The organism is bacterium (genome assembly GCA_035380285.1).
Lineage (GTDB): Bacteria > Auribacterota > Erginobacteria > Erginobacterales > DAOSXE01 > DAOSXE01.
This window is the reverse complement of sequence record DAOSXE010000007.1, coordinates 1-57,671: the sequence shown is the minus strand read 5'-3', so window position 1 is coordinate 57,671 and position 57,671 is coordinate 1. Positions and strand designations below refer to the sequence as shown.

Sequence of the window (57,671 nt, the reverse complement as noted above, 5' to 3'; positions counted from 1 at the left end):
ATGCGATCAGGGCATGAAGCCGAAGCAGCGTGTCGCGCGCGGGGGAACCGAGGAAGTCGCCGGTCAGGCCCAGCGTGAGCAAGGCCGCCAGGAGAAGGAGCGAACAGGCGGGGAAGAGCAGCCGTTTCAGGCGTGGAAACGCGGGGGCGGTTATCAGGGCCAGGCCGGCCGCGCCGAATATCAGCTTGAAGATCAGCGCCGCCGGTTCAAGCGAGCCCCGGGCCAGGCCGCCGAGAAACACCGCCGGGACCGCCACCGCGGCTACAACCGCCGGGCCCGGGCCCGGCGCCGTCGAAAGAATAAAGAACAGGCCGGCCAGGGAGGCGAGCAGCGCCGGGGCGGCGAAAAGGTACGATCCCACGGGTTCGGCTCCGGTGAAGAGATAGTGTTTTCCCGGAAAGGACCGCAGGGCGATCGCTCCCAGCGCCGCCAGGAACGCCGCCATTGCGGTCTGGTTGCGGTGCAGGGAATCCCGAACGTCACGGCACAGATCGGCCGGATACCTTCGCGCCCGCCGCGGCAACAGGCTTATGCCCAGCAGGGCCGCCGCGACCCAGAGGAACAAGGAGGCCCCGTTGCAAAAAACGTACATCCGCATCCGCTGCGCTTCCCACCACGCCGAACCCAGGCGGGAGAACATGTATGCTAAACCCAGGGCGGCGATCAGGCCGCCCGCCGCCCAGACGGGCCGGGCCCGCAGCCGCTCGAGCGCCGCCGCCCGCGGCGCCGGCCGTGGCGGCTTCGCCGCGGGGCCGGGAAGATTCCGTTCCAGCAGGTTATCCAGTCCCAGCCCGGCCAGCACCGCCAGGGCGAAGCTCCAGGTGGCCGCCGCCCAGCGAGGGCTCCAGGTCTGGTCGAAACCGGGAAGAAGGCCCAGAAGCTGGGCCGGGCTCCACCCCAGGTTCTTCGCCAGGATGAAGAGAAAGTAGCATCCGAACAGGGTGGCTTCCCTTCTGTTGCCTCCTCTCCGCCAGTTGGCCGCCGCCAGGAAGAGGAGGCCGAGGCCGAAATAGCCGCCCACCCAATCCCAGGTAAGGTTGACGGTCCGATACGACCAGGCCCAGGGGGATTGCCGGAACAGGGGGAAGAAGGAAAAATAGAACCGGTTGACCCGGATCGGGGACTGCAGGCCCATGTTCCCCCCGGGAGGATGAAAGGACCAGGCCTCGCGGTGGAATTGGAGAAAAAGATAGATCTGCGGCGCCGCGATCAGGGCGCTGGCCAGGACCGCTCCCAGGGCCCAGGCCGCCGCCTGGAGGCGGATATTCCCGGGAAGTCCGGACAGGCGGACCGTTCCGTAGAGCAGGGCGAGGAAAAGAACATAGAGCTGGATCTCCGGCTGTCCGGCGGTGTGGACCAGCGCCAGGGCCAGGGCCAGCCCGGCGGCGCGCCCGGCTTCCGGCCGGTCGAAAAAAGCCCTCGCCGACCACATCAGCAGCGGGAGCAGCATGGCGACGTTGGTGACTTCCTCGTGGTTGGAATAGACGACCATGATCCCGCCCAGGCCGTACCCGACGGCGCCGGTGAGGGCGGAGATCCGGCGGCGGCAGAGAGGCCGCAAAAAACCATAGGTGAAGATCCCCGCCGAAATCAGGCGCAGGATCAGGAAGAAGTCGTATCCGCCCGGCAGGAAGAGATTTTCCAGCATCTGGTAGGGGGACAGAACCCGGTGACAGTACTGCCCGATAAGGGGGACCCCCAGGTTCTGCCAGGGAAGGACCAAGGGAAGGTACCCCGCTCTGAGAGATTTACCGACGAAGACGTTTACCGGCCATTCCAGGTACGCGGGGTTGGCCAGGTCGACGTGCCAGTCGCGCTTGTCGAGATCGGTTCCCCGGATGTCCAGGTACCCGGTCGAAAGTTTCTGTTCGTCGGCGGCGGGGGTGTCCCAGTCCTGGATTTCCCGGGGGGCGCGGGTATGGTGGGGAATCAGGAGGACGGGGTTGAGCGACCGGGCCAGGAAGACGATGTTACCGTAAGCGACGACGACAAGCAGAAGGATCAGACCGACCGCGGCCGTCCATGGCTTCTTGTATGCCATTTCGCTTCCCTCCCGTCCGGTTAAAAATCCCGCAGCCTCCCGGGCCGGCGGCGGGGAGGGGCTGGTCTCGGGGTCCCCTCGAATACGGGGATCTCCATCGATTTATTCGAACAGGGCCAGTTCCGCCATGGAATAAAAATTGTAGCGGCTGCCGTCTTCGTGCCCCTGCAGGATTTCCAGCCGGTAGTATCGGTAACTCCGGTCGTTGGCGAAATCCCACTTCCACCACCCGGCCTGGGGGGGGGCGTCCGGGAGTACGATCTCGGAGACCGGTTCCCAATCGACACCGTCGTTGCTCCCGTCGAGCCGGGCCCGGCGCAGGAATTGAAGCGGGAGATCTTCCCGGGGGAATGCGGCCAGGGAACGCACGGTCCGCGCGTTCCCTTCTCCGAAATCGACGACGACGCTGGCCGGTTTACCGACCTGGTCGAGAGCGACATGCCAATACGAACGGATGTCCCGGTCCCGCAGTTTCTCCACGCTCTGGCGCCGGCCGTTGCGGGAAGACGCGGTCAAGGTCACGCCGGGAAGGTCGATCAGGTTGCCGCTTCGGTTTATATCGGCGACGGCGCAGGGTTCCGTTCCGGAAAGGCCCAGGCCGAAGAGATTGATGTGGGTCGCCACCTGGATAAAGATGCCGAGCAGGATCAGGGCGATGACGCCCAGGGCGATTTTTTCCTTTCCGCTGAAGGGTTCCATTTTCTTTCCTCCTTTAACCTAGAAAAATACAGGCGTTTATAGTATCGCCGGGGCTCAAGGCTCAGTCAAAGTCAAACCGTAACGCCGGCGAGAGCGGGGATAAAAGAATTTCCGGTTGCAATAACGGGGGAGTCATACGCAATTTCGGGAAACCGCGATTATAGCCGAAGAGGGAGCCGGGGGCGGAACCCTCCGGCGGTTATTCGGCCGGAACCACGCTCAAATCCCGCCGCTCGACGACCCAGGAAGCCTGGGGGCGTTCGCAGGCGAACGAAGCCAGGGCGGCGGGGGAGAAGATCCATTGATAGCTTCCGCTCGTGAAACCGGCCAAGTTGCGGTTCCAGCAGAGGCGGGGGAGCTCCCGGGCGATGGCGTCGTCGAGGTAGAGCGGATGCTCGGGGGTGATGCGGCCGTCTTCCAGGCCGGTTCTGATATTGGAGAGCATCCGGTGCAGGGGAGCCAGTTGCCGCTCGATCGCGGAAAGGTGGGGGATCAGTACGGCCAGGTTGGCGAGCAGGATCGCCGCCAGCAAGGAATAAAGCGGCAGCCTTATCCGGGGCAGGGCTCCGAGCATCCGTCCGCATCCGAGGATTCCCAGGAGAATCAGGAGGGCGTCGGTAACGTATTGGTACCTGAATTCGGAAAGAATATAGATCGGCGGATTGGTGGCCATTCGTCCGTGATAGAGGACGAAAGTTTCGGTGACGAGGAGAAACAGGGCAAAAGCGACCGGGGTCGAAACGATCACGCCCCGTTTTTTCCAGCTCGCGAAGGCCGCCGCCGCCGCCGCCAGAATCACCAGAAAACCGGCGATCGCCAGGACCGCATCGATGGCCGGTTCGTTTTCCAGCCAGATGCGCTCGGGAGCCACTTCCCTGGGGAGGATCAGGGGGGAAGCCGCAGATCCGTTTCCCGGCCGTTTCATGTACGGCAAGAGCGGGCTCACTTCCAACAGGACACCTCCCCGGCCGATGTTGTCGTGGATGAGGCCGGGAGAAACCAGGAAGGGATCGACGGCGGCCAACCCTTCGGCGGCGATGCCCGCGGTGGAAACCGCCAGGCTGAACGAGAGCGAGGAGGGGGAGAAAAAATCGGGCGGGGCCGAAGCCAGCCCGGCGACCGAGCTGTGGGATCGGGCCAGGGAAACGAGCGCCCCGTAGAGGATAAAGACCGCCGCCAGCGCCGCCGCGGTCGAGACGGCGGCCGCCCGCAGCCAGCCCCGCTTCAGAAGCTCGCCTCGACGGGAAAGGAGCAGGAAGATCGCCCCCGCCGGCCAGAGAATGAAGATCTCGTAGCAGAGCAGGCCGGCGAGAAAAAGCGCGGCGGCCGCCGTCAACCGGATTACGCCGCGGGCCCGCAGGTAGCTCAGGTATGCGCTGAATCCCAGAAGAAATAGGCCGAATCCGATCAGGATGCCGATATGGAAGGTCCAGGCTACGATATCGAAATGAGAGAACAAAAAAGCGAAGACGGTCAGAAAAGCCAGGGAAATCGAACGGCCGGATCCGAACTTCCGCGCCAACCGGTAAAGCAGGGCGATATTCAGGCAGTAAACGGCGAAAACGGCCGCGTGGAACCGGAAATAATCGGCCCCGGAAAAAAGATGCATCCAGTAGAGAAAGACGTGGAAGAGGGGCCGGTATGTGCCGTGGCCGCAGATGTCGTAGTTGACGACGTTTAACGCCCGGTCCCACGAGGGAAGCGATTGAAATTGCTGGAAGTGATGCAACAGCGGCCAGAAATCGCTGCGGGGAGGGTTGGAGAAAGTCGGCAGAAAAACCGCGAGGAGAGCGGCGAAGAGGAGGCAGAAATACGACAAGGATCCGAGCTTCCCCGTGCTCATGTTAGTGGACATACCCCAAAGCCCTGAGCTTCTTCATCCGTTCCGCCGCCACTTCCTTCCCCGGCGGTTCGGTTTTATCCGCCCGGGGAGGGGAAAATTTGACGTGATACACCATTACATGATGGTCCGGTCCGGGGTTGAAATCGAGGTCGATCGCGAATTCGCCTCCCTTTACCCGAACCGGGCCGTAGTCGAGGTAGTAGGCCCAGGGCTTGCCGTCTTCGCCGGGAACGACCGTGACTTCCCGAGGAGGGCGGAACCCGTCAGAACCTCCGACGCGGCCCTGGAAATGATCCTTGTCCAACGAAAATCCCGGTTCGAGCGGTCCGACCAGCACGGCAACCCGATATTCTCCGGATATCAGGGGGCAGGAAAGGCGCAGCCGGGTGCAGGAAGGGCCGGAGCGGGGGGCGAGAACGAGGTGGCCTTCCCGGTCGGAGGTGTTCAAGGTCCAAGTTCGATCGGCATCGCCGTTCCCTTCCCGGGAAGCTTCGGCGGCGGAGGTCACGGTGAAGAAGCAGATCGGGAAATAGAAGGGGAAATCCGGCGGGGTTCGGCGGATCGCCGATTCGTAGCGCTCCCTCTCGACGGCCATAAATCCTTCATAATCTCCCCGCAACTTCAGCTTCAGGGCCGGAAGCTGAAGCGCGGTCAGATCGACGATCTCTCCCGGGTCTTTGCGCAGATCGAAAAATCCCTCCGGCGAGAACAGATAGTGATAGTTCGGAGTTCTGACCGATCCTTTTATATACACCGCTTGTTTCCCGGCGCCCGGGTCGGTCAGGAGCGGTTTCAAGCTGGTGCCCGCCAGGTATTTTCCCGGGGGAACATCGATTCCGGCAAGATCGCAGATAGTGGGGACGATATCCACCGCCTCGCAGAGGCCCTCGGCCCTGACCCCGGCGGGGATCGCCGGCGGATAGACCATAATCAGGGGAGTATGAATCAGACCTTCCCAGGGAGGGAAATCACCGTGGGTCAGCCATCCGTGTTCTCCCAGGAGCTCCCCGTGGTCGGAAGTGATGATAAAGAGCGTGTTCTCGGCCAGACCGAGGTCGTGTAAGCCCCGGTAAAGCCGGCCGATCCAGCGGTCGCTGTGAGCCAGGTTACCGTCGTAGAGGGCCCGGAAATAGCGGAGGTCGCTTTCGGTCCACCCCGCCGATTCGCCCCCGGTGATGTTTTCGAATTTTTCCCGGGCGTCCGCCAGCGCGCCCGTTTCGCCGGGGCCGATAAACAAGGCGTCTTCTTCTTTCGGCGGGTAAGGCTGGTGCGGGGACATAACGTGGTAATAGATGAAAAAGGGTTTGTCGCGATGCCCCCCGATCCAGGTCAAGACCGCCTTGGCCATGTCTTCATCGACCGGCCTTTCCGTAGCGGTCGGGAAGGGGAAGGTTTCGTGGAATGCCCGTCCCAACTCGGTTTCGTCCACGAACCAGGGGTGGTTATGGAACATCGCCGTCCGGTAGCCGTTCTCTCTCATCAGGTCGGGCAACAGGACCTGCCGGTCGTCGAAGTCCAGGGCGACGGTGTCGGGCTGCTCTCGTCTTACCCCGAAGGACCAGGTGTCCATTTGAAAAATCGGCCGGGAGAAGTACCGCGAACTCATGATCAGGGGCAGGGAGTCGTGGGTCTGGGTCGCCGGCGCGAAGTTGTTGAGGAAGGTGGCGCCCCGGGCGGCGATTTCGTCGATCCGGGGGGTGGTGGGTTTGCCGTAGCCGTAGCCGGAGAAGTGATCCGCCCGGGCGGCGTCGAGAATAACGAAAATCACGTTGGGCGGCGGTTCGGATCGGGTTTTACCGCAGGACGTCAGGCAGAACGCCCCCCCCAGCGCCAGCAGCCCCAGCCGGATAGGAATACTGTTCCGTTTAGGTCGAAGCATCTCGAATTATTCGTCCCGATTTTTCGCTTTCCGGTGACTGCCCATATCCCCGGTCCCGGCCGGGAAGCCGCCTCGCCCGCGCCCTCCGGCGGCGGATGAGGGAGACGGCGGTCAGGGCGCCCAGGGCCAGCCAGGATATCAGTGAAATCGCGGCCCCGAGCCGCCAGGCTTTCGGCCGGAAGTTCATCTCGACCCGGTGCCGCCCACGCGGGAGGAGCAGACCTCGCTGGAGGAAGTTCACCCGAAGGACATCCGCGGGTTTCCCGTCGACGGTGGCTTCCCAGCCCGGGTACCAGGTTTCGGTGAAGACGAGCACGGCCGGCCGGGTCAGTTCCACTTCCGCTCGGACCCGGTTGGGATCGCTCAAGTCCAGGGAAGCGACGGGATTGGCCGCCTGGAAGGCGGCGAAGTCGCGCCGCCCCTCTTCACCCCTGTCCGGATTCCCGGTGGCGTCGGTTATGCCCAGATCCCGGGCCGTGGTCATATCCCCGGTTGTATCCGTCAGGAAGACCGCCTGTCGGAGATCCCCCTGTGCCAGTCGTTCCAATGCTTCCGCCTCGTCGACTTCCGCCGCCCGATCGAGAACAAAAGCCCGAGGGATGGCTTCGGGGTTGTAATGGAGGTAAAAATCCGGCTGCGTTTCCAGGGGGAAAGTGCTTCCACCGGGGAAAAGATTGCCGGGGCCCGAGTCCAGAAACCATTCCACCGACATATTGCTCAGGAAGGCCGAGAATTTCGGACGCAGAGAATCCCAGTAGATGGGCCAGTCTACCGGCCGACCGTAGGCGGTTTCGAAGGCGAGCTTGAACCTCTTTTCCAGGGGCTTCATGTCGTAGCCGAGGAATGCCCAACCCTCCTTGGGCATGAGCCGGGCGAAGTTGTCGTGAAACGGCCGGTCGCTGGTCCAGCGCAGCGAGCTGGTCCCCGTATATTCAGCCACGGGACCGAGGATGAGCCCAAGCATCGGTTGCCGGGAAGGGCGGATGCTTCTGATCTGCTGAGGCTGGGGCTGATGAAACCTGAAGATGCAGAAATAAAAAACGGCGAAGGACTGCAGGCCGGTCTCCGCCATGACCAGGGCGGCTACCAGGAAAACCCTGGTGCGCCCGCGGAAACCGCGCCAGGCGACGACCAGAAAGAAAGCCGCCGCGAAGAAATAGAGCACGGGTCCGGAAAGGAACCATTCCCCGTCGGCTCTCCGGACGATCTCCCGCCAGCCCGGGAAGTATACCCGTCCGTCCGCGGCTCCGGCCAAGCCGGTCTGCCCGGCCAGGGCGGCCAGTCCGGCTAATCCGGCCAGACCGAGAAATCCCCAGACCAACCCGGCCCGGGGCCGGAACGTTCGGCCGCGACCGGCCAGCCATTCCATCCCCAGCCCGGCCAGCCAGGAAGTCGCCGCCACCTGGAGCAGGCGGTAGCGGATGGGGAAGGGGAAGCCGGAGAGCACCGGTACCCAGCGGTAGAAGAGGGCGTAAAAGGGCGTATGCCTGCCCAGCATGCACAGGATCGAAAAGACCCAGACGGCGGCGGCGAAGAGGGCCCAGCCCCGGAACCGGGCCCCGGCGCGGGATTTTCGGATCCAGGCCAGCCCGGCCGCGGCCAGGAACGTGAGCAACAGGCCCGCGGCCATGTTCGCGTCCCAGAACCGTACCCCCTGGGTAACGCTCTCGACCCAGTTGTGGTCGCCGAACCCGGTCAGCGTCCCGAACAGGTCGGGGATAAACAGCACGGCCAGGTAGACCGGGGGCATGCTCCCGTCTGCGCCGGTCATGGCCGCGTACGTGGAGGGAAGGTGCTGTTCCGTGTGCCGGGACCCGTCGAGAGCGGAGACCCAGAAGACCGCGGAAAGTGCCAGCCCCAGGGCCGCCGCCGCCAGGAACCGTCCCGGCGCCCTCAGGCAGGCGATCGGATCGCCGCTCCCCACGCGGCGCAGGCCCAGGGCCAGGGCCAACAGAAACGCCAGGAGCAGGCCGTAGCCGGCATGGGGAGGCTGGGCGGCCAGGATCATCAGGGCCGAGGCCGTTCCTCCAGCCGCCGCCGCGGCCCAGCCGCGGCCCCGGTCCATCGCCGTCACCGACCACAGCAGCCAGGGGAGCCAGGCCTGGACGGCGACGATGGGGAACCAGACGTAGGAGTAGGAAAAGGCGGGGCTGAAGACGTAGACCCAGGCGGCCGTCAGGGCCGCCGTTCGGCTCAGGCGGATGCCCCGGCGTCCGAAAAGATACATCCCCGCCGCCGCCAGAAAATAATGGATAAGCAGGGGCAGCAGGGTCAGGGTCCAGTAAGCGTTATCCGGATTTCCCAGGTCGGTGAGCAGATAAAGCGGCCAGAGGGGGAAGTAGTAGGTATCGGCGTAATACCGGGCGTAGAAGGGGATGGCCCCGCACCAGGTATCCGGTTCCCAGAGAGGCAGGATTCCCTCCTGGAAATTACGGGCCAGAAAAAAATGCCAGGGGAACTCGGCCATGGCCTGGTCGTCATGGAATATCCCCAGGGTTCCGGTCAGGGCGGGCAGAAACAGGGCCAGGACGGCGAGGCCGAGGAGAATCAGGCCCGGCGCTTCCCGGAAAACCGCCCCCCGTACCGTCCTTTTTCCCTTGCTGCCCGTCATGGAATTCACGCCTTCGGCGCCGCGCCCCGCCTTGACCGCAACTAACGAGCTTAGCACAAGGCCGGGGGATTAATAAGCCAAAGCGGGGGGAGGCGGCCGCAAGGGCGTTCGATTTTTCGTAAGGGCTTCGGGAAGGTTGGTTGCGTAAACGGTCCGCCTCGGAGATACTACCTTCATGCGGGAGGCGCTGACATCCTGGTCATGAAACGCCGCCGTGGATCAAGGGCGCCCGGGAGGCGGATTCTTCCCTGGGTGGTGCTGGCGGCCGCCGCCGGAGCTTTCTACCTGCCCCTCTTCGCCGGTTGGGGGACTGTTTTTCGCGGGCAGATCGCGTACCTTTTCTACCCGCTCCAGAGTTACCTGGGGCGGACGGGGGGCATCCCCTTCTGGTCGCCGGGGACCTACTGCGGCGCCGGGTGGGCGGGAAGGAGCCTCCTGCCTTTGGCTCTCTACCTCCCGAACCGATTGCTCCTGGGAATGGGGGGGGCCGGCTGCCTCTGGTCGGTGGAAATTCCCCTGGCCGTCCACTCGTTGGCGGCGGTGTTTTCGACCTATCTCCTGGCCCGGTCCGTGGCCGGTCTCCGCCGCCCGGGCGCAACGGCCATGGCCCTGGCTTACGCTTTCGGCCTCCCCTTTGCCCGCGCGCTGATCTGGCCCCCGGCGGCCTGGGCCTATTGCTGGATTCCCTTGATCTGCGTTTTCCCCGGGCTCTTTCTGCGAACCGGGAAGATCGGCTGGTTGGGAGTCGGGAGCTTGGTCGCCGCCCTGGTTTCGCCGGCGGGCGGAACCGCCGCCGGCCTGGCGGTGCCGGCGGTTCCGCTGCTGTTTTGGATTGTCCCCGGATGGCCGGTAACCCCGGCTCCCCGGCGGGGCTTCTTCCTGAAAGCGCCGGCGGCGGCGGCGGTCATGACGGGTATCGCCCTGCTTCTGGGCGGGATCTATTGGGCGCAGCTCCTGGGAGTTCCCCGCTGGAGCGCGTTGCCCGGGTTCGAAGGGCTGGAGAGCGCCCGGATCAGGGCGGTTTCCCTGGCGGCCGTGCCGCTGCCGGACCTCTTCGGGGGGATTTCGGGGCGCGGCGGATGGGGGATCTGGGAGAGCGGGGTCGGGGCGGGAGCTTTCCCCGGCGGCTTTGCCGCCTTCGGCGTGGTGGTCTTGGCCGCGCTGGCGGCAGGAAAGGGAAACCGGCGCGGGCCCATGGGTCGATTCTGTCTGCTGGCCGCCGCCGGTCTCGCGGTGCTTCTGCTCGTTCCTCACCCGCTTTCGCGGCTGGTGTCCGTCGATGTGCTTTTTTTCGCCGCCGTCGGGGCGCTTTCGCTGGGGATGGCGGGGATATTCGGCGTTTCCGTGGAGAAAATCTGGGACCGGAACACCGCCGACCTCCCCGTCCGCCGGGCCGTGGTCGTGGCTTCGGCGCTGGCGCTGGCGGCGGCGGCGTGGGCGCTTTTCTGCGGATACGGGAATGAGGGAACGCGCGGGTACGCCCTGGTGGGCGGGGCCGTCGGCTGGGGCCGCTTTCTCCTGGAAAACGCCGCTTACCCCGCGGCGGTGGCGGTGTTTCTCCTTGCGGCCGGGCGCTGGCTGCCGTCGGTCTTCGGGCGCTTGGCGGCGGGCGCGGCGGTTATCGAACTGTTCGCGCTCTCTTTTCTCGGCGTCTATGTCGGGGTCTGGCCCCCTTGGGAAGCGGGGGGGCTGCTGGAAGATCGTTCTCCCGGCCCCCTGGATTCGCCCGTATATTGGAGGCTCCGGGAATTTCACCAAGTCTGCCCTGACCGGGACGGACATTGGCGCCGCGCGTATTTCGATTCGGCGCTGGCTGCTCCGGGGAATTGTTTCGGTTCCGATTCGGCTCTGGGCCTGGGGGGGTATCCTCTCAACCCCGCGTTCGCCCAGGCGGTTCAGGGCGTAGTCGGGGGATATCCCTTCCAGCTCCGGGCCGCGGAATGGGGGGACCGGTTCTGGCAGAACATGAGCGTCCGCTATTTCATCGCCCGGGAGGGTCTCGAGCATCCGGACTTGATCGGACGGGGTTCCGCCGGCGGATGGCGGTTTTACGAGTACCGCGCCGCCCTCCCGCGGATCTACGTCCAGGACCGCTGGATCGGGGCGGAAAGGGAAAAGGAACTGTTGGCCCTGCGCTACTACGATATCCGGGAAGTCGGCTACCTCGACCCGCAGGTTTGGGACGTGCGACCGCTCTCCGAGCGGTTTCCGGAGCATACGCCCATGGGCCGTTCGGAAGCGGTGGAACGGTTCAAGCGATTACAGAGGGAAAATCCGGTTTCGGGAGGGGATTTCTCCGACCCCGCAAGGGTCGAGTTCGAGGTGCTCTGCCGGAAACCCCTGATGGCGGTCCTGACCGACGTCTGGGACCCGGGATGGCGGGTGACCGTGAACGGCGCCGGCCAAACCCTCTACCGGGTCAATTTTCTCCAGCGCGGGGTCTGGCTGAGGCCGGGAAGGAACCGGGTGGCGATGGAGTATTTTCCACCCCGGCTGGGGCTGGGGCTGTTGCTGACGGTTCTGGGGCTGGCGGGGCTGGCGGTCCTCCCGGTTTTCCCGGCGAAGAGGAGGGAAGATGGCTAGGTCGGGAGCGGCAAAACTTTCTCCCGCGCTGCTGTTGGTGCTGGCCGTGACCGTGCTTTTTCTCCCGGCGCTGACGGCGCGGAGGGGGATTTTCCAGGACGATCAGGCCATGGCCGAGTTCCCCTGGCATTTTTTCCTGGCCCGTCATTTCCAGGCCGGCGAGATCCCCCTCTGGGAACCGGACACCTGGTGCGGGGCCATTCCGTTCTATGCCCGCTACTACGCCGACACCTACTATTGGCCGCTCTGGCCCCTGTACCTTCTCGCCGACACCGGCAATCTCGACCGGGCTTATTGGGCCCTTTCCCTGGTCCCGCTGCTGCTGCATTTCGCGCTGGCCGCGGTCGGGATGTATTGTTTCGTTCGCCGGGGGATGAGGCTCTCCCGCCTCTCCTCGTTCCTGGCGGGGTGGCTCTACGTCTTCAGCCCCGCCTTTTCCTACTCCTATGTCTGGTTCCCCATCGTGGTCGTCCAAGCCTGGCTCCCCTGGCTGTTGCTGCTGACGGTCGGTTTCGACCGCCGGCCCCGTTTCGGGACATTCGCCGCCGCCGCCGCGGTCGTTTCCCTGATGATGACCGCGGCGCAGCCGCCGCACCTGGCTTACGGGCTCCTCCTGGCGTTCATGCTCTCCCTGGCCCTGGGTTTGCGGCGCGGTTTCGAAGAAGGATGGCTGCGGGCGCTGAGGCCCCCCGGATTTTTAGCGGGCGCGGTCGGCTTCGGATTTCTTCTCGGCGCGGTGTACTGGTTTTCGATGTTCGACGGCATGGCCCACACCCGCCAGCACATCGGCCAGTCCTACGGGGAAATGACCGGGGCGGATGGAAGCATGCCCCCCCTCTACCTGGTCACGGCGTTCGTTCCCGAACTCTTCGACACCGTGACCGGCGGCCGGTTCACCTGGGGGGGCGATATCTCTTTCGAGGCCCGCTACTGGGAAGCCAACCTGCAGGGGGGGATCCTGATCGGTTTTCTCGCTCTGGCCGGTCTTTTGGCGTTTCGGGGCCGCCGGCGGAGGTGGACCTGGTTTTCGGGAGGGCTCCTGGCCTTCGCGGTGCTGTGCGTGCTGGGGCGGCACACCCCCGTTTACGGCTGGTTCTACAGGCTGGTTCCCGGGATCACCCGGTTCCCTTTTCCCATCCGGTACCGTCTCTTCCAGTGCGTGGCCGTTTCCTGGCTCTGCGCGTTGGGGTTGGAAAGCCTGGGCCGGGAACCGCTCGCCGGCCGCTTCGTCTCCGCCCGAAGGTTGTGGGGCTACCTGGGGGGAGTGGGCCTGTTTCTCGTCCTGGTCCTATCCTGGCCCCAGGACCTGGCCCGGTCGAAGTTGGGCGCGCTTCTTCCCCTGGAGCGCCCCTGGGCGTTTCCCGGGCTCGCCGAGTTGTGGCAGGGCGGAGGGTCGCCCTGGTTCTTCATCCATATCCTCCCCTACCTGGCCGGCGCGGGCCTGATCCTGCTGCTGACGTGGCGGGGTTTGCGCGGCCGCGTCCGGCTGGCGGCGGTGACGGGCACGGTTCTGTTCGAGTGCGCGTTCTTCAGCGCCACGGCGTTTTACTACGGGACCTACGACCGCCGTTTCCCCCTCCCCCAGCACCAGCGGGCGCTGCGCCCGGACGACCACCGGATGGTGGCGACGGTTTTGAACCGGGTCGATCCCGTGGCCGGGGAGGGCGCCTACCGCTGGGCCGGCGACCGGCCGTTTCTCGACAATTTTTCCCGGTTCACCTCCGCCCGCGCTTTTTTAGGATACGACATGAAACCGCTGGAAACTCGGTTCAAGCTGGCGGTGGAGGAGGCCTACGGCCGCGACGTCGACTGGCCCATCTACTGGTCTCCTTTCCTTCCGGAATATCCCGGCCTGCTCTCGGCGATGTCGGTCAAGTACTTCTTCTCCGGGACCCCCGACGAAGTTTTTCCGGGGGAGGAGACCGAGAACCTGGGGGGGGGACTCTACCTGCACCGCAACCCCGCGCCTTATCCCCCCGCCTATTTCCAGGACCGCCTGACTGTGGTCTCGGCCCGGGAAGAGCATAAGCACCTGCTCAATGCCGATCTGGCCCGCAGCGCCTGGATCTGCAACCAGCTCCGGGAGTGCGCGCGGCAGGGCATACCCGTGCTCACTCCCGAGGGCTTGGAACGGCTGGATGCCGCCGCCGCTTCCCGGCGGGAGCGGGGGGAATCGAGGTTCGCCCTGCTCCAACAGGAAAACCGGGTGACCGCCCTCGATCTTTCCCGGGCCAACCGGGTGCGGGCCGAGGTCGAGGTGACCCGCCCGGCGTTGCTGGTCTTCTCCGAGATCTGGTACCCCGGGTGGAAAGCCCTGGTCGACGGTGCCGGCGTTCCGTTGTACCGGGTCAATTATCTCCAGCGGGGGGTCTGGCTGGGGAAGGGGAGCCACCGGGTCGAGCTGATTTTCCGGCCTTCGCTCTGGCTGGCGGGAGCGGTTGTCAGCCTCGCTGCCTGGACGCTCTTGTTGGCGGTGGGGATATTCGCGATGGTCCGGAGAAGAAGAAGGTCGTGATGCGCTGCTCCCCTCTCTTATTACTGTTGGGCTTGAGCTTGGTCGTGAAAGCCACCCCTCCGGCCGACCCGAGGGCGGTATCCGATCTCGTCGAGCGCGGCGACGCTGCCTTCGCCGTCGACGATTTCGCCGGAGCCGGGGAGTACTATCGCCAGGCCCGGGCCCTTGACCCCGATAACCCGCAGGTATTGGCGCGCCTGGGGTTCTGCCGGTGGGAAGAGTTCGATCCCGCCGGCGCGGAAGCGCTCGTCGTCCGGGCCCTGGCTCTCGCTCCCGAAAACAGCGAATTACGCTCGAGTGTCGCCCGATATTGGATGGGCCAAAAGGAATGGGAACGGGCCAGCGTATTATGGCGGGAAGCGGTTCGACTGAATCCCTCGTCCCTCGATTTTCTCCTGGGAGAAGCCGAATGTCGCCTGCGCCTTAACCATCTTACTGGCGCTTTGGCGATCTGCGGAAACGTTATGGCCCGCAAACCTTCGGCCGAAAATCGTTATACGGCAATGGTTCTTACGGCGCAGGCATTCTTGAATGAAGGGAAAAGTATCGAAGCGCGTGAGTACGCATTGAAGGCCATTCGCATGAACCAGGAGTACCCCGAGGGATACCGTATTCTTGCTCTCTGTCCGATTGCCGCCGTACCTCCGCAGTTCACCGCTCAGACCGCGGGCCCCGGCCGGCCCGACATCATCCTGCTTTCCATCGATACGCTGCGGGCGGACCGGCTGGGGTGCTACGGCAATCCCCGTCCCGTTTCCCCCGCCATCGACGGGTTTTCCCGGGAAGCGGTCCTTTTCCGCCGGGTCGTCAGCCAGTCGCCCCACACCGCTCCTTCGCACATGACGGTCTTGACCGGCATGCTTCCCGATGTCCACCAGGTTGTTAACTTCGGTGGAGATTATCCCGGAGCGACTCTTTCCCCCTGCCTCCCGACCATGGCCGAGATCTTGAGTTCGGCGGGCTATTATTGCGCGGCTTTCGTCGGCAAGGGGAATCTGCCCCCGTTCAAAGGATTTTCCCGCGGTTTCGACCGCTACGAGGAAAGCTTCGACGAATTCACCGACGGTTCCGACGTCATCCCCCCGGGGGTCGACGAAGTGCTGCGGGACGCGCAACAGGACCCCCGGCCGCTGTTCCTGTTCGTCCATCACCTGTTCGTCCACGCTCCGTATATCTACGGTCCGCCGGAAATCCGGGACCGCTTCCTGACCGATGATATCCGGGTCCCCGGGCTCCCGATCGAGTTCGGGGACGTGGCGGCTGGCGGTCAAACCCTGAGCCACGATCGGTTCTGGGAGAACATCGACATCTCCGACCCGGCCCACCGGGAACATGTCCTCGCCCTCTACGACGGCGGCATCCTCTTCGCCGACCGCATCTTCCAGGACCTCGTGGGCAAGCTCAAGAAAGCCGGGCGCTACGACAACGCCCTGATCGTTCTCTTTTCCGACCACGGGGAGGAGTTCGGGGAGCACGGGGGGAGGGAGCACGGACGTCTCTTCGTCGAACATCTCCTGGTCCCGCTGATAATAAAATTCCCGGGCGCAAAATTTAGTGGTCATGTTGTCAGCCAGCCCGTGAGGTTAATAGATATCCTACCAACAATCTTCGGCGTTAATGGCTGCTCGGCGAACAATATTGAGGGCAAATCGCTTTTGGGATTGTTAAGGGATGAGAATAGGGCACCGATTCCACTGATCAGTTATTCTACATGCATGCCCGGTTGCACTCGGATTGAAGTGTGGCCGTATTCTTATTCCGACGAAGGCGCAGAGCGTTTGTTCGAGATTGCAACCGACCCGGGAGAGCAAAGGGACGTCGGCGCAGCCTTGCCGGAGCGGTTGGAGGAGTTCCGCCGTGACGCCCGGGAGCAGAATCTTCGCAAAGCGGCCTACGTCGACCGCATGGGAAGTTCCGCCGGGGAACCGGCGCCGCTCGATCCCGACCTGAAACGGCGGCTCCGGGCCCTGGGATATTTATAGGAACCGCGCGGATGTCGATAAAAACGCTGAAAGCCATGGTGCCCAAGCCGGGAAAGAGCGCCCGGACCCTGGCGGCGCTGGGGCTGCTGCTCACCCTGGTCTTGCTGCCCGCGCTGACCGGCGCGGTGCCCCTGGTCAACGACAGCGCCCTCTGGACCTGGCAGCCGTATCTCTCCTTCATCGCCCGGTCCATCCATGGAGGCATCGTGCCGTTTTGGGACCCGCACACCTTCTGCGGAGCGGTGCCCGCTTATCTGCGGGGCTACGGGCCCCACTATTTCGGGGGACTGCCGGCCCTGCTCCTGGCTTCTTCTTCCTCGCTCGGGTCCGTCTCCTGGTGGGGCCTGGCCTTCCCCATCTGGCTGGGCTATCTCCTGGCCGGCGCCGGGGCTTACCTGTTAGGCCGGAAGGCGATAGGTCTGGGATCCTCCTCTGCCGCCTTGCTGACGGTAGCCTATATATTCAGTGCACCGGTGATAACGCGGCACGAACAGATATATGCTTGTGCGGCGATCCCCTGGTGGCTTCTGGGAATAACGCTGTATCTGCGGGACAGCCGTCCCCGGATGCTCCTTCCCGCGGCGCTGGCGTTTTTGATAGGATTGCCGTTGACGATCGGGGGGTTGATCGTTGCCGCCACGGCGGCTTTGAGTCTGGTCCTGACGGGCAAGGTCTGGTCGCTTCGCCACCCCCGGGAGTTCGGCAACGAGGGAGTGCTCCACCGGTTCCTTCTCGTGGTCTTTCTCGGCGTGGCCGTGACCGCCCCCTTCTGGACGGCGGCGGCGGAAAAGATCTACCGCCTTTTTCTGCTCCCTCCCGGCGTGGCCCGGGCGCACCTGCGGGAAGGCGGCTGGTTTTCCCTCGATTACTTCGTCAGCGCCCTATCTCCCTGGTTCTTCGACGCTCCCGACAAGTTGGCGGGTTGGAAGGGGGGCGCTCCTCTTATCGAGGAAAGCCCCTGTCGCCTGCCCGGGGGGCTGCCCGTGCTCTTCCTGGCCTTCCTGGCTCTGCCGTGGCGTCGGCGCCGGGAGGCGCCCTTTCCCGGAATATGCCGGTACTGGCTCCGGGCGGCGTCGGCGCTGTTGCTGCTGTCCCTGGTCATGTCGGTGGACCTGCCCATAGGCCCCCTGCGGGCCCTGTTCCGTAACGTCCCCCTGCTTTCGGTTCTCCGGGGCGCCCCCTGGCTTCCCCTGATGGCTTTCGGCCTGGCCGTCGCCGCCGCGATCGGGTTCGAGGCCGTGGTTCGGGGTTGGGTGGCCGTTACCGTGGGCAGGGCCGCGGTCTTCATAACTCTGGCGGCGCTGTCGATCCTGGCCGGCGTGGCGCTTCCCCCGGGGTCGATCGCCCAGTTTCGCGCGGCCGGCCTGGGGGTTGTTTTTTTCATCCCCGCCCTGCTCGTCTTCGCTGGTTGTGCCGTTTTGCTGTTGGCTGCCGCCCGAGGTCGCTCCGGCCCGGCGCAAGCGAAGCTGCTGTTCTTCCCGGTCCTGATTTTCGGATTGATGACGGCTCTGGTCGAACAGTATCTGGACCGACGGGGAGCCGGCGAGCCGGGGGGCGGCCCGGCGACCTTGAGCTCCTCCGGTCCCGGGGCTTGGGGGACCGTATGGCCGAGTTCCGGGTCCGCGTCCGGCCTCGAGCGCGTCGCCGTTTTCAGCAACCGGCTGGCCGATATCGCCTACCTGGCCGGCGGGTATTCCGGAAACGGGTACCCCAACGACCTGCTCGACAACCGGGCCGAAGTCACCTTCATGGGCAAACCTTTCCCCGGCAGGCCGGGGGAAGGCATCGCCGCCCGCCGGTTCGCCCGGACGCTCTCGAACCTGGGGGTAGGTTATTTGTGGCTTGACGACCCCTCTCCGCCGGGCGACGGGTGGATCCCCCTCAAGGGTGGCGCCGGGAAAACCGGGTGGTGGTACCACACCGACCAGGCGCTCCCCCGGGTCTATACGCTCGACCGCCTCCATCCGGTCGGAGAGATGGACGCTCTCTACCAGCTCACCAATCAGGACGACCGGGAGTTGGTCGTGGTCGAAGGTTCCTACCAGGAACTTTCCGGGATCATGGGAAACTACCGCTGGCCCCTGCGCCGGGATCTTCCCGACGACCGCCAGAACCGGATGATCGAACGTTACTTCAACGAACTCCAGGGGCTGAACCGGATCCACGGCCTCGATTTCACCAACCCCAACCGGCTCGCGGTCGAAATCGAGATCCGCCAGCCGGCGATGATGGTGGTCGGCGATTATCGACATCCTTTCTGGCGGGCTGAAGTGGACGGGGAAACGGTTTCCATCTACCGCGTCAATTACATTCTCAGGGGAGTCTGGTTGAAGGAGGGAACGCACCGGGTCGAGATGGCGTTTACTCCCTGGCATATGTGGGGCGCGTATCTGATAATGGCGCTCACGCTGGCCGTTCTGGCAACGTTATTCCTCCGGGGTCGCCGCCGGGCCGAGGCCGCGGTCGATTGAAGATGTTCGTGCGTTTGTCCCCCACTACCGTCGGCCGCGGCGTCGCCGTGGTATTTATACTGGGGCTGGGAGCTTGGCTCCGTTTTCAGGGGCTCTCCGGGTTCAGCCAGGTCGGGGGGGACGACGTCGCCTACCGGGTGGAGATCCCCCAATACTTCGATTGGGCCTGGGACAGCCTCTGGGAAAGGGGTATCCCCGCCCGCGGGTTGCTGGCCCCGCTCGTCGCCGCCGTCCGGATGAGCCATATCGGACTGGCTGAAACGGAGACGTCCTGGGCCAAGCCCCTGTTCGTCCTCAACCTGGCGATAGCGGAAGAGATCGCCGGTCTGACGGTGCGGATCCTCCATGAATGGACGGCGTTTTTGGGCCTGGCCGTTCTTCTTCTGGCAGGAGCTATCGGGTGGAGGCTCCGGGGTTTCAACGCCGGAGCTTTCGCCGCTTTTCTGCTGGCGGCCTCCCCGTGGGCGGTCCGCTATTCGACCTGGGGGCTTCACGTCACGGGCGGAAGCGTCCTGATCCTGGCCGGGCTTTATTTCGCGGTTCGAGCCGACCTCACCGGGAAACCGTCCGCGTGGCTCGGATACGGGTTGTTTCTCTGGGGCGCCGTCTACTACAGCACGTCCTCGATTTTCCGGTTTTTCTGCTGATCGTGTTCGAGCTGGCGCGCACGGTCATTACGGGCTCTCGCGCCGGGAAGGGATGCCTCTGGTTCCTGACCGGCTTTCTCGGAGGAGTCGCGGTCTGGGAAGCGGTCAATTTCGCCGTCTGCAGCCTCTGGATCGGTTACACCCCCTTCCCCCTGAGGTTATTGGAGGGAATCCGGCATAATGCCGCCAACGCCGCTCCCCTTCCCAGCGATCCTCTTTTCTTCTGGCGTCACCTGGCGCTTTCCGAAGGATGGTTGTCGACGGGCCTGCTCGCCGCCGGGGCGGCGGCCGGGACAATCGCGGTGGTTCGCCGCAACTGCGGGAAGAGACCGGCGTTGCTGCGCCTGGTTTTTCTTTTCTGGGGAGTCGCGCAGGGTATGAACGCTTTCGGAGGCACACAGGTGATCCGCCATTATTTCCCCGGTTTTCTGGCCGGCGTGATCGTGACGGGGTGGTGGTTGAGCGGCTGGAGGCGGCACAAACGCTGGTGCGGCTGGGCGGCCGCGGCCGCGGTGCTGGCTGTGGCGGCCCGCCAATACCGAGAGGTCGGGGTATATCGGGAAAGCCGTTCGGCGCCGGCACTGCTGGAAAAATGGGAGCAGGAGACGGGCAGGAGAGGGGAGGGAGCGAGCATGGCCATGCAGCAATGGGACTTATGGCCGTCGCTGACCATGCTCAAGGACCGGGAGGAATTGGAAGATTTCGCCAGGCGGCATCCTCGGGGCCACATCATGTATTCCGATTATATCGGTATCGCTCACGGAGCGTGGTTTTATCATAATCGGGAAGAGCTGCTGCTCGCGGAAACCCTGCGTGCATGTCGCCGTCCCTTGTTCGCCGCGCCTTCGTACCTGTCTTACCAGCCGATGCTCTTCGAAAACGAATACTATTATTGGGGATTGCTGCGGGGCCGGCCCGAAAGATTCGATCCCGCGGTTCGGGTATTTTCGGTGGCCGAGGTTCTCCGCGCGCGGGCCGAAATTCTGCGGGACGCCTCGCTGCGCCGGGCGTTGGCGGCGCAACTGCTCCGTCCGCCCCCGCTGCGGATCCCGGCCTGGAGGCGCCGGATCGTACTTCCCTATCTCGAATCGGGGACCGTCCCCGGTCGATCGTTCCAGGGGCGGTTGTGGGAGGCCCTGGCGCCGCTGGGTCTGCTGGTCGCCGGGTTATTACGGCAGCGGGGACGTCTTCCCGAGCGGGACGGCCGGCAGCCGAATCCGCACTGACTCCGCGGCGCCCGCGGTCCGGCTCCCGCGTAACCGCGCCTTCGAACCGGGCATCAGCGGGGGAAAAGCAGGTATTTGATCCAGCTGTACAGATAGCGCAGGGAGTGGATGCTGAGCTTGATCTTGGATTCGCCGAAGCGCCGGGCGTATTCGTGGGCCGGGACCTCGACCAGGCGATACCCCCGGGCCAGGGTCTTGATCGTCATCTCCTGCTCGATGGTGGTGATGTTTTCCCGGAGTCCCAGGTCTCTGGCCACGGCGGTTCTGATGGCCCGGAATCCGTTCTGAGAGTCCGAAAGCCGGACGTTGAAGCGATAGTTGATCCCCAAGGTGATGATATCGCTGCCGATCATGCGCATGAACTTGTTCACGTCCCCGTGCAGTTCGTCCGACCCTCCCTTGGGCCGCGACCCGACGACATGGTCGGCTTCTCCTTTCAGGATGGGGGCGACCAGCCGGGGGATGTCCGCCGGCCGGTGAGAGTAGTCGGCGTCGATGAAGACGAGGACGTCGCCGTCGGCGGCGGCGATAGCGGTGCGGATCCCGTCTCCCTTACCTTTGCCGTGGTCGAGGATGAAGCGCACTCCCGCGCCTTCGGCGACTTCCCGGGTGTTGTCGCGGGAATGGCCGTCGACGACCAGGAGTTCGTCGGCATAGGGGCGGCAATGCTCGATGATGTCGCCCAGGCTCTCTCCTTCGTTACGGGTGGGGATGACCACCGTAACCCGGGCTTGCCGCTTCTGGAAAATATCCCAGGCTTCCTCCAGGTCGCTGGGCTTGTACCAGGGGTCTTCTTGATGGTGCAGCATCTTGTCTCCAGAGGTTGGCGTTTGAGGTATGGGAATAGTATGGACTGGCGGCCCGGATGGCAAGAATTGATATCCGGAAATGGACCGGCATATTTGTTACTTCTAAGGTCGCAGCTTTTTATATAATTTAACTTCGTTCGACGATTCGCCCATGAAACATTTCAGAGCAATAACGCTGATAGCGATCCTTCTTCTCGCCGGATTCCTGCGTTTCAGCGAGTTGGGGACGTTCGGGCCCACGCCCGGAGACGACATCTCCTACCTGAACGGGGTCAGGGACACCTACGCCGGGCTCCGGCGCGCCATCCCGTCTCCCCCCTGGTGGTTCGTCCCCCTGCGTCCCTTTTTCGTCGCCAACAATCTCACCCAGCGGACCTACGAAGGGATGATGTGTTTCACCTCGCAGGCCAAGCCGCTCTACCTGCTCAAGTTGTCTTTGATCGAAGGAGCCGGAACCCTGACGCTGTACGGGATGCAGTTCGCCAACGCCGTTTCCGGTCTGCTCGTCGTTCTGGTCCTGTTTTTCCTGGGGAAACGGCTCTTTTCGCCGGGGGCCGGTCTCGGGGCCGCCTTCCTGGGCGCGGTCTCCCCCTGGCTGATCCACTACAGCACCTACGGGGTCCCGACCAACGACAGCGCCCTGCTCTTGCTGCTCTCGCTCCTGCTGGCGGTGAGGGCCCGTTTCCGCCCCTTCCTCTGCGGCCTGGCCGCCGGGGGCGCGGTCATGGTCAACCCCACGGTAATCCTTCCCGCCGGTCTCCTGGTTCTGATCGCGGCCGGCCGGGCGCTGACGGACGCCGCCGGGGGCGCCCCGGGGAGCCGGAAACGACTGGTCGGCGGTCTGGCCCTGATCGGGGGGGGCGCAATTCTTCCCTGGCTGCTCTGGGAGGCCGCCGATTATTACTACTGGTCGTACTTCCATCTGCCCTACCGTTCGTTCTGGGAAGCCCTGGCCGCGACCCGGGGGGACAATCTCGGGCACGCCCGCTCGCTGCCGGTCGACGCGATCTTCCCCTTCCGCGCGGCGGCGGCGGTGGACGGGCTCCCCTGGGTCTTGCTCTGGCTGCTGGGGGCGGCCTGGGGGCTCGCGCACGTCCGGAGCCTGAACCCGGCGCGCCGGTTCGGCCCCGCCGCCGCCTATTTTCTCATGGCCGGGGTCCTGGTCACCGCGACCTTCACCGGAACCACCCAGTGCGCCCGGCATTACATCATCTTCTGGATGGTGGGGTTGCTCTGGTCCGGGGCGTTTCTCCGAACGCTTTTTCTCCGGGGCCGACGCAAGGGACCGGCCGGGTTGGCCGCGGTTCTGGCTCTGCTCCTGGTCGCCGCCTGCCTGGTTTCGGCCCTGAGGTCGCTGGAGGTCTATCGGCGCGCCCGGCAGGGCTGGCGCGATCTTTCGGCCTGGATCGAGGCGGACGTGCCCTGGGACCGGATCGTCACGCCCGCCAACCAGCCTCCGAACATGTGGCCGGCGGTCAAGCGTTTCAACAACTGGTTCGAACTGGAGAAACTCGAAAAGGAGAAGGGCCCCACTTGGATCGTCTACGGCGATTATATCGCCGTTACCCGGGGGATCTGGGACTTTCCGTACGACATGTACCCCATCGCCCTGGCCTGCCGCGAGGTCGAGGGAGAGGATTTCCGGGCCGGGACCCACGTCAGCGCCCCGATTTTCCTCTACGAGAACGAGGATTATTATTGGGGTTTCGTCCGCCGGAAACGGGTCGCCTTCGACCCCGACGTCCGGGTCATCCCCACCGCCCGGATCCTGGATTTGAAGGACAAGGTGGACTGGCCGCCCGAATCCGTGATCGCTCCCTGGATCCACGGCGACGGGGAACAGGGGGCCAACGTCTACCGCCCCTTCCTCGATTTCGGGGTCTACTCCCACCGCTCGCCCTGGTTGGGAGTGGGGCTGGTCCTGATCTTCTTCGGCGGCATGGTGTGGATATGCCTGCCGCCGGGAACGCGCGCGGTTATGAAACGGGGATCGGCCCGGCGGCGCACCGCCGCGGCCCTGGCCGCGCTCGCGCTGATCGCTCTCGTCTTCCGCAACTACGGAATTTCGCTCTATTCCCAGATGGGAGGGGACGACGTCGAGTACCGGACCTATATCGAGCGCATGCGCCTGAACCCCGATTTCGCCTGGACCGGGGCGGCCAAACCGGTCATCGTCGCTTCCTGGCTGAGCGGGCTCGACGTCAACAAGACCATCACCGTTTTCGCCAAACCGTATTTCATCCTGGAGCGGACGGTGCTGGCGTTCCTCACCGGCGGCGACTTCCGCTATATCCATTACCTGACCTGCCTGCAGGGGGTGGCGACGGTTCTCGTGGTTTTCATGATCGGGCGCCGTCTGCGCGGAAACCTCTGCGGTCTTATCGCCGCCGCCTTCTGGGCGGTCTCCCCCTGGGCCGTGACCTATTCCACCTGGGGAATCCATGTCGCCGGGGGGGGCCTGGCCTTCGCCGTGACCTTGTGGGCCTATTTCGCGTTCGTGGACCGAGGCCGCTGGCCCCGGGCCCTGCTCCTCGGCCTCGCCGCCGGAACGGCGCTGATGTACAGCACCTCCAACATCTGGCCGATCTTTTTTCTGGGAGTCATCGAATCGGTTCACGGCCCCATCCGCTTTCGGAGCCGATGGCCGAGGCTGATCCCGCTCTGGGGAGCGACGCTGGCGGGGCTGCTCCTGCCCTGGCTGTTCTGGGAAGGGATGAGTTCTTACAGCCTCGGCCTGGTCGGATACCCCCACCGCTGGTTTCCGGCGGTTCTCCTGCAGGCTACCCGCGATAACCTCCTTCACGCCCGCGCGCTTCCGGTCGATATCCTCTTTTTCTGGCGGCACCTCTTCCTCTCCGAGGGATGGGCGGCGGCCGCGCTGTTGACGGGCTCGTTCCTCGGTTCGGCGGCGGCGGTGGCGAGGAGAAAAGCCCGGGGCGCGACGGGCGTATTGGTGGCCCTGACGTTTTCCCTGACCGTGGTCATGAACTACACCGGCATCGCCCAGGTGATCAGGCACTTCTTCCCCGCGTTTCTCCCCCTGGCGCTGCTGGCCGGCGCGGTCCTGAGCCGCTGGACGGCGGGGAAACGCCTGCGTCTGGCGGCGCTGGTTGCCGTCGTGATCCTGATCTCCTGGAGACAGTGGCACCGGCTCGACCTTTTCCGGGAAACCCGGTGGGCTCCCGACCGGGTCGGAATCTGGGCCCAGGGGCATCTTTTCGTCCCGGGGCGTTTGGCGACCCTGCCTTGCCAGAACCTCGGTCTCTGGCCAGGGTTGCGTCCGATCGGGAGCTGGCGGGAGATGGAGCAGCTGGGGCGCCTGGTTCCGCCGGGGGCGATGATGTACGGAGATTATATCGAGATATCCCTGGGATCCTGGCTCTACTCGTTTCCCGAATATTACGAGATCAGCGAGGTGGTCCGGGGCCTGCCCTCGGGAAACGATCTTTTCCGCACCCCCTCCTACCTGGCCTATCTTCCTAACCGTTTTGAGAACGAGTTTTATTACTGGGGGCTCTACCGGAAAACTCCTCCGGTCTTCGACCCCGCCATCCGGGTGCTCCCCGCTTCCGACATCCTCGCCCGGTACCGGGCCATTCGCGGCGACCCCCTCCGCTACCGGCAACTCTGGGAGCCGACAAGCGCGCGCTCGGTCCTGAAGATTCCGGCCCGGCCCAACGACATCTACCGCCCGTTCATGGAGCCGCTTGAGCGCTCTTCCGCGCCGGTCCCCCTGGCGCTGTCGGCGCTGGTTTTCCTGGCGCTGATCTGGCGCGGCCGACCTCGGCTTGTCCGCCCGGACGCGAAGGATTAAGTTGGCTCCAGCCTTGTATTGTGTTTATATTTAAAGATAGACAGTCGAAGAAGGCCTGGAGGGCGACAATGCGGGGCATGAAAAAAACCGCCTGGCTTCTGCCGGGAGCGGCGTTGTTGTTGCTGTGCGGTTGCGGCGGCGCGCGCAAGGAAAAGCGGATCGACGCCGAAATCGAAAGAGTTGGGGCCCTGTCCGGCGTTCTGGAAGTGGCGGTTCCGGGAGGGGACGCCTTTACGGTCGAGAAAGAATCCGACATCCTCTTTTTACAACCCGGCGCCGTGGTTCGGGTGACCGAGGGGGAGTGCACCGGGTACCTGGGGAAATCCCGGGTCCGGCTCTCCTCCGGGCAGTCCGCGAAGATCATCGCCCCCCTGACCGTCATCGACGATATCATGAGCCGTTCCGGAGGGTTCCGGGCCCGCCGCCCCGACGGGTCGGAAGTGGAAGTAGGGGAAGCGGACGAGCTTCCCCTCCTTCCGGCGCAGACCGTGATCATGGTCACCGGGGGCACGGTCATGGTCTCGTCGGAGGGGATGCGAATAGCCCTGGCGCCGGGCGAAATGGGTATTCTGGGGCGTGGACTCAGCGCCCCCGGGGAGATCGGAATCGAGGAAATCGAAGCGGCGAACGCGGTGCAAGCGGGCCCGAGCGCGACCCCGGCGCCCCTTCCGGGGTTCGCCTCCACCCCCGAACTGGGGCCGGCCAGCCCCTATTTCCCGGAATGAGCCGATGAGCCGAATCTGATGTCGTGTATGTCTGATATTTCGAAAGTAATCGCGATCCTGGTGGCGGCTTCGGCCCCGTTCTCTTCGGCTGCGGCCGCGTCGCTTCGGGCCAACGGCCCCGGTCACGGGATCGCCTACGGGAACCTCACGCTCACTCCCCAGGTCTGGTTGAGCGGGGAGTACGACAGCAATATTTACTGGTCGAACTACGACGAGCAGAGCGATTACATCTATACCGTCAGCCCCGGGGTCAAGCTGGAGCTCCCCTGGGACCGGGAGAGAAACGTCTTCAAAGCCTGGTACCGGGCCGACCTGATCTACTTCCAGGACCATCCCCGGGAGAACCACCAGGACCATACCGCCGACGGCTACCTGCGCTACCGGGTCTCCGACTACACCCTCGAACTCGAGGACCTTTACCGCAAGACCTCATCCCGGTTCGACACCGAATTCCGGGAGCGGATACGCCGGACCGACAATCTGGCCCGGGCCCGGCTCTCCGCCGAGTATAACGCCTTCGAAGTTCAGGCCGAGTACCGCAACTTCTACCGCAATTTCGACACCGAACGGTACGAACGCTACGACCGCGACGAGAACATCGCCGACGTCTACCTCCTCTACCGAGTGGCCTCCAAGACCCAGGCGCTGGTGGAATACGTGTATGACGTTATCGACTACCGCACCGACAACGCCCGCGACGGCCAGTACCACGAGATCCTGGCCGGGTTCCGGGGGAATCTCACTTCCCGGTTGACCGGGGAAGCAAAAATCGGTTACCAGTCGCGCAAATACGACCAACCCTACTGGAACGACTACGGAGGGTTGGTCGGATACGTTTCCCTGGAAGAGGAATTTTCGCGCGCGACCAGCCTCTCGGTGGGGTGGGAGCGCACCCTCCAGGAATCGACCTACGTCGCCAACAGCTATTACCAGATAAACCGGGTCTGGGCCCGGATCAGCCAGCAGCTGGTGCGCAAATTGCGCGGCTTCGCGGAAGCCAGTTACGGGAATTACTACTACCCCAACCCCGACGGGGTCCCCGGCGGGAACCGCCGCAACGACGACGCCTACTTCGTATCCGCCGGATTGGTGTACAGCCTTCAGGAATACCTGAACATTTCCCTGATCTACGGCTGGCGCCGCCGGGATTCCAACGTCCCCGACCTCGACTACACCGACAACCGGGTCGGAGTGGTGATTTACGCTTATTATTGATCCGCGCCGCCCCGCCGGTCGTTTCCGGGTTACCCCCGCGGGAAGCGTCCCCGCCGAATAGGCTTGCTGGCCGGGTAAGCCTGAATTACCATTTCTTTTCACGGTTCTTTCGGAGAAACCTGATGAAGACGCGCACACGAGAACGGGTTCGTTGCTTGCGGCTCTGGAGGCCGGCGCTGCTGGCCGCCGCCGTTTCCTGGGGTTGCGCCTCTTCTCCCCAATCCCCTCCGCAGGAATCTGCCGAAGGTTCCCCGGAAGCCGTTTCCAGTCCCGTCCCCGCTCCGGAGGGCCCCGCGTTCGACTACCGGGTCCCGGGGGCCGGCGGGTTCGTGATCGGGCCGGGAAACGTTCTCGACATCAACGTTCTCGGGGAGAGCGAACTGTCCCTTCCGGTCCTGGTGACTGAAGCCGGGACCATCTCCTACCCCCTCCTGGGGGAGGTCTCCGTGGCCGGGTTCACCCCCATGAAACTGGAGCGGCGTCTGGAGGAACTGCTGGCCGAAAACTATCTGGTTTCTCCCCGCGTCACCATCTTCATCCGCGAGTACGGAAAGATATCGGTGCTGGGTCAGATCAAGAAACCCGGCTCCTACCAATACCGGGAGCAGCTCACCGTGACCGGGGCCATCGCCCTGGGCGGCGGGTTGACCGACATCGCCGACCCCAACGACACCCAGGTCATCCGCAGCGAGGATGGGGGCAAGAAAGTCATGCGCGTCCGGCTCAAGGATATCCTGGAGGGCGGCGAGGAGGAAGACGACGTGGTCCTGCGCCCCGGCGATATCGTGTTTGTTCCCGAGAGTTACTTTTAACGGGGGGCTCCATGGCATTTTCCGGAGAATGGATCAGTTTCCGCGAGAAAGTCTTCATCATCCTCAAGCGGAAATGGGTGCTGGTCACGTTTCTGGTGGTGGTGATGACGGTGGTGATCATCGCCACCTTCACCGCCACCCCGCTCTACCGCGCCAGCGCCCGGCTGATCATCGAGCCGCGCATGCCCAAGGTGATGCCCTTCGAGGAGTTGTTCACGATCGGCGGCCGCCAGCTCGATTACTACAACACCCAGTACAAGATCCTGACCAGCCCTTCGCTGGCCGAGATGGTGATCGAGGACCTCAAGACCCGCAAGGACCAACTCAAGCTTTCGCGTAAGCAGGTGGAGTCGCTCAACGTCGATCGCCTCCTGGCCATGGTCAAGATCGTCCCCATCTCCCAGAGTTACGCCGTCGACATCCAGGTCATCGGTCCCGACCCCAAGATGACCTCGATTATTGCCAACACCTGGGCCCGCCAGTATATCCGGCATGAAATCGAGGCCAAGATGGCCTCGACCCGCCAGGCGCTCTCCCAGTTGGAGAGCCGGCTGATGGAACAGAGCGAGAAGGTCCAGCAGGCCCAGCGCGAACTCCAGGATTACAAGGAGCGGGAACGGATCGTCTCCCTGGAGAACCGGCAGACGATCATAGAGCGCGACCTCTCCGAACTCAGCTCCCTCTACCTGCAGGCCCGGCAGGAACGCCTGAACAAGGAGCACGAGCTGTCCCAGCTGCTCAAGTACGCTCCCGGCGATCCGGCCCTGGAAGGGTTCCCCGTCATCATGCGCAACCCCATCGTCCAGCGGCTCAAGAGCCAGCTGGTGAGCGTGCAGGGAGTCATCTCCGAGTATTCCCAGCGCTACAAGGAGCAGCATCCCAAGATGCAGCAGGTCCAGGCCGAGAAGGCCTCGCTGGATGCCAAACTGCAGGAGGAGATCACCAAGATCATCGAGGGGATGCGCAAGGAATACGAAATTTCCCTCAACAACGAGGAGAAACTCTCCCAGGAGCTGGAGGGGCTCAAGGAAAAAGCCCTGAGCATCGACCGCAAGAAAATCCGTTACAGCGCCCTGGAAGACCACGTCGCCAGCGCCCGCAAGATCTACGAGGCCCTGCTGGAGCGGGTCAACGAGGCCAGCATGAGCGGGCAGATCGAGGTCAGCAACATCCGGGTCCTGGACGACGCCCGCACTCCTCAGTACCCCTTCAAGCCCCGCAAGGGGTTCAACCTCCTGCTCGGGTTCGTGCTCGGGGCGGTGGGCGGAGTGGGTCTGATCTTCCTGATGGAGAACCTGGACGACACCCTGAAAACGTCGTCGGACATCAAGAACCACCTCAAGCTCCCGTTGCTGGGGGCGATTCCCATCTACGAACAGATCGACGGCCAGGAGTTGGCGGGTCTGCCGGTGCTGGCGCGCCCCATGGGGGTGATCGCCGAGTCTTTCCGCAGCATCCGCACCTCTATCCATTTCGCCTTCATGGACAACTCTCCGCGGGTGATCCTGGTGACCAGTTCCATGCCCCGGGAGGGGAAGACCGACATCGTCGCCCAGCTGGGGGTGGTGCTGGCCCAGGCCGACGAAAAGGTGCTGGTGGTCGATAGCGACCTGCGCAAGCCCAGGTTGAGCAAGCTCTTCCGGAGGAGCGGTTCCGGACCCGGCTTGAGCGAATTCCTCCGCGGGGAAGCGGAGCTGAAGGACATCATCTATACATCCGAAGACGGCTCGCTCGAGGTCATCCCGGGCGGAGACCCCCCCCAGAACCCCGCCGAACTGCTCAACCTTCCCCGCTTCCGGCAGTTCATCGAATTCGCCCGCGGCAACTGGGACCGGGTGATCATGGATTCCCCCCCGCTGGTTTCGGTGACCGACGCCGCCATTCTCAGCCGTTACGCCGACGGCGTGGTCTACGTGGTCAGGTCGGGCGCCATCAGCTGGAAGAAGGCGGTCCACGGCCGCGAGCAGCTCCAGGCCGTTCAGGCCGAGATCCTGGGGGTCGTCCTCAACGCGGTCGACGTCAACCGCAGCGAATACTACCACTACTACCGGTCGTACTACTGACCGAGGCGGCGGTTCAGACCAGGAGGGCGGGCGATACGCCGGGCCCGAAGTCGGCGGACCTGCGGATGGATTCCCAGTTCTCCCGGAACCAGGCGATGGTGGCGTCCAGCCCTTCCTCGAACGAGGTTTGGGGGCGGTAGCCGATCAGACGTTCGGCCTTGTCGATCGAAGCCAGCAGACGGTCCTTATGGTCCCATTTCCTGCGGTCGATCCGCCGCAGGCCGGCCCGGTTCCCGGTCTTGGCGTTGATCGTCTCGGCCAGGTCCCTGACGCTCGTCTCCGTGCCCGACCCCAGGTTGACGGCTTCGCCGACGGCCCCCTCGCAACCGGCGGCCAGGATCATTCCCCGGACGATGTCGCCGACATAGGTGAAATCCCGGGTCTCGTCGCCGGTGCCGGTGACGGGCAGGGGTTCGCCCCGGAGAGCCCAGTAGATGAAGTTGGGGATGACGTTGCGATAGCGCCCGGGCACCTCGCCGGGCCCGAAGGAGTTGAAGAAACGGGTCTTGAACACCTTCAGTCCGTACTGCTTGTGAAAATAGTTGCAGTACAGTTCGCCCAGGGCCTTGGTGATCTGATACGGGGTGCCGAGATCGAGGGTGATCAGGTCCTCGGTCAGGGGGAGGGGGGCGTCGCAGGGGTAGATGGAACAGCCGCTGGAGGCGTAGACGAAACGGTCGACGCCGGTCAGCCGGGAATATTCCAGGACCTTGAGGATGCCCATGCCGTTGACGGCCAGGTCCCGCTCCGGGTAATCGACCGAATTCTGGTTGGCGAAGAAAGCCGCCAGGTGGAAGACGTCGTCGATCCCCCGGTTGAAGACGCGTTTGAGGGCGATGTCGTCGAGGACGCTTCCCTCCACGAAGAGCAGGTTGGGCAAGGAGGGAACGTTCCAGACCGCCGAGGAGGAGAGGTCGTCGAGGACCACGATCGTCCCGGCCCCGGCCGCGGCCAGGGCCCGGCAGAGGTTGCTCCCGATGGCCCCGGCGCCGCCCGTGACCAGGACGGTTCTGCCTTCGAAACCGCCGGTGGCTAGCGCGTCGCTCATGTCCACGATTCCAGCAGAGGACGGGGTTCGGGTCAAGGGGTTATTGCGGGCGCCGGAGGCTCCGGGCCAGTTCGAAATAGGCGTCGAGACAGGCTCGGGGGGAGAAGGACCGGCGGACGCACTCCCGGCCCGCCGCTCCCATCTCCCGGGCCAGTTCCGGGTCCCGGCGCAGGCGCGAGATCCGCTCGGCCAGGTCCTCTCCGGTTTCGACCCCCCGGGCGAAACCGCAACCCGCGTCTTCGATGATGGCGACGGCTTCGCTCTCCCGGTTGAGGGAACCGACCACCGGCTTGCCCGCCGCCATGTAACCCAGGATTTTGGAGGGGACTACCGGGGTCTTCATCGATTTCTCCAGGGTGACCAGGCCGCAGTCGGCCGCGGCCAGCAGCGCGGGATACTCTTCGCCCTGAATGAAGGGGTGGACGATGACGTTGGGCAGCAGGGCGGCTTCCCGCCGCACCCAAGCTCCCCGGGGCCCGTCTCCGACCAGGAGGAACAGGACGTCCGGGTCCCCCTTGAGTGCCTTGGCGGCATCGATGACGACCTGGAAGTCCTGGGCGTAACCCATTACCCCGGCGAAGAGGGCGACGAACTTCCCCTCGATGATGGTGGGATCGGCGAGTGGGACGGGCCGTCCGCGGGCGCGCTCGTACTTTTCGGCGTCGACCCAGTTGGGGATGACCGAGAGTTTCGCCGGGTCGGCGCCGCTGGCGATCAGGACGTTCCGGTTCGCGTTCGAATGCACGGTGACGGCGTCGGCGTGCCGGTAGACGAAGCGTTCGATCGCGCGGAAGGCGGCGATGATCCTGGGGTTGCGCAGGGCCCCCAGATCGACGGCGTTCTGGGGGAAGATGTCCTGGACGTTGAAGATGAAAGGCGTCCCCCGGCTGACCTTGACGGCCCAGGCCGCCAGCCCAAGGGTCAGGGGCGGCGAATAGACCACGGTCGCGTCCGGGCGTCTGATGGCGGGGGTGGGGAGGGAGAAGATGGCGGGGAGAAAAACCTGGCCGAGGCCGCGCCGCAGGTGCCCGACGTTGTGGATGGGGAGGGTGTGGGTCCGGATGACCTCGATCCCGTCGGCGGTTTCGCGGTAGAACAGCCGCTTGCGTCCGGCCAGTGGCCACTGGGCCAGGTTGTAGCGCGGGGAAGAGGTGAGGACGCAGACTTCGCACCCCCGGTCCCGGAACCCTTCCGCCATCTCGGCCATGAGCAGGCTGGCCGAGCGGATTTCCGGGGGGTAGGAGTCGGTTATGAGCAATACGCGCATTAAAAATTACCATACTCCCCCCGACGGAGAACGGCCAGGGAAGAGATATCCGAGGACGGCCAGGAAAACCGGAATTTACGCGCGCTCAACGAGCCGGGGGAGGCCGGTGCGCAGGCTTTCCACGATCCCGAACGTGGCCAGGGAGGTGGCCCGGTAATCGGAAAAGGGGACCGGGAAAGATCCGTTCCTGACCGCCCGAAAGAAAGCGGAGAACTCCTCCCGGTGGCCGCGGTCGGCGGCGGGGCGGGCGAGGCGCCGCGCTTTTCCCTCGCTCACGAACCGGGAGGATCTGAAATTCTCGATTTCGGCGGCGCAGCCGCCGCCGAATATCTCCACCCGTTCCCGGGGATAGGACCGGGAGCCGGCGGCGGTGTAGAGGATGGAGGCGATCGAACCGCCGGAGAGGGACAGGGTGGCGATCAGGTTGTCCTCGTTGAGAAACCCGACGCCGGCCATTCCCGCCGCCCGGGCTTCGACACGCTCGGTCAGGCCCCCGCCCAGGAACTGGACCAGGTCGACGAAATGGCCGACCTCGCCGATCACGCGCCCCGCCCCCTCTTCGGGGTCCTGGACCCAGCTTTCGGCCGGGACGAAACCGGCGTTGCAGCGGCAAGCGATCACCCAGGGCCCGCCCCTCTCGGCCAGGAAATTCCTGACCCAAACGCTGTGGGGCGAGAACCGGCGGTTATAACCGACCATCAGGGGCAGGGCCTCCTTCTCCGCCGCTTTCTCGATCGCGGCCAGTTCCTCCTCGTTCACGCAGAGCGGCTTTTCCACGAAGACGGCCTTCCCCGCCGCCAGGGCTTCCAGGACCATGGGAGCGTGAAGGTTGTGGCGGGTGGCGACGAGGACGCAGTCGATCTCCCCGTCTTCCAGGAGCCGGCGGTAATCGGTGGTGCAGTAGGAAAATCCGAATTTTTCCCCGCAGTGCACCCCCCCGGCGCCCCCCGCGGAAGCCAGCCCCCGGAGTTCGATCCCCTTTTCGCCTTTGATCGCCGGCAGCAGCGTTCCCTTGGCGAAGAGCCCCGCGCCGATCAGGCCCACACCCAGGCGCCCGTCGCGGTGCTTCCGCCGGAGGGCCGCCGTCCGCAGGGTCGTGGTCCGGGCCGGGGGCTCTTTCCCGGGCGCACAGGTCAGGATAACCGCGAGATAGGGCTCGCTCCGTTTTCCCCCGATAAGGTCGTAGGCTTCCAGGGCCCGGTCGATGGGGAAACGGTGGGTGACCAGGGGACCGACCTCGACCCGGCCGTCGGCGGCCAGGCGCAGAAACTCCTCCAGGTTCCTTCGCGCCGTCCAGCGCACGTAGCCGGCGGGATAGTCCCGGCCGCGCTCCTCGTATTCGGGGTCGTAGATCCCGGGTCCGGCGGAACGGGGCACGACCAGGCTGAGCTCCTTCTCGTAAAAAAGATCCCGGGGGACCTCCAGCCCGACCAGGCCCGGAACCGCCACCGTGCCCTGTTTCCGGCAGACCCGTGCGGCCAGTTCGAGGGGGGCGCTCCCGCCGCCCGCCGCCCAGACCGCAACTCCGTCCGCTCCCCGCCCCGCTGTCCCGGACCGGACGGCTGCTTCGAAATCCCCGGCCCCGGCGAAAGCCTCGATCCCCAGGCTCCGGGCCAGTTCGATCCGGGAGGGATCGGGGTCGAACCCCTCGACCCGGCAGCCGGCCGCCGCCAGGATCTGGGCGGAGATCAGACCCAGCATTCCCAGCCCGACGACGGCAGCGCTCTCCCCCAGCGTGGTTTTCAGGAGCCGGGAGCCGTGGAGGGCGATCGCTCCCAGCCCGACGAACGCGGCTTCGTCGAAATCGAGCCGGTCGGGAATCGGAACCGTCAAATTGGCGGGAACGCAGACCGTTTCGGCGTGGGAGGCGAAGCCGGCTCCGAAACAGGCGACCCGGTCCCCCGGGCGGAACCCCCGGACCCCGGCGCCGATTTCCAGGACGGTGCCGGCCAGGCTGTAACCCAGGGCGACCGGGGTGTCGAGGCGGGCCAACGATTGCCGGTAGGCTTCGGCCAGCCCTTCGGTCCGGGCCTTGTCGATAACCTTGCGGACCAGGTCGGGCCGGCTCCGGGCCTTTCCCGCCAGGGACTTGCGGGCCAGGGCCAGGCCGGATTTCTCGGTCCCGGCGCTGATCAGGGAAGAGCGGGTTTCGACCAGGATCCTTCCCGCCCGGCAGAGCGGGGCCGGGACCTCTTCCACCTTCAGTTCCCCCGTTTTATAGATTTGGACGATCTGTTTCATGGTTCTTGCCGTCTTCGGGCGGTTTCCCGAAAGATCGCCAGCGTTTCCCGGGCGCTGCGTTCCCAGGTGAATTGTAGCACCCGCTCCCGGCCCCGGGCGATCAATTCGCGCCGCCGTTCCCCGTCGTCGAGCAGTTCCCGGATGCACCCGGCGATTTCGCCGGCGCGGTCGGGGGAGAAATACAGCGCTGCCGGGCCCAGGATCTCGCGCATGACCGGGATGTCGGCGGCGGCCACCGGAACGCCGGCGGCCATGGCCTCCAGGGAGGGATGCCCGAACGTCTCCAGGCGGGAGGGGAAGACGAAGGCTTCGGCCCGGGCATAGAGGGCGGGGATGGAGGGGTAGGGGATGTTCCCGGGGAGAACGATCTTTTCCCGAAGCCCGTGGCGCTCGATGAAGGAGAGCATTTGCCGGTAGTAGGGTTCGTCGGCGTTGCCCCCGGCGATGACCAGGGGAGGCGGCGGTGGGCGGTTCTCCCGCAGCAGGGAAAGGTAGGCTTCCAGCAGACGCAGAAAATTCTTGTAGTGGTAGATGGTGGATATGGAGAGGAGACAGCGCTCGGGAATCTCCGGGGGGAGCGCCGCCGCGGCGGGTTCGGCGAAGAGCCGGGCGTCGATCCCGTGGTGCACGACCGCGCAGCGGTCGAGGGGCAACCCCAGGCGCTCGGCGATCGCGTCGCGCGAGGACGCGGAGACGAAGATGATCTTGTCGGCTTTTCGCCCCGCCCGCCGGGCCATGAACTTGAGCAGGCCGATTCGGAACCGGTTGGGCAGCGACCATTCCCGATCGCGTCCGCCGTACAGATTGGGGTTGCGCATGGCCAGAACCACCGGAGTCCGGGAGCGCAGAGGCGTGAGGTCGGCCGGCGAGTAGAGCAGGTCGACGTTTTCCCGGCGCAGGCGGGAGGGGAGGAGGCACTGTTCGTAGCCCCCGCGGAGGATATTGGAACCCAAGGGGATGCCGACGACGATCGTTTCGAAATTATCGGGCAGCGCCGGGATGAAGCGGGCGTTGCGGGGGGTGACCAGGATCAGGTAACGGTTCTCCCGGTCGATCTTTCCCAGCGCCGGCAGGAGGTTGACCATGTAGGTGATGCCGCCTCCGCTGGAGAGGGAGAGACAGTTAATCGCCGCTCTTATCCTTTCGGTAGGCATAGACTTCGAAAATGTAGCGTATAACGGCGTTTGCGACCATGAGAATCGCCACCCAGCGCAGCCACCGGATCGGGTAGCGGACCAGGGTATCTTCGAATCGCATGAGCATGGAGAGGGCTCCGACGTAGATGACGATCCCGTCGCGCCGCAGGGTGATCGCCTTCAGGCCCAGGACGAAGAGGAGGGTAAGAAAAGAGAAACCGAACAGAATGCCGAGGACTCCCCAGTCGGCGTAGGCGGCCGAGAGGGGGGTGCCCAGGGGGTCGATGGCGGCGAGTCCGTAGTGGGTGTAGACCAGGGTTCCGATTCCGACCGAGGGTTTGTTCGGCCAGAGCAGACGGGGAACGGCCATGGCCGCCGAGGCCAGGTTGACTTCCCCTTCCATGAAGGGGATGTTCCGGCTCAGGTGCGCCCCCATGATGGCGGCGGGCCAGTCCAGCCCCGCCATCCGTTCCCGGGCGTTATGCTGAAGCAGTCCTTCCAGGGGCTGGAGCTTGAGAAAGTCGGGGGAGGAGACGATTCTCTGCGCCCGGGAGAAGATGTCTTTCTCTTCCTGGGTGTAGCGCCCCAGGGAGTAGTCGGCCCTGGTCACCGTGACCTTGGCCATGCTGATCAACACGAAAGCCGCGGCCATGAGGGCGAAGGCCCCGATCAGCTTCCGGGGGGTGAAGCGGCCGACCCGGACGAACAGATAGGCCATGAGGGTGGAGACCATGGAATAAAGAAAGAGACGGCGGTTCTGGTAGGCGAGGTAAATCGGGAGAAGGGAAACGAGCATGCCCGTTACCAGAACTCTGCCGATTTTGGCCTGTTGCCGCCAGAGCAGCAGGCTCCCCAGGCCCCAGGCCACGCCGAGCAGGGCGGGCCCGGCGGTGGAGTAGGTGGTGTCGATGGTCTGGGCCACTCCCACGAACCGGAAGGTCATCATCAGGTACGTCCGGGACATGTACAGGAAAATAGCCGTGCAGACCACGAACCAGACCAGGGCCGTGGGGGCGATGCTGGCCTGAATCCGGGGCGAGTAGAATCCGGCCACGCACTCCTCCAGGGAGCGGTTGAGCTTGAGCCACCGGCAGAGGAAGCGGTAGCAGAAATCGAAAACGACCGCCCCCAGGATGGCGATCATGAGCGTGGGCAGGTAATAGTCCTGGGAGCCGTAGGTGATGACGATCTGTTCGGGGAAAGCCAGGGGCAGCAGGTTCCCCGGACCGAAGTAGATGAAGAAATGCAGGAGGATGATGGCGTGGGGGGAGAAGTAGTTGAAGAGGCCCGGATGCACGGGGCTGGTCCACCAGCGGAAACAGACGATCCCGAGGATGGTGAGGCAGAGAGAGAAACCGAACGAGGTGATGACGTCCTGGTTCCCCTGGAGAAAGAGGAAGGAGCAGAACCCCAGGCCGACGGAGCACCAGGCCGCGATCCGGCTGCGCACGTTCAGGGCCGGAACGAAGGGAACGTATTCCCTGGCGCCGTGTTCGCTCATCGGCGCTCCTCCAGGATCCTCCGGTAGGCGCCGTGAACATGTTTCCCGTACTCGTCCCAGCCGAACCTCCGCGCCGCCGCCGCCGCCGCCGCGCTCATCGCCCGGACCTTGTCCCGGTCGCGGTAGAGGCTCAGCAGGCTCTCCCCCAGAGCGTCGGCGTCCCCGGCGGGGAAGACCAGGCCCTCGCGGCCGTCCGCGATCAGATCGCCTCCGCCCGAGTTGGGGGTGCAGAGCAGGGGCAGACCCGAGGCCAGGGCCTGCACCTGGACCATGGCCATGCCCTCCTCGATGGAGGGCATGACGAAGACCGTGGCCCGGCGGTAGAGCCGGGCCAGTTCCTCCGGGGAAAGCTTCCCCAGCCAGGTGACCCGTCGGCGGTATCGGCGCAGGAGGGGAGCCGCTTCCCGGTCGACGTCCCCGGCCAGGAGCAGCTCGGATCCGTCGAGGTCCAGATCGGTAAAGGCCTTGAGCAGGTAATAAACGCCTTTGCGCAGGCAGATGCGCCCGGCGAAGACGACCCGGAAGATCCCGTCGGCCGGTCCGTCCCCGGGCCGGAACCGTTCCAGGTCGGTTCCGTAAGGGATTCGGATGAGCTTGGAGGGAGGAACTCCGTGTTCTCGGAAGCTGGCTTCGACGAACGTGCTGGGGATGGCGATGTAATCCGCTCGAGCGTACTCCTCCAGCTCTTTCTCGATGATGCGGGGATGGGGCCCGATCGGCCGCAGGCCGCGGGCGCGGTACTCTCGTTCCAACAGCTCGGCCTGGGTCAGAATATGGGAGCTTCCCCGTTCGAGCACCGTGACCGTGCCCTGCCGGCGGGCTTTTTCGAACGTCCGCTTCGAAAACCCCGACCAGCCGGTGACGATATCGCACTCTTCCAGGGCTTTTCGAGCGCTGCGGTCGAAGAGGTCGCTGACCAGGAAATGGGGGCGGAACCGCTCCCGCAGCGGTCCCGGCAGCCGCCGCCATCCCCGGAAGACGATCTCCTTGGCCGGGGCGGAAACGATCTTATCCCGGGGAACCCCGGCCCGGACGGCGATCCCCCGGGGGTAGGAGGTAATCAGCCTTTTCAGACAGCCGCGGCGGTGCAGCTGCCGGGCCAGTTCGAAGGCGTGAAACCGCCCTCCCACGCTGACGACGACCTGGAATGTCGGGTCCAAGCTTGTTCTCCTTTGCCGTATTGTACCCCACCCTCCGGCCCGCGGCCACGCCGGCCCCGGCCGGGTCAATCGAGGTAGCCGAGCGCGGCCAGGCGTTTTTGAAGATCCTCGCGGTCCTCGGGGGAATACGTCCCGGTGCGGGCCGGGGTGTATTCGTAAGCCCGTCGCCGCGGGCTTCGCCGGGCGGCGTCCGCCTCCGGCCGGAAAATTTCCTCCAGCACCCGCCCGTCGGTCGCTTCGGGCAGCTCCAGGCCGAGCAGGTGGTAGACGGTGGGGGCGACATCTTCCAGGGAGGATCGCGTCCGCCAGTCCCGGCGTATGGAGGGGCCGGCCGCGATCAGAATCCCCCGGCTGCGGTGGGTCGCGGCGGCCCGTCCCCCCGGCGGGATCTCCGAAAAAATCCGGCCGGAGGGGTTTTCGGTCCCGATCCACTCGGGGGCGAACTCCAGGAAAATATCCGGGAATGCGTCCCGGAAAGGACCGGCAAACTCGTCTTCCCGGGCGACCACGCGGGCGAAGACCGGGCCGCCCGGCGCGGTTCGGTTGAATTCCCCGAGCTTCTCTTCCAGGAGCCGTTTCGTGGCCTCTCTTTCTCCGCGGTCGATGCGGATATATCCGGTATGGTTCATAAAAAGGGCGAAGTGCGCCCGGGTCGCCTCCCAGTCGAACGCGTTCCGCGTGGGCCGTCCGGCCCGGGCGACTTTTTCCCGGACGCGGACGGGAAGCACCCGCCGGGCCAGGCCGGCCAGGGGCAGCTTCCTCAGGCGGGAGGCGGCGAGCAGGCGGTGAGTTCCGCCCCCGCGCGGGGTCAGGAAGCCTTCCCGGGCCAACCAGGCGTTTACGGCCGCGGCCCGTGAGGGGATCTTTCCGAACCCGTGGTCGGAAATGATCAGGATATCGGCGTCTTCGAATTTCCGACTCAAGCGGGCAAGCTTCTCGTCCACGTGCCGGTAATACTCGAGAATGCGCTCTTCTCCCTGCGCGGAACCGGGTTCGCCCGGCCCGCGGCAGAAATAATGCTGCACCCAATCCGTTCCCGAGACCACGAAGACGAACACGTCCCAGGGCCGGCCCGCCAGGAGCGCGTCCGCGGCCTCGAACTGGGTGTCGGTGAGATCGTAGAGATGGCGGAGAAAATAATCGGGCTCGCTCCGGTGCTGGGCGAAACCCAGTGAAGTCCGGTAATTTTTCGGCAGTTCGCCGCGGAGCGCGTCGGGCCAGGTGAAGGTCTCCGCCCCCGAGGGGGTCATGAATCCGCTGACCAGGCAGCCGTCGACCCGGGGAGGAGGATAGGTGAGGGGGACGTTGAGGACGATCGATTTTCTGCCGGCGGCTCCGGCGACATCCCAGATGCGGGGAACGGCCACCGAGCCGGAATCGACCTCGATGGGTTCGCGGGCGAAGTCGCGGCCGGGGAAACAGTTGACCCCGGTCCGGCCCGGGTTCATCCCCGACATGGCCGTGCTCCAGGCGGTCAGGGTGAAGGGAGGAAGGGTGCTGGCCAGGGGACCGACGCCGCCGCGCGAGATCAGTTCGTCGAGGAAAGGAAGCCGCGGTCGCCAGGCGGACACCTTTTCGAAATCGGCCCCGTCCAGGCCGATGAGCACGACTCTGCGCGCCGTCTCCGCCTTCACCGGCCAAACTCCAGGTCGAGGCGGTAGACCCGGCGCTCCCCCTCGTGGACGGAATCGAAGCAGATCCCGGTCCCGGCCCTGTTCCACCGCGGATGCAGGTCGCACCGGCTTCCGCCCGTATCCCAGCCGGGGCCGAGCCGAAAACGGGGAGAGGGGAGGGAGGAGAACGTCCCCAGCCGCGAAAGCTCCCGTTCGTCAAGGTCGTACAGCAGCAGCCGCCGCCGATGGTCGGGGTCGGGATAGGTATCGGTCAGCATCCAGCGGCCGTCCGGGGAAAAGCTGCAGTGACCGTCTCCGGGAAAGAGCCCTTCGCCGACCGGGCCGACCGGGCCTCCGGGGTCGGAGAGAAGGATATAGGCGTCGCGCCCGGCCCCCCGGCGCCCGGCCGCGAGCCGCCGGTAGAGCGGCAGGAGCAGGCCCGCTCCCCGGCTCAGGAAACGGTTGCGTTTGACCGCCGTCGTCGCCCCGGGAAGCCTTCCCCAGGCGGCCAGTTCCCGGTCGTTGCGCCATCCGCAGTGGGTGACGTTGCCGCTGTCGAGCAGGCAGGCCAGATTGCCGCCGTCCATGTCGGCGGCGAAAAGTCGGGAATAGACTCCTCCTCCGGGCAGGCTCCAGCGGTGGAGAAAACAGAACCGTTTCCCGCCCGGGGCGATGAGGATATGATTGACCCAGTCCTCCCTTCCCCGTGCCGATCCCGCCCCCCCCCAGGAACGCAAACGGTCGAGGGGAACGATGCACCGACGGGCGCCGGTGCGGATGTCGATGCTGAAAATGCCGTCTTCTTCCCCCGCGTCGAACGTACCCGGGTATCCGTACGACGGGCGCAGCCGCTTCAGGGCTTGAAAATTCAGGGAGAGGGCCCGGGATCCGTCGGGCGCGACGGTGAAGACCGGCAACGGCAGCGAACGCCGCTCGCCGGTGGCGGGGTCGAGGATCTCGGCGCGCTGTCCGGTTCCGTCGAGGGTATTGAAGACGATCTCTTCCCCTCGGGAGGCGGGGAGCCACTGCAACCGGGCCCCCAACTGCCAGTTCCAGGCCCGGGTACGGGCCACGCGCCGCGGCGCGTGCCCTTGTTCGAGAATCAGCACCTCGGCCTCGTCGCCGGCTTCCGGGAGCCGATCGAGGAAATCCGTTCTCAGCGCCAGCGTCTTGCTTTCATCCCGGTTCCAGGGGCAGAGGTCGTAATAGCCGAAGAAATACTGGCCGTCTCCCGGCGTCAGGCAGGAGAGCTTTCCGGTTGTCTTCACCGTCGTCCCTCCCGCGCCCGGGCCACGGCCGCCGCGGTTCCGGCCGCCTCGTTCTCGTACGACCAGTCGGCGACGATACCGGCCGATTCCGCGCCCATCCGCCGCCTCCGGTCCGGATCTTCGGCCAGTGTTTCCAGGAGTTCCCGGAGCCGTCCCACGTCGCCCGCGGGGAAGACGAAACCGTTGGCTTCCGGGCGCACCAGATCCCGGGCCGTTCCCACTCCGTCAGAGAGCAGGAGGGGAAGGGAAAAGTTCATGGCTTCGTTGACCGCCTTGGGGGAGGGGTCCCATTCCGAGGGCAGGACGAAGATATCGGCCTCGCGGTAATAACGGCCGATCCCGGACTGGTTGACGAACCCGGTGACGACGACGGGCCCGGGGGAGTCCTCTGCGCCGGTCTCGATTTCCGCCCTCAGTTGGCCGTCGCCCAGGAATACCAGGGCCGCCGGGCTCCGGAACCGGGCCCGGTTGAAGGCCGCCAGAAGATCGAGCGGACGCTTGCGGGGGATGAGCTTGCCCGAAAAAAGAACGATAACGGTTCCGGGATCGAGACCGAGCTCCCGGCGCAACGGCGGTTCCTCGGGGGGGGCGGCCGCCTGGCGCCGGAAAAATTCGTTGTCGACCGCGCAGGGGAAAAAGAAAAGGCGGTCCGGGGGGATGCCGAGGGAGGCCAGGTAGTCCCGGTTGGCGGAGCAGGAATAAAGCCCGGCCGCCGCGGTCGCGGTCAGGAACCGCAACGGCGCCCGCCGCAGGGATTTTCTCCAGGCCCCGCGGGCGCGCCGGAGGTCGCCCTCCCCCTTGAGAATCAGGGGGATGCCCGCGGCCCGGCAGGCCGCCGCCGCCATCCAGTTGGTGGCGGTCATCCAGCCGTGGAGGATGACCAGGTCGGGACGCTCCGCCAGGAGCCAGCGGATCAGGCCCGGGTTGAACTGACCCGCCAGGCCCGATCCCGGTCGGGGGCTGAAGTTGGAGAAAAAAATGTGGCGGTATCCTTCCAGAAGAGGGAGGTCCCAGGAGATCCGGGTCCCGAAGCCGGGGTCGAGGGAGGTTTTCCCGATTCCGAAATCGCGGCAGTAGCAGACGGTGAGATCGATCCCGGGTTCCCGGGACAACACCCGAAAAAAGGGGGAGTGGTACTGGGTGGGGTGGGAGGTGATGAACGCCACATTGACCGGGGCCGGATTCGCCATGCTACTGCAGATAGCCCAGGGCCTTGAGTTTGTCGACCGTCTCCCGGTCGGGGGAGGCGGTCTGCCTTCCCGCCACCGGCCGGGCGCCTTCCCGCCGGCGCAGTTCTCCCGCGAGTCCGGTCATGACGCCGGTTTCCGCGTCCGCCAGGTTTTCCCGCTCTCCGGCATCCCGGGTCAGATCGAACAGTTCGAAACCCGCCTCCCGGACGGGGAGGAGCGGAGCGGTCTTCCCGCCTCTGCGCCCGGTATTGTCGATCAGTTTGAAACCGTCGGCCGCCAGGGAATATTTTTCGTCGCCGTAGCTGGTGGCGCAGGCGAAGTGCCGGCGGGTTCGGTTGTCCGCGGACATGGGGTCGAGGCCGGTCCCTTCCATTCCGGCGTTTTCGATTCCGGCCAGGGAAAGGATGAGGGGCGCGATGTCGATCTGATCGGGTTCGGCCTCCACCAGGCGTCCCGTCCGGCCCGGGACGCGGATCAGGAGGGGGACGGCCAGGAGTTCGTTATAGAGGCTGTGGCCGTGACCGAACCCCCCGTGTTCCCACAACTCCTCGCCGTGGTCCCCGGTGACCGCCACGATGGTGTCGTCCGCGCGCCCCGTCCGCTCCAGTTCCCGGAACACCTCTCCCAGGAGCGAATCGACGAACCGCAGCTGCCCGCGGTAGAGCGCCCGCAGGTAACTCCGCACCGGTTCCCTGCCCGCCTCGGCGATGACCCGGTCGTAGTCCAGGGTCCCCGGCCGCAGCCCGTCGGGCAGCGGTTCCGGGGGCGGCGGGTTGTCGGGGTTGACGTTGTAGGGGAGGTGAAGATCCATGTAGTGGACCAGGCCGAAAAAGGGCTCGTTCCCGGTCTGCGCCAACCGGCGGAAGAGCGCGCGGTTGCAGTCGGGCCCGAAGCGCCGGTCGGTCACTTCCAGCCGGTCGAAACCCTGGCCGAACCCGAATTCCGGGGTGAGGTTGGGGTTGCCGCCGTTGATGAAGAAGGTGCGGTAGCCGTGTTCGCGGAAAATCTCGGGGAGGGTGGTGATGCCCCGGGGGAGAGCCGAGAGTGGGTTCATGGCTCCATGCCGCGTGGGGGGAAGAGAGGAAAGAAGGGAAGCCATGGCCGGTTTGGTCCAGGGGGCGTTGGCCCAGACCCGGGGAAAGCGCAGACTTTCCCGGGAGAAGGCGTTGAGGTTGGATACGTCTTCATTGCCCTCCAGGCGGTCGGCGCGCAGGCAGTCGACGACGATCAGAAGGACGTTGGGCCCGGTTGGAGCCGCGAAGAAGAGGGGAACGAGGTTGAGCGCGGCCAGGACGAGGAGGGCGACCCCTCCCACCGCGGCGCCCCCGCGCCCGGCCCGGCGGCGGCTCCAGCGTCCGGCGGCCAGGTAGAGCAGGACGATCCCTCCCGCCAGCACCGCTCCCAGGACCAGGATTTCGGGGTGGCGACCGGGCAGTTCCCAGAGATAGGACGCCGCGCGCCTCCCTCCGGCCAACTCGCCGAGCCGCTTGAGGGCCCTGCTCGCGGCTACGGGCAGGTTGTAGATGGTGAACAGGCGCAGGAACAGATCGGCGGCGTAAAGGAGCAGTCCGGCCAGGGCCGTCAAGGCGGCGGCGCGGGGAGCCGCGGCGCGTCCCCGTTTCCCGGCGGCGGCGCACAGGAGAGCGATGACGCCGGCCGCCGCCGCCGTTGCCAAGCCCCAGGCCGCGCCGCGGTCGGCCGAGTCCCGGAGCGAGATCCAGGCCGAGCGGTACAACCCGGTCTGGATATAGCGGTTGACGGCGGCCAGCCAGACGCCGGCGGCCGTTCCCAGGATTACGCCGGCGCCGAAAAGCGTTCCGGCGCCGGCCAGGGCCCGATTCCGGGGAAACCTCATGTTCCGACTCCGCGCCTGGTCAGATAAAGAGTCCGGGCGGTGTCGAGAATCAGGAGGACGTCGAAAGGAAGGCGGTAGCGGCAGCTGGAGCTGTAGATGAACAGGGGAAGGATAAAAAGCAGCAGAAACAAGCCCGCCCGGAGGGGCGACCGCCAACCGACGGCCTTTCCCCGCCGCATCCTCACCGCCGCCCAGACGGGGAAAGGCAGGGCGAGGATGGTTTGGAAGATCGCCAGCGCCCAGGGGAGAGAGACGGTGGTGGAGACGGCCAGCCGGGAATAATCCGGCCTGAAGACGTTGACGACCTTGAGGACGCCGAAGCCGAGATAACGCAAGGGGTGCCGGCGGATGAAGTCGAGGCTGAGTTCGCGGTAGACCCGATCGATATCCGGCCGCTCCGGATCGATCCCCATCCGGGTCAGGATCTGCGGGGTGTAGCCTTCGGTATGGCCGTGGGCGAGGAGCATCCGGGCCGTCCAGGGGTTGGCTCCGGTGAAGAGGGCGTAGTTGCCGTCGGTGGTCATCAGCCTCACTTTTCCGCAGGCCCACCAGGTCAGGAGGGCCGCCGTTCCCAGGGCGGCGGCTCCGGTCGCGGCCAGGCAGAGGAGCCTCCGCGCCCGGGGCAGGCGGGACTTGACCTCCTCCAGGGGGATGAGGGCGAGAATGAGCACATAGTTGGGGCGCGTCAGCCAGGTAATCCCCGCCAGGACTCCCGCCGCCCCGGCCCGGATCCAGCCGGAAGCCGGTGTCCGCAACAGGGCCGCGGACAGGCAGAGAAGCAGGAAGACGGAGAGTCCGGAGTCGACGACGCGGGTGATGTTGAGCAGGAGAACGGGATGAAGGGCCACCAGGGCCGCCGTTCCCAGCGCCCAGCGCCGGCTCACGCCGGTCCGGCGCAGGAGAAACCAGGAGAGGGCCACGGTTCCCAGATAAAGACCGGCCTGCCCCAGGTAGATGCCGGCCATTCCCCCCAGGGTCAGGCCGGCCCAGAGGAAAATGGGATAACCGACCTTTTCGAAATCGGACGCGATCACCCCGCCCGCCAGCAGCTCCCGGGCGTCGGCCAGGTAGGCGGGCGAGGGTTGAGAGGGGGGGGAGAACCCGACGGCCAGTCCGGCCAGGACCGCGGCGGCGGCCAGGAGAGCGGGAAAGAACAACCGGGTTTTCTCGACCTTCACGAACTTCCCTCCGCCTGCCGGGCTTCTGCGGAAAAAGACGAGAAAAACCGGGCGAGGTCGCCGCGGAGATGGCGCCACTCCAGCAGGCCCAGCCCGGCCAGGTAGATCCCCAGGTAGACGACGCACCCCTGGACCACCACCAGCCAGTGCCGGCCCCTCAGGGGAAGAAAATCGTCCACGTAGCGCAGGGCGAGAAACGAGAGCCCCGCCGCCGCCAGGATGGGAGCGATGTTGCTCAGGAGCCGGATGGGGAGAAGCTTGCGGGTGCGGGCGTAGATGGCCACCGCGCCCGCCGCGATGGCTACGTCGAGGACCAGGGCGGCTCCCTGTATCCCCATCCAGCGGGTCATGGGGAATATCCCCACCCCGAAGACGCTGGCGCAGACCAGGAGGCTGGAGAGGTAGTTCTGGGGACGGCCCATGGCCAGGTTGCACTGCCGGTTGAGAATGAAGAACGGTTCGCAGAGGCTCCAGGGAAGCAGAAGAACGAGGAGAGGAGCCACCCCCATCCACTGGATTCCGAGGATGCCGACGATCAGTTCCCGGGCGTAGTAGGCCATGAGCAGGTAGAAGGGGAGGAAAAAGCGGAAGAGGCAGCGGGAAACGAACTCGAAGGCCCGGGCTTTGCTGGGGATGGAGATGCTGCCCCGGGAAAAGGTGGCCAGGGTCGCGCGATTGAGAGTGGTGATGAAGAGGGTCTGAAAGATGTCGGAAAGCTTCCAGGCCTGGTTATAGATCCCCAGAGCCGTATCGCCTTTAAGGGTTCCGATGACCAGCTCGTCGCCGTCGGTGACCACCTGCTGGAGGATGGAGGCCTGAAAGAGCTTGCTCCCGAAGGAGAAGAACCAGCGCGCCGTCTCCTTCGACCAGCCCAGGCGGGGACGATAGGGGGAGTACAGGAAATAACCCAGAGCGGGAAGAAAATTGAGAAGGACGTGGAAGATGACCAGGCTCCAGATCCCCAGGCCGGACAGGGCGGTCACGATACCGGCCACGGCGGCGCCCGCGGTGCCGACCAGCTCGACCATGCCCATCCGCTGCAGGAGCATGGAGCGGAGCATGACGTCCCTGGAGACCGAGGAGAAAATCTTGAAGACCACCGGGGGAGTGAGACAGAAGAGGACGATGATCAGGCGGATATCCCGGGGGCTGTTGCCTAGTTTGCCGATGGCCCGCAGCAGCACCACCACCCCCGGAACCAGCATGAGCATAAAGAGCCCGTAGACGATGGTGAGGGTGAAGATGGTGTCGGCCAGGCGGTGGTCCTGATTCCCTTCCTGGACGATGGCGGCCTCGGTCCCCCAGCGCCCGACCAGATTGAGAAAATTGAGGATGGCGGAACTGAAGACGATCGCCCCGAAGTATTCGGGAACCAGGAGCCGGGCGAGGAAGATGTTGGCCGTCATCCGCACCAGGAACCGGCAGTTGTTGAGAACCGTCAGGAACGTGGTCTCGCGGATGGCTTTATGCCCGATCTTCATCGGTCCGCCTTTTCCATGGGGGTGCCCAGAAGGTCGGCGCTGGCCCGTCCGCCGAGATCTCCTTTGCCGCCCGGAAGCGGGTCCAGGCGGTAGCCCAGTTTCCCCAGTTCCGCGGCGGCTTCTTCCAGGGTGGCTCCCGCCGCGGTCCAGGTGCGCGGCGAATACTCGAGGATCAGTATCGGCCGGTATCGGGCCAGGGTCGCTGCGCCCCCGCGGATGACCTTGAGCTCGTTTCCCTCGGTATCGATCTTGATCAGGTCCAGCCGGGAGGGATTTCGGTCCCGGCAGAAAACGTCCAACGTGGTCACGGTCACCGGGTACCCCCGGGGGGCGGGAACGATCCCGGGGTAGAGGCTGGCTACTCCCCGGGAAGCCCGGCCTTCTCCCGGCCCGTAGAGCGTCGCTTCCTTTTCCTCGTCCCCCAGAGCCAGCGCGTCCGGCCGGCAGACGTCCAGGCGGTTGAGGGCGAGGTTGTCGCGCAAACGCCGGAAGGAACGGGGATGCGGTTCCAGGGCGTACACGGTCCCGTCGGAGCCGACCGCGTCGGCCATGATCAGCGCGTGGCAGCCGACGTTGGCTCCGACATCGATGGCGGTTCCTCCCCGGGGCAGGGATTTTCGGATAAAGCGGGAAACCGCCGGTTCGTAATGGCCGAAGAAGAAAATGCGCCATTCGATGAAGTCCCCGGTGTCGATCGATATCCGCAGGCCTCGGTCGTAGGCCAGGAGCGTCCGAACGGGGTTCTCCGCCGCCCGGTCGGGGTGGTGCAGCCGGCGCAGGAGGCGTTCCGTTCCCCGGGGATGAACGCGCCGGGTGACCCCCCCCAGCAGCCGCAGGAAAGGGCGGGAGGTCATGCCCCGATCGTCTCCATGACCAGCCCGACGCGGTCTTGAACGGTATGGGCGTCCCGGAGCAGCCGGATACGCCCTTGCCGGGCGATCTGCGCCCGTTCCCGCTCGTGGTCCAGGTACCAGGAGGTTTTCTCCGCCAGCTCCTCGCTCGAGGAGAAAGCGGCGTACTCCACCCCCTCGGTGAAAAACTCCGCCAACTCTTCCGTGCGCTGGCTGAGCATGAATCCGCCGCAGGCCGGTATTTCGAAGGTGCGCTGGTTGTGAGTGTCGCAGTTTTCCCGGCGCAGGAAATTGAGCACGATCCGGGAAGCGCCGGCCGCCAGGGAGAATTCCCGGCCGCAGGCTATGGCGTTTCTGACCGCCCCGCGCAGCCGCCGGGGAACCCGGTCCCAATGACCGCCCCAGATTCCCAGATCGGCGCCGGCGATGCTCTCCAGGAACCTTACCCGCTCCGGGGTGCAGGTGCCGATAAAGGCGACGGCGCGGCCGTAGACGTCGGCTTCGGCCGCGGTCGGGGTTACCGGGTAATGGACGCAGGGATCGTAGCCGATGGGGAGATAGCGGACTTCCCGGGCGCCCAGTTCCTTCAGTTTTCCGACATTGTCTTTTTTACTGGGGAAAAAAACGTCGTAGACCTCGATCAGGGCGCGGAGGTCTCCCAGGTTGTTGGCGGCCGCCCGGGAGAAATAGTTATCGTAGTTGATATTGATCATCCGGGTTCCGGGAAGCCCCTCCCGGATGCGCTTCAGCGTCTCCGGGAGGATCAGCGCCCCTTTCAGAACCACGAGCAGATCGGGTTTCCCGGCGCGGGCGTTCGCTTCCAGATCCCGGTTGTAGTCCGCGACCGCGCGCCGCCGGATCAGCCGGTTCCGCAACCGTCCCGGCCGCGACAGGCGCAGGGGGAGATAATCGCGGTTGTTGACGGTGGCGACCCGGCATCCGGCCGCGGCAAAAGCCCGTTCGAAGCTTCCTCCGATCGCCCCGTAGCCGGAGGCGGCGGCCAACAGCAGGCTGGGGCCCGTGCCGGTCATCCGGTTTTCTCCGGCCTCCCCAGGAGGTACCGGCGCCGGGTGAAGCGCTCGGGGGTCACTATTCCCGCGGCGCCCTCTTCCAGGTCGGAAACCGCGTATCCCGCCCGCTTCAGGAACGAGGCCGCCTCCCGGGCCAGATCGTGGGAATGGACTTCGCAGACGAGAGCCGGCCGGGCCTCGGCCAGGACCCGGCGCATGCCCGCCAGGGCTTTGAGCTCCCCGCCCTCGACGTCGACCTTGATCAACCCCGGGGCCGGATGGCCTTCCCGGTAGACGAAGCCGTCCAGGGAAACGACGCGCACTCTGATGGGGGGGACCGGCGGGGTTCGAAACCCCAGGGCGTAATCGGGTTCGACCAGGTGCCCCTGGAGCGGGGATCGGTTTTTCTCGGGGCGGAAATCGGCGTCTCCCTCGCGGTCGCCCACCGCCAGGTTGAAGGCCTGGCAGTTTTCCAGCCGGTTGAGCTCGAGGTTGGCCTGGAGTCTCCGAAACGAGGCGGGATTGGGCTCGAAAGCCAGGCACCGGCCCCGGGGGCAGAGGCGTCCGGCGAGGAGCGTGAAAAAACCGACGTATGCTCCGACGTCGTAGACCACGTCCGCCGGGGAGAGCAGGTCGGCCAGGATCTTCTGAACCGCGACTTCGTGGGTCCCCAGCCAGAGATATTTTTCCCGGCGCAGGTCCAGAATCATCTTCGCCCCCTCCAGAGCGCCCCCCGCCACCGTCACTTCCGCCGGTTCGTCGGGGAGGGCGCTTTCGATCAGCCGGCGCAGGGGCCGGCGCAGCGTCTTCGATCCGTCCAACGACACCCGCACCTTCCAGGGGACCATCCGGGCCAGCGCGCCGACGGTTTTGACGAAAACGGGGCGTTTCATGGTACGGAAGTATACATCGAAAACACGGGCCCGCGCTATGGGCACCTGGAGTCGAGAATGCGTGCGGCGGCCGCGATGACGGCCCCGGGGTCGATCGCCCGGGTGCATTCCAGGGAGGCGCAGACCGTTTTCCGGCAGGCGGCGCAGGGGGGGTCGGTCCGGATGATTTCGTGTCCCTCTCCCCGGGGGTGCCAGGAGCGGGGGTAGTCCCGGGACGAATAGACCCCCACCACCGGGGTGCCGAAGGCCGCGGCCACGTGGACCGGACCGCTGTCCAGGGAGATGAGCAGGTCCGCCCGGGTTAAGACCCCGGCCAGTTCGGAGAGGCTCAACCGTCCCGACAGGTCGGAAATCCGTCCCGGCAGAATCCGTTCCAGTTTCCGGCCGAAGGGCCCGGCCCCGGCGTCGCCGACGACCAGGAAGCGGGCGTCGGGATAGCGCCGGGCCAGGCCCTCGGCGACTTCGACGAAACGCTCTTCCGGCCACAGCTTGGCCTGGTACTTGGCCGTGGGGTGGATGGCGACGGTTCTTCCCGGACCCGGGGGCAGCCGGTCCGCCGGGACCGGGGGAGGGGGCGGCTGCGGCAGGTCGGCCGGATCGATTCCGATCGCCGTCAGGTTGAGGGCCAGACGGGCGGTCTCGCCGGGGAACCGGGCCCGGGCGGTCTGAGCCTTCCGGAAGAAAAAATGGCGGTTCCAGGCGAACCCGGCGGCGGAGCGCGCGCCGGCCCAGCGGAAAAAGACCAGGTCTCGCAAAATCCGGCGCAAGGGCGCGGCGGACTGTCCCAGGTAGACGACCAGATCGAAACGTTCGCGCCGCAGCCGTCGGGCCAGGGCCCGCAGGGAACCCTTCCGCCGCGCGCGGCCGGGAAAGCGCAGGAGAGCGTCGGCCGGGGCGAACTCGCGGAAAATCTCCGCGCAGTCGGGCAACCCCGGTTCCGCCTCCGCCGTGAGCAGGGTGAGGAGGGCGCCGGGGAAACGTTTCCTCAGAGCCAGGAAAACGGGCAGGGCGCAGAAGGAATCACCCAGGTTCCCGGTTCGGAAGACCAGGATCCGTTCGGGCTCCGGGGTGCAGGGGCCGTACAGTATCCGCCGGCTTCCCCTCAGAAGCAGGTTGCCCGCCAGGTATATTCCCCGCGCCGCCAGCCACCCAACCCGGCCGGTTTTCGGGGCGGGCTCATTCATGGGAAGTTTCGCCGGCGGCGCCGGCGGCCAGTCCGGCCAGGGCGCAGAAGAGGATGAAGTTGGAGGGGACGTGGAGGTTGAAGTTGAAGAGTTCGTGGACGAGAAGGGCGGTGACGCCGGCCGAAGTCCCGAGCAGCACGCCCAGGGGAGAGATCGAAAACCCCCGGCGGGTGCTGAGGACCGGTCCGCCCCCGCCCGGCCTGATCCCGGCGAAGACCGCCCGGTACCAGAAGAACAGGAGCCAGAGCGCTCCCCCCGTCCCCCACGCGCCCATCTCCAGCGCCATTTGGACGTAATCGTTTTCGGCGTGGGTGAAGCGGTAGTTGAAGGGGAAAGATTGATAGGAGGGGAACACTTCGGCGAAGGTGCCCAGGCCGGAGCCGAAGAGGGGGAAGCTTCCGGCCGCTTCCAGGGAATCCGACCAGACCCGGACCCGGAGGGGGGTGCCCTCGATGCCCTGGAAGCGGTGCCCGACCCGGCGCCACCCGAACCAGACTCCGAAGGCGACGGCCCCCGCCAGGAGGATGATGATGATCCTGGAACAATTTTTGGACGTGAGCAGCCCCGCCCGGCGGGCGCAGGCGGCCAGAAAGCCCGTGGCGGCGGCGAGGGAGACGATGCCGCCCCGCGATCCGCTGAGGAGGAGCGCCCAGGTCATGACCGTTACCATGAAGGCGATCAGGATGGGGCGGGGATCGCGGCTGGTGAATTTACGGAACAAGCGCCGCAGGAAGGCCTGGGGGCGGGAAGAGGGCGGGGCGAAAAGCAGGATCAAACCGCAGGGGATGATCATTTCGATATAACCGGCGAAGTGGTTCCGGTTGACGAAGGGGCCGAAGGGAGCGCCCCGGGTTATCTCCCTGATCCCGTAAATTTCCCGGGGAGCGCTGAAATGCCGGGCGATCCCCGCCACGGAGATCACGAACCCGACGGTCAGGATCGCTCCGATCAGGAGGGAAGGAAAGTTCCCGGGCCGCGCCCCGGGCGCGGGGCGAAAGAGCGCCGCCGCCCAGAAGAGGGCGCAGCCCGCCGCCAGGAGCAGAAGGTTGTCGGCCGTCAGGCCGGGGGCGACGGAGATCGGAGCCCATCCGCTCGGAGTTTTTCCGGCCCAGACGGCGGCGGAGCCGGGACTGAGCAGGCGCAATAGGCCCGGGGGGAGGGGGAGGATCTGGATCAGGCCTCCCGCCACCAGGAAAGCCATCCCCCAGGCCAGGGGCGTGAGCCGCTTCCCGTCGAAAGCCCCGCGCCGCCGGCCCCCGGCGAGGACCAGCCCCAGGGCCAGGAAAGAGAAGATCTCCAGAAACGACCGGGCCCAGGGGAGGACCGATCCGTAGGGGAGCGGCGCCAGGACGAGGCCGGCGAGCATCGCCCCCGCCGCGGTTCCGCTTCCCCACGCCCTGATGTTCATGGGTCAGGTTCGTCTCCCGCGCAGGCGGTTTCCGAGAAAGTACCAGAGGGCGCGCCGCCGTTTCCAGAAGTACCCGGCCAGGTTCAGAAACCGGCGGTTTTTCAGGAAAAAACCGAGCATGATCCGGCGCTGCCATTTCCGCAGCTGGCGGGGGGTAAAACCGGAGACTTCGAGGACGCCCACGCCGTATTTATCGTACCGGGTCCAGTCTTCGCTGAGCAGCCGGTACCCTTCCCGGCCTTCCCGGGCCATGCGGTAGATGGCGGTGCCCGGGTAGGGGACCATGATCCCGACGGCGATGTTGGACGGGTTCAGTTCCACGGCCAGATCGGCCGTCCGGGCGATGGTGGCGACGGTCTCGCCGGGGTGGCCGATGATGAAGTAAGCGTGAAATTCGATGCCGGCCTGCTTGATCAGCCGGGCGGCCTCGCGCACTTCCGCCACCGTGATGCCCTTGTCTATTTTTTTCAGGATCCGGTCGTCTCCGGATTCCACCCCCATCTCCAGGCGGAAGCAACCGGCCCGGGCGGCCTTCTCCACCAGTTTCCCCGAGACCAGGTTGGCCCGGGTCAGGCCGCTCCAGCGGATGCTTCGGCTCAGCCCCGAGGAGATCATCCGTTCCAGGAGATCGTGCGTCCGGGGGGTGTCGGTCAGAAATATCTCGTCGATGAAGTTGAAGGTATGGGCTCCGTAAGCGTCGACGGCGGCCTTCATCTCTTCCAGTATCCGCTCCGCCGAGCGCAGCCGGACCGTTCGTCCCAGCGCTTGCATGCAGAACGCGCAGCGGTAGGGGCATCCCCGGCTGCTCAGGATCGGATACTCGTCCCCGGTCCCGGCCAGAGCTCCCGAGTCGTCCCCGAAATACAGGTGAAAAGCCGGAAAGGGAAGCCGGTCGAGCGCTTCCCCGGAAAGAGGGGGGGCGGGATGGTTGAAAGCCACCGTGCCTTTTTCGGGCCGGGAAGCCAGGCCCGGAATCGACCGGTCGGGCTTCCCTCCGCTCTCCAGGCTCCGGGTCAGGGCCAGCAGCGGTTCTTCGCCCTCGCCGGCGATCCCGTAATCGAAACCGGGGAATTCGATCAGGGTCCTTTGCGGCAGGGCGCTGAAATGGCAGCCCCCGACGACGGTCGCGCACGTTCCCCCCTGCCGGAGGCGGAGCGCGATTCTGCCGGCGGCGTCGATCTCGTGGGTCATGGCCGTGAAAGCGGCCAGGTCGGGGCCGTAGGAATCGAGCTGCGCCATGAGTTCGGCTTCGCTCCACCCGGAGAAGACCGAATCGAAAATACGGCAGTCGTAGCCGTGCCGCTCCAGATAGGCGGCCAGGCTGGCGATCCCCAGGAGGGGCCGCCGGTACCAGTTGGCGTAGGTGGCGGGGGGCTTGACGAACGCTATCTTCATTTTCTGGTCGAGCCGGGGTTGGCGTTCCGGGGCCCGGTTTCCTTTCCCGGCCTGTTCCGCCCGGGTAACGGACCCGTTCCCCGGAGTGTATCCGGGCAGGGATAGTGTATGCGTCGGGCCCCCTTCGGGCAAGAATCTAAAAAAAAGGAAGCCGGGCCCGAAAACGGGCCCGGCTTCCTTTGGGGCTACAGGTGCCTCAGTAAGAGGCGCCGATGGCAGCAGTCCCTTGCGTGGGACCGTAGTTGAACCGTTCCACTCCCCCGATACTCGGCGAAGCGAACCAGCGGGTCTTGTGCGGCCTCCAGATAACGAGGTCGCTCGCGCCGTCGCCGGTTATATCGCCGGTGAGAGGGGTGTCGACCGAGGGGATACCCCAGGTCGGGTACGCGCCGCCCGGCAGCAGCCAGCGGTAGTGGGTGCCATAATCGCGAACGATCATGGTATCCGTGGTGCCGTCGCCGTCATAGTCCATCGGGACCGGGAGATCGGTGGAGATACCGCCCCAGGACACGACTTCCATGCCGTCGATGTACCACTTGCCCTGCTCGGCTACGGTCCAGCGATAGAGAGCGCGATCGGCGGTGCCGTCGCCGTTGTAATCGCCGGGAACCGGGACGTCGGCGGCGTTGCCGCCGTACTGGACCTCGGTGATCCCGCGGATGTACCACATCCCGAAGGTCGGGCTGTAGGTGGCCGCGTCGGTGGTGCCGTCGCCGTTGTAGTCGGCGGGAACCGGGATCTGGCCCGCGCTTCCGAAGGTGATGTTGGTCAGGCCGTTGATGATCCAGGTGCCTCCGCTGTAGACGGTGGCGTCGGCGGTGCCGTCGCCGTTGAAGTCGCCGGAGGCCGGGATGTCGCCGGCGGAGCCCATGCTGATGGTGCCGACGTTTTCCACGTAGAACGACCCGGCATCGAAGACGGCGGCATCGGTGAAGCCGTCACCGGTGTAGTCGTCGTAATCGATGACGAAGTGCTCGATGGTGGCGCTGGTGGTGACGATGGTGGTGGTGACGATGGTGGTGGTGCCGGTGGTGGTGGACACCGTGGTGGCGCCGGTCTCGATCAGGACGTCATCCAACCCCAGGTTTCCGGCGTCCTTGTTGTAGGTGAACCGGACTTGGGTGGTGGAGGCGTTGAGGTCGAGGTCGCCGATGACGGTCCCGGTGAGCGGGAGGCCGTGAATGTCGGTGACCGAGCTCCATCCGCCCCCGAAGTATTCGTCAATGGCCAGGTTGGAGGATTCGTTGGTGGCCATTCCCCGCAGCCAGACGGAAAGAACCATGCTGGCGGCGGAAGGGTTGACGAACGTGTCGGTGGTGATGGCGTCGCCGGTGGCGTCCAACTTGATGGAGGGCGAAGCCGCCCCGTAGTTGCCGGCGGTGGTGTAGGTATCGCTGTTCTGGTCGCACCCGGTAAATACCCAGCCCGACGGGCGGGTGCCGGTGTCGAAGCCGTCAAAACCTTCCGACACGACGGTCGCGGCGGCGGCGGCGCCGGTGATCAGCGCTCCCGCGGCCATGAAGGCTACGGCCAATGCTAGGGCTCGCTTCATCTGCTCACCTCCTGTGTTACTGATGGCTGCCTGTAGCCGATTAGCCCAATGCTGGGATCAATATAGTAAAAAGTCCGGGATTTGTCAAAAAACTTTTTTCCAACCCCAAAAATGTACTTCCGGCTCCAGCCTGACCCCGAACCGCATAAGGACTTCCTGCCGGACCAGCCGCCCCAGGTTGCGTATCTCCTCCGAGTCGTGGCCGGTGGTGACGATGAAGTTGGCGTGTTTCCGGGAAACGGCCGCTTCGCCCAGGCGTTTGCCCTTCAAGCCGGCCGCTTCGATCAGGCGTCCGGCCGAATTTCCCGGGGGGTTTTTGAAGAAACAACCGGCTGACCTTCCCCGGGGAAAATGTTTTGAACGCTCCGTCCGGACCCTGCTCATCTTTTCCCTCACCGCGCGCCCGTCGGCCGGGATCAGGGCGAAGTCGGCCTCGACCACGATTTCGCGGTTCTCCGGGAACCGGCTGCGGCGGTAGCCGAAGCCGCCCTCGGCCCCGGGAAATTCGAACCGCGCGCCGGTCGCGTCTCTCGCCGCCACCCGATCGACCAGGGAGCCGACGTTCTCCTCCGCGGTCCCCGCGTTCATGGTTAGCGCCCCCCCGACCGTACCCGGGATCCCGGCCGCAAATTCCAGGCCGCCCAGGCCTGCCTCCGCCGCGGCTTCCAGCAGAAGGGGGAGGGGGGTCCCTCCTCCCGCCCGCAGGCGCCCCCCCGGCAGCGCCCGCACCGGCCGGGCCGGCAGCCTGAACGTGACGCCGGGGACTCCTTCGTTCGCGACCAGGACGTTGTTTCCCCCTCCCAGGAACCGCCAGGGGATTTCTCGATCGTTCAAGAGGGGAAGGAGCCGGGCCAGGGGCTCGTCGCCGGCCAGAAAGACGAGGCATTCCGCCGGCCCCCCGGTTCCGAACGAAGTATGTCGGGCCAGGGAATCGTTGAAGACGGTTTCGCCTCCGGGCTTTTCCGTTTCGAGCAGATCGTGCACTGCGGAAGTTTTCACGGTTCAGAGCCCGATGATGCTGGCCGCTCCCCGGACCTGGCCGCGCAACTGGGGCCAGGTCCGGACCGCCCGGAGCCGGCGGGCGATATGGGCCGGCCGCAGGTAGAAGCGTTTGAAAGCCCGGTCCAGCCAGGCGCGGTAGTCCGTCTCGTCGAGGCCCGGGGGGACATAGAGCAGGGCTCCGTGGTCGAGAATGCTGCAGCCCCGGTCGAAATCGAAGGAGTAACCCTCGGCGTGGAGCCGCCGGAAAAGCTCCGTCCCGGGGAAAGGAGTGAACTTGTTGAAATGGGCGTAGTCGAGCTTGGACTCGATGGCGAACCGGAGCGTATTTTCCAGGCTTTCCATGGTTTCCCCGGGGGTACCCACGATGAAATCGCCCCGCACCTCCAACCCCGCTTCCTGCGCCCAACGGACGGCTTTGCGGTTGAGTTCCACGGTGTTTCCCTTGCCCAGGAGCCGGAGCATGCGGTCGTCGCCGGATTCCAGCCCGAACAGCACCTGCCAGCAACCGGACCGGCTCATCTCCTTCAGCAGATCCGGGGTCACCGCGCGGACCGCGGTCAGGCAGGTCCAGGGGAGTCTCCGGCCCGCTTCCCGGAGGCCTCGGCAGATCTCCAGGGTGCGTTGGCGGTGGAGGGTGAACGTGTCGTCGAAAAACCTGATCTCCCGGGCGCCGAACCGGGTGACCAGGCGGTCGATCTCCTCCAGGACCCGGTTCGGGCTGTGGAACCGGGTGGCGTTACCGAAGATCGCCCGGTCGCAGAACGTGCAGCGGTTGGGGCACCCCCGGCTGGTCATGACGATGCCGACCGGGAGCCGGCGGTAGGAGGCGGGAGTCGGGTGGTAGGTCTCCAGCGGGGGCAGGAGATGCAGGGCGGGAAGGGGGAGCGAGTCCAGGTCCCGGATGTACGGGCGCCTTTCGTTGACCCGGACGCCCTCCGCGTCCCGGTAGGCGATCCCCGCGATCTCCGCCCGGCGTTCCGTCCAGGCCCCCGCCTCGGCCGCCGCCGCCAGGTCGAGGACGGTTTCTTCTCCTTCCCCGACGATGACGGCGTCGAAGCCGCTTTTCTCTAGGCTTTCCCGAGGGCAGGCGGTGGCTTGCGCCCCCCCCAGAACCAGGAGGGTTTTCGGCAGGGCTTCCCGGACGGCGACGGCCGCCCGCCGCGCGCTGCCGAAGGAGGGGGTGGTGGCGGTGATGCCCACCAGGTCCGGCGAGAAATCCGCCGCCAGCTCCGGGAGGGGGGGGAGGGGGGCACGGGAGGTGTAGTCCGCGATCTTGACGGCGTATCCGGCCCGTTCCAACACCGCGCCCAGGTACGCCAACCCCAGGGGAGGGGTGATGTTGAGGACGAACCTGACTGAGCTGCTTTCCCCGACCGATTCTTCGGGATCGAAGGGGGGGTTGACCAGGAGGACCTTCACGTCCGGGTCCGTCGTTGGCCCGGGATCACCCGGCCGCCTCCCGGATGACTTGGCAGATGAAGTCGATGCCGTCGTCGGAGAGGC

At 65.6% G+C, this 57,671-nt stretch carries 38 protein-coding genes (1 of these 38 running past the window's edge); 11 read left to right on the top strand and 27 right to left on the bottom strand.

What is annotated here, in order from left to right; all coding sequences use genetic code 11:
- From PLZ73_04015 to PLZ73_03995, 5 genes are all read right to left on the bottom strand, one after another.
- A protein-coding gene (locus PLZ73_04015) for a hypothetical protein (GenBank protein HOO77033.1) crosses the window boundary here: on the bottom strand, nucleotides 1-2,041 show its 5' portion. The gene continues 1,271 nt to the left of window position 1, outside the view; the window shows 2,041 of its 3,312 coding nt (coding positions 1-2,041); the start codon lies at nucleotides 2,039-2,041; its stop codon lies beyond the left edge, outside the window.
- A 102-nt stretch (nucleotides 2,042-2,143) separates the two neighbouring features.
- Nucleotides 2,144-2,740, bottom strand: a complete 597-nt coding sequence (locus PLZ73_04010; protein ID HOO77032.1) for a discoidin domain-containing protein — start codon at nucleotides 2,738-2,740, stop codon at nucleotides 2,144-2,146.
- 199 nt (nucleotides 2,741-2,939) lie between these two features.
- A complete protein-coding gene (locus tag PLZ73_04005; protein HOO77031.1) occupies nucleotides 2,940-4,583 on the bottom strand; it encodes a hypothetical protein in 1,644 nt (547 codons plus the stop codon).
- A 1-nt stretch (nucleotide 4,584) separates the two neighbouring features.
- Nucleotides 4,585-6,462, bottom strand: a complete 1,878-nt coding sequence (locus PLZ73_04000; protein HOO77030.1) for a sulfatase — start codon at nucleotides 6,460-6,462, stop codon at nucleotides 4,585-4,587.
- The gene (locus PLZ73_03995; GenBank protein ID HOO77029.1) at nucleotides 6,449-9,073 is read right to left on the bottom strand and encodes a YfhO family protein; all 2,625 of its coding nucleotides are present in this window, start codon (nucleotides 9,071-9,073) and stop codon (nucleotides 6,449-6,451) included. The genes PLZ73_04000 and PLZ73_03995 overlap by 14 nt, the downstream gene beginning before the upstream one ends.
- 201 nt (nucleotides 9,074-9,274) lie before the next feature.
- Here PLZ73_03995 and PLZ73_03990 point away from each other — a divergent pair, with 201 nt between their 5' ends.
- Genes PLZ73_03990 through PLZ73_03965 form a run of 6 tightly spaced genes read left to right on the top strand, consistent with a single transcriptional unit; the run spans nucleotide 9,275 to nucleotide 20,497 of the window.
- Nucleotides 9,275-11,656, top strand: a complete 2,382-nt coding sequence (locus PLZ73_03990) for a hypothetical protein (protein ID HOO77028.1) — start codon at nucleotides 9,275-9,277, stop codon at nucleotides 11,654-11,656.
- A complete protein-coding gene (locus PLZ73_03985) occupies nucleotides 11,649-14,171 on the top strand; it encodes a hypothetical protein (protein ID HOO77027.1) in 2,523 nt (840 codons plus the stop codon). Before PLZ73_03990 ends, PLZ73_03985 begins: the two co-directional genes overlap by 8 nt.
- Before the next feature lie 44 nt (nucleotides 14,172-14,215).
- Entirely contained in the window at nucleotides 14,216-16,153 is a 1,938-nt protein-coding gene (locus PLZ73_03980; GenBank protein ID HOO77026.1) for a sulfatase-like hydrolase/transferase, read from the top strand.
- An 11-nt stretch (nucleotides 16,154-16,164) separates the two neighbouring features.
- The gene (locus tag PLZ73_03975) at nucleotides 16,165-18,624 is read left to right on the top strand and encodes a hypothetical protein (protein HOO77025.1); all 2,460 of its coding nucleotides are present in this window, start codon (nucleotides 16,165-16,167) and stop codon (nucleotides 18,622-18,624) included.
- 2 nt (nucleotides 18,625-18,626) lie between these two features.
- Nucleotides 18,627-19,271, top strand: a complete 645-nt coding sequence (locus PLZ73_03970) for a hypothetical protein (protein HOO77024.1) — start codon at nucleotides 18,627-18,629, stop codon at nucleotides 19,269-19,271.
- Nucleotides 19,196-20,497 carry a hypothetical protein gene (locus tag PLZ73_03965; GenBank protein ID HOO77023.1) on the top strand — a complete coding sequence of 434 codons (1,302 nt, stop codon included), beginning with the start codon at nucleotides 19,196-19,198 and terminating at the stop codon, nucleotides 20,495-20,497. The genes PLZ73_03970 and PLZ73_03965 overlap by 76 nt, the downstream gene beginning before the upstream one ends.
- 53 nt (nucleotides 20,498-20,550) lie before the next feature.
- On the opposite strand, the gene PLZ73_03960 is transcribed toward PLZ73_03965, so the two are convergent.
- Nucleotides 20,551-21,306, bottom strand: a complete 756-nt coding sequence (locus tag PLZ73_03960) for a glycosyltransferase family 2 protein (GenBank protein ID HOO77022.1) — start codon at nucleotides 21,304-21,306, stop codon at nucleotides 20,551-20,553.
- 151 nt (nucleotides 21,307-21,457) lie between these two features.
- Between PLZ73_03960 and PLZ73_03955 the strand changes: the two genes are divergently transcribed.
- From PLZ73_03955 to PLZ73_03935, 5 genes are all read left to right on the top strand, one after another.
- Nucleotides 21,458-25,120, top strand: a complete 3,663-nt coding sequence (locus tag PLZ73_03955; protein ID HOO77021.1) for a hypothetical protein — start codon at nucleotides 21,458-21,460, stop codon at nucleotides 25,118-25,120.
- 77 nt (nucleotides 25,121-25,197) lie between these two features.
- The gene (locus PLZ73_03950; GenBank protein ID HOO77020.1) at nucleotides 25,198-25,845 is read left to right on the top strand and encodes a hypothetical protein; all 648 of its coding nucleotides are present in this window, start codon (nucleotides 25,198-25,200) and stop codon (nucleotides 25,843-25,845) included.
- A gap of 27 nt (nucleotides 25,846-25,872) precedes the next feature.
- Nucleotides 25,873-27,060, top strand: a complete 1,188-nt coding sequence (locus PLZ73_03945; protein ID HOO77019.1) for an outer membrane beta-barrel protein — start codon at nucleotides 25,873-25,875, stop codon at nucleotides 27,058-27,060.
- Between the two features lie 122 nt (nucleotides 27,061-27,182).
- Complete coding sequence (locus PLZ73_03940) at nucleotides 27,183-27,872, top strand: polysaccharide biosynthesis/export family protein (protein HOO77018.1); 690 nt, start codon at nucleotides 27,183-27,185, stop codon at nucleotides 27,870-27,872.
- 11 nt (nucleotides 27,873-27,883) lie between these two features.
- A complete protein-coding gene (locus PLZ73_03935; protein ID HOO77017.1) occupies nucleotides 27,884-29,935 on the top strand; it encodes a polysaccharide biosynthesis tyrosine autokinase in 2,052 nt (683 codons plus the stop codon).
- A gap of 13 nt (nucleotides 29,936-29,948) precedes the next feature.
- Here the strand turns inward: PLZ73_03935 and PLZ73_03930 are convergent, their stop codons facing one another.
- The 21 genes from PLZ73_03930 to PLZ73_03830 form a co-directional block, all read right to left on the bottom strand.
- A complete protein-coding gene (locus tag PLZ73_03930; GenBank protein ID HOO77016.1) occupies nucleotides 29,949-30,983 on the bottom strand; it encodes an NAD-dependent epimerase/dehydratase family protein in 1,035 nt (344 codons plus the stop codon).
- 40 nt (nucleotides 30,984-31,023) lie between these two features.
- Nucleotides 31,024-32,250 (bottom strand): glycosyltransferase family 4 protein, encoded by a 1,227-nt coding sequence (locus PLZ73_03925; protein ID HOO77015.1) that lies wholly within the window; start codon nucleotides 32,248-32,250, stop codon nucleotides 31,024-31,026.
- A gap of 75 nt (nucleotides 32,251-32,325) precedes the next feature.
- Complete coding sequence (locus PLZ73_03920) at nucleotides 32,326-34,491, bottom strand: bi-domain-containing oxidoreductase (protein ID HOO77014.1); 2,166 nt, start codon at nucleotides 34,489-34,491, stop codon at nucleotides 32,326-32,328.
- Nucleotides 34,488-35,645, bottom strand: coding sequence for a glycosyltransferase family 1 protein (locus PLZ73_03915; protein HOO77013.1), 1,158 nt, complete (start codon nucleotides 35,643-35,645; stop codon nucleotides 34,488-34,490). Before PLZ73_03915 ends, PLZ73_03920 begins: the two co-directional genes overlap by 4 nt.
- On the bottom strand, nucleotides 35,614-37,128 hold the full coding sequence (locus tag PLZ73_03910; protein ID HOO77012.1) for a hypothetical protein: 1,515 nt from the start codon (nucleotides 37,126-37,128) through the stop codon (nucleotides 35,614-35,616). Before PLZ73_03910 ends, PLZ73_03915 begins: the two co-directional genes overlap by 32 nt.
- Nucleotides 37,125-38,288, bottom strand: coding sequence for a glycosyltransferase family 4 protein (locus PLZ73_03905; protein ID HOO77011.1), 1,164 nt, complete (start codon nucleotides 38,286-38,288; stop codon nucleotides 37,125-37,127). The genes PLZ73_03910 and PLZ73_03905 overlap by 4 nt, the downstream gene beginning before the upstream one ends.
- 65 nt (nucleotides 38,289-38,353) lie before the next feature.
- Entirely contained in the window at nucleotides 38,354-39,922 is a 1,569-nt protein-coding gene (locus PLZ73_03900) for an alkaline phosphatase family protein (GenBank protein HOO77010.1), read from the bottom strand.
- Nucleotides 39,919-41,169: a hypothetical protein gene (locus PLZ73_03895; protein ID HOO77009.1), complete on the bottom strand. Its 1,251-nt coding sequence runs from the start codon at nucleotides 41,167-41,169 to the stop codon at nucleotides 39,919-39,921. The genes PLZ73_03900 and PLZ73_03895 overlap by 4 nt, the downstream gene beginning before the upstream one ends.
- Entirely contained in the window at nucleotides 41,166-42,359 is a 1,194-nt protein-coding gene (locus PLZ73_03890) for a glycosyltransferase family 4 protein (protein HOO77008.1), read from the bottom strand. The genes PLZ73_03895 and PLZ73_03890 overlap by 4 nt, the downstream gene beginning before the upstream one ends.
- 1 nt (nucleotide 42,360) lies before the next feature.
- Entirely contained in the window at nucleotides 42,361-44,214 is a 1,854-nt protein-coding gene (locus tag PLZ73_03885; GenBank protein HOO77007.1) for a sulfatase, read from the bottom strand.
- On the bottom strand, nucleotides 44,211-45,392 hold the full coding sequence (locus tag PLZ73_03880; protein ID HOO77006.1) for a hypothetical protein: 1,182 nt from the start codon (nucleotides 45,390-45,392) through the stop codon (nucleotides 44,211-44,213). The genes PLZ73_03885 and PLZ73_03880 overlap by 4 nt, the downstream gene beginning before the upstream one ends.
- Complete coding sequence (locus PLZ73_03875; protein ID HOO77005.1) at nucleotides 45,389-46,873, bottom strand: oligosaccharide flippase family protein; 1,485 nt, start codon at nucleotides 46,871-46,873, stop codon at nucleotides 45,389-45,391. The genes PLZ73_03880 and PLZ73_03875 overlap by 4 nt, the downstream gene beginning before the upstream one ends.
- Nucleotides 46,870-47,727, bottom strand: a complete 858-nt coding sequence (locus tag PLZ73_03870) for an FkbM family methyltransferase (protein HOO77004.1) — start codon at nucleotides 47,725-47,727, stop codon at nucleotides 46,870-46,872. Before PLZ73_03870 ends, PLZ73_03875 begins: the two co-directional genes overlap by 4 nt.
- Nucleotides 47,724-48,755, bottom strand: coding sequence for a glycosyltransferase (locus PLZ73_03865; GenBank protein HOO77003.1), 1,032 nt, complete (start codon nucleotides 48,753-48,755; stop codon nucleotides 47,724-47,726). The genes PLZ73_03870 and PLZ73_03865 overlap by 4 nt, the downstream gene beginning before the upstream one ends.
- Nucleotides 48,752-49,627, bottom strand: a complete 876-nt coding sequence (locus PLZ73_03860; protein ID HOO77002.1) for an FkbM family methyltransferase — start codon at nucleotides 49,625-49,627, stop codon at nucleotides 48,752-48,754. The genes PLZ73_03865 and PLZ73_03860 overlap by 4 nt, the downstream gene beginning before the upstream one ends.
- A gap of 35 nt (nucleotides 49,628-49,662) precedes the next feature.
- Nucleotides 49,663-50,811, bottom strand: a complete 1,149-nt coding sequence (locus tag PLZ73_03855; GenBank protein HOO77001.1) for a glycosyltransferase family 9 protein — start codon at nucleotides 50,809-50,811, stop codon at nucleotides 49,663-49,665.
- Nucleotides 50,804-52,219 carry an O-antigen ligase family protein gene (locus PLZ73_03850; GenBank protein HOO77000.1) on the bottom strand — a complete coding sequence of 472 codons (1,416 nt, stop codon included), beginning with the start codon at nucleotides 52,217-52,219 and terminating at the stop codon, nucleotides 50,804-50,806. Before PLZ73_03850 ends, PLZ73_03855 begins: the two co-directional genes overlap by 8 nt.
- 3 nt (nucleotides 52,220-52,222) lie before the next feature.
- On the bottom strand, nucleotides 52,223-53,614 hold the full coding sequence (locus PLZ73_03845; GenBank protein HOO76999.1) for a radical SAM protein: 1,392 nt from the start codon (nucleotides 53,612-53,614) through the stop codon (nucleotides 52,223-52,225).
- Nucleotides 53,615-53,810: 196 nt separating this feature from the next.
- Complete coding sequence (locus tag PLZ73_03840) at nucleotides 53,811-55,166, bottom strand: hypothetical protein (protein HOO76998.1); 1,356 nt, start codon at nucleotides 55,164-55,166, stop codon at nucleotides 53,811-53,813.
- 84 nt (nucleotides 55,167-55,250) lie between these two features.
- The gene (murB, locus tag PLZ73_03835; protein ID HOO76997.1) at nucleotides 55,251-56,165 is read right to left on the bottom strand and encodes a UDP-N-acetylmuramate dehydrogenase; all 915 of its coding nucleotides are present in this window, start codon (nucleotides 56,163-56,165) and stop codon (nucleotides 55,251-55,253) included.
- Nucleotides 56,166-56,168: 3 nt separating this feature from the next.
- Nucleotides 56,169-57,587, bottom strand: a complete 1,419-nt coding sequence (locus PLZ73_03830; GenBank protein HOO76996.1) for a radical SAM protein — start codon at nucleotides 57,585-57,587, stop codon at nucleotides 56,169-56,171.
- Nucleotides 57,588-57,671 lie beyond the last annotated feature (84 nt).

What these genes read in the sequence shown, in the direction of transcription:
- PLZ73_04010 (HOO77032.1), bottom strand. Translation starts at nt 2,740, where the DNA reads ATGGAACCCTTCAGCGGAAAGGAAAAAATCGCCCTGGGCGTCATCGCC.
- PLZ73_04005 (HOO77031.1), bottom strand. Translation starts at nt 4,583, where the DNA reads ATGAGCACGGGGAAGCTCGGATCCTTGTCGTATTTCTGCCTCCTCTTC.
- PLZ73_04000 (HOO77030.1), bottom strand. Translation starts at nt 6,462, where the DNA reads ATGCTTCGACCTAAACGGAACAGTATTCCTATCCGGCTGGGGCTGCTG.
- PLZ73_03995 (HOO77029.1), bottom strand. Translation starts at nt 9,073, where the DNA reads ATGACGGGCAGCAAGGGAAAAAGGACGGTACGGGGGGCGGTTTTCCGG.
- PLZ73_03990 (HOO77028.1), top strand. Translation starts at nt 9,275, where the DNA reads ATGAAACGCCGCCGTGGATCAAGGGCGCCCGGGAGGCGGATTCTTCCC.
- PLZ73_03985 (HOO77027.1), top strand. Translation starts at nt 11,649, where the DNA reads ATGGCTAGGTCGGGAGCGGCAAAACTTTCTCCCGCGCTGCTGTTGGTG.
- PLZ73_03975 (HOO77025.1), top strand. Translation starts at nt 16,165, where the DNA reads ATGTCGATAAAAACGCTGAAAGCCATGGTGCCCAAGCCGGGAAAGAGC.
- PLZ73_03970 (HOO77024.1), top strand. Translation starts at nt 18,627, where the DNA reads ATGTTCGTGCGTTTGTCCCCCACTACCGTCGGCCGCGGCGTCGCCGTG.
- PLZ73_03960 (HOO77022.1), bottom strand. Translation starts at nt 21,306, where the DNA reads ATGCTGCACCATCAAGAAGACCCCTGGTACAAGCCCAGCGACCTGGAG.
- PLZ73_03955 (HOO77021.1), top strand. Translation starts at nt 21,458, where the DNA reads ATGAAACATTTCAGAGCAATAACGCTGATAGCGATCCTTCTTCTCGCC.
- PLZ73_03950 (HOO77020.1), top strand. Translation starts at nt 25,198, where the DNA reads ATGAAAAAAACCGCCTGGCTTCTGCCGGGAGCGGCGTTGTTGTTGCTG.
- PLZ73_03945 (HOO77019.1), top strand. Translation starts at nt 25,873, where the DNA reads ATGTCTGATATTTCGAAAGTAATCGCGATCCTGGTGGCGGCTTCGGCC.
- PLZ73_03940 (HOO77018.1), top strand. Translation starts at nt 27,183, where the DNA reads ATGAAGACGCGCACACGAGAACGGGTTCGTTGCTTGCGGCTCTGGAGG.
- PLZ73_03935 (HOO77017.1), top strand. Translation starts at nt 27,884, where the DNA reads ATGGCATTTTCCGGAGAATGGATCAGTTTCCGCGAGAAAGTCTTCATC.
- PLZ73_03930 (HOO77016.1), bottom strand. Translation starts at nt 30,983, where the DNA reads ATGAGCGACGCGCTAGCCACCGGCGGTTTCGAAGGCAGAACCGTCCTG.
- PLZ73_03925 (HOO77015.1), bottom strand. Translation starts at nt 32,250, where the DNA reads ATGCGCGTATTGCTCATAACCGACTCCTACCCCCCGGAAATCCGCTCG.
- PLZ73_03920 (HOO77014.1), bottom strand. Translation starts at nt 34,491, where the DNA reads ATGAAACAGATCGTCCAAATCTATAAAACGGGGGAACTGAAGGTGGAA.
- PLZ73_03915 (HOO77013.1), bottom strand. Translation starts at nt 35,645, where the DNA reads ATGCCTACCGAAAGGATAAGAGCGGCGATTAACTGTCTCTCCCTCTCC.
- PLZ73_03910 (HOO77012.1), bottom strand. Translation starts at nt 37,128, where the DNA reads ATGAGCGAACACGGCGCCAGGGAATACGTTCCCTTCGTTCCGGCCCTG.
- PLZ73_03890 (HOO77008.1), bottom strand. Translation starts at nt 42,359, where the DNA reads ATGGCGAATCCGGCCCCGGTCAATGTGGCGTTCATCACCTCCCACCCC.
- PLZ73_03885 (HOO77007.1), bottom strand. Translation starts at nt 44,214, where the DNA reads ATGAGGTTTCCCCGGAATCGGGCCCTGGCCGGCGCCGGAACGCTTTTC.
- PLZ73_03875 (HOO77005.1), bottom strand. Translation starts at nt 46,873, where the DNA reads ATGAAGATCGGGCATAAAGCCATCCGCGAGACCACGTTCCTGACGGTT.
- PLZ73_03870 (HOO77004.1), bottom strand. Translation starts at nt 47,727, where the DNA reads ATGACCTCCCGCCCTTTCCTGCGGCTGCTGGGGGGGGTCACCCGGCGC.
- PLZ73_03865 (HOO77003.1), bottom strand. Translation starts at nt 48,755, where the DNA reads ATGACCGGCACGGGCCCCAGCCTGCTGTTGGCCGCCGCCTCCGGCTAC.
- PLZ73_03860 (HOO77002.1), bottom strand. Translation starts at nt 49,627, where the DNA reads ATGAAACGCCCCGTTTTCGTCAAAACCGTCGGCGCGCTGGCCCGGATG.
- PLZ73_03855 (HOO77001.1), bottom strand. Translation starts at nt 50,811, where the DNA reads ATGAATGAGCCCGCCCCGAAAACCGGCCGGGTTGGGTGGCTGGCGGCG.
- PLZ73_03850 (HOO77000.1), bottom strand. Translation starts at nt 52,219, where the DNA reads ATGAACATCAGGGCGTGGGGAAGCGGAACCGCGGCGGGGGCGATGCTC.
- PLZ73_03845 (HOO76999.1), bottom strand. Translation starts at nt 53,614, where the DNA reads ATGAAGATAGCGTTCGTCAAGCCCCCCGCCACCTACGCCAACTGGTAC.
- PLZ73_03840 (HOO76998.1), bottom strand. Translation starts at nt 55,166, where the DNA reads ATGAAGCGAGCCCTAGCATTGGCCGTAGCCTTCATGGCCGCGGGAGCG.